The organism is Kitasatospora sp. NPDC056446 (assembly GCF_042796115.1).
In the GTDB taxonomy this organism is placed as follows: domain Bacteria; phylum Actinomycetota; class Actinomycetes; order Streptomycetales; family Streptomycetaceae; genus Kitasatospora.
Map to the genome: position 1 here is coordinate 1 of NZ_JBHTRF010000069.1, position 49406 is coordinate 49406.

Genomic DNA, 49406 nt, shown 5'->3' on the forward strand with positions numbered 1-49406 from the left:
CATTTTTTCCCCCCGACCCGGGCCACTACCCGGCCGGGTGGGCGAAAAACCTATCCTCGGTGCCCCCGGGGGGGGCCGGGGGTACTCCGTACCCGGTCCGCCCGTCGGACTCCCGGACAGAAGGAAGGTCAGTCCGTGCTTCTCAGCGCACGATTCAAGGTCATGGCAATACCGGTGGTCACAGCGCTCGCTCTCCTGACGTCATCCTGCGTCGACAACCGGAACGCCCCGGCGCCTCCGGTCGTCGAGGTCACGGCGGCGGGCCTCGAAGGAACGTGGACGGGCTGGGGCGGCAGCAGTGTCACGCTCGGCCCGGCCGGGGCGGCACAGGCGGTGCGGCTCGACGGCCAGGAGTTCCGGTTCGACGACAAGTGGCGGATGACCGGCACGGGGAGCTGGGAGCTCCTCGAGCCCGGGCGCTACCAGGGCGGGAACACCGTGGGCCGTGGCTTCGTCGTCCACCTCACCGTCACCTCCGAGCCTGGCCTGACCGCGCCGGACGGGACCGCGCCGGACGGGACCGCGCCGGACGGGAATGCGCCGGCCGGGACCGGATCGGCCGGGACCGGATCGGGCGGGGCGGCGCCGGAGGGGACCGCGCCGGGCACGACCGCACCGGCCGCAACGGCGTCCACCGGCGTCGACGAGCGGGAAGCGGCGGGCCGCACCGCGCCCGCGCCGGCCCTCGGCAACTGGGACCTGGGAGTCACCCGGGACCGCCAAGGCCGGACCATCCTGTACTTCCTCACCTCCGATCCCGACAACCGGGACACCTACTCCCTGTCCAGGAAGTAGCCGGCGGACCGCGGCCGCCGGTCGTGTGCGCGTCCCGTCGGGCCCGGGAAAAGCGCTGGCGTGGGGCCCGCAGATGATCGACCCTGGTCGGCGTGCAAGAACCGAAGCAGCAGATCCGCGCCCTCCACACCGATTCCACGGTGACCGTCTACCAGGCGTACCCGCCGGGGATCGGGGTGCCCGCCGCGCGGGACGGGCGTTTTCCGGCGGAGTGGAAGAGGGACCGGATGACGTGGATCAAGCCGTCGTTCCTCTGGATGATGTACCGCTGCGGCTGGGCGACGAAGGAGGGGCAGGAGACGGTCCTGGCCGTCGGGATCACCCGCGAGGGCTTCGAGTGGGCGCTGCGGAACAGCCGGCTGTCCCACTACGTGCCCGGGCTGCATCCCGACCGGGCGGCCTGGAAGCGCGGGCTGAAGCGCTCCCCGGCGCGGGTGCAGTGGGACCCCGAACGCGATCTGCACCTCCGGCCGCTGCCCTACCGGTCGCTGCAGCTCGGCCTGGCCGGGGAGGCGGCGGAGCGGTACGCGCAGGAGTGGATCGTCTCGGTGGAGGACGTCACCGCGCTCGCGCACGCGGTGCACGCCCGGGTGCGGGACGGGGACCTGGACGCCGCACGGCAGCTCCTCCCCGTCGAACGCCCCTATCCGGCGGGCGACACGCTGACGGCCCACCTGAGCGGCTGATCACCGGCCGGCTGCCAGGGGCCGCCAGGGGCCGCCAGGGACCCGACCTGTGGGAACCGGTCTCCTGCGCCCGAACCGGGCGGCGGGCCCCGCCCGACGGGGTCGGCGGGGGGACAAGCATTACATTGGGGCGGAAAGAGGCCCGATCGCCGACGGGGTGTGGCGGATGCACTCGATCACCGACTGGCTGCGCGGCCTGTCCGGCCCGGTCGTGTACGCGGTCGTCGGCGGCATGGTCTTCGCCGAGGACGCCCTGTTCTTCAGCTTCTTCATCCCCGGCGAGACGGCCGCGGTGCTCGGCGGCTTCATCGCCCACCAGGGCAGTGTCTCGCTGGCCTGGATGGTCCTGGTCGTGGTCTGCGCGGCCGTCCTCGGCGACTCCGCCGGGTACGAGATCGGGCGGCACCTGGGCGCGGCGATCCTGCGCACCCGCCCGCTGAGGCGCCATGCGAAGCGGGTCGACACGGCGCAGGACCTGATCCGCCGGCGCGGGCCGGCCGCCGTCTTCGTGGGCCGTTTCATCGCCTTCTTCCGCCCGCTGGTGCCCTCGCTGGCCGGGATGTCCCGGATGCCGTACCGCCGGTTCCTGCTCTACAACGCGCTCGGCGGGGTCGCCTGGGGCGTGGGCTTCACCCTTCTGGGCTACTTCGCCGGAGCCGCCTACACCAGGGTGGAGGGCACGGTCGGCCGGGTCGCCGCCATCACGATCGCCGCGATCGTCGCCGTCGCGCTGCTGGTCTGGTTCGTGCGGCGGCACCGCTCGCGGGGCGGTGAGCCGTCGGACGACAGCGGCGGACGGGAATCCTGAACCGGACGGGACTCCTGAACCGGGTGGCCCCGCCCTACGGGCCCGCGAGCAGTGCCCGACCGGCCGCCCGCGTACCTCTCAGGTGCCCTGATGTGGCGATCCCGTAAGCCTGTTGACGGATCAACGGGTCCTCATCCGGAGTGACGCTCCCTCGGTGGCGGCGCTGACAGGCTGACTCGTGGCGAACTCCTGTTCGCCCGAGTGAAGGGAAGACCCATGTCTCGTCGTTTGGCCTGTGCCCTGATCGCATCCTTCTGTCTGGCGGTGTCCGCGTCGCCGGCCTCCGCCGTCGTGGCGGGAGCCGAGGACTCCGAAGCCTCGTCGGCCCGCTCGCACGGCGGTCCGCTGCAACGCGCCCTGAAGGGGCTGACCGACGCCAAGGCGGTGTCCGCGATCGCCGAGGTGAGCGACGGCGGCCGGCGGTGGCGGGGCACCACGGGGGTGACCGACCTGGTCGGCCAGGCGCCCGTCCGCGGTGACGGCCGGTTCCGCATCGGCAGTGTCACCAAGACGTTCACCGCAACCACCGTGCTGCAACTGGTCGGTGAGGGGCGGCTCGGCCTGGACGACTCGGTGTCGAGCCACCTGCCGGGGCTGGTGCCCAACGGGCAGAACATCACCGTCCGCCAACTGCTCAACCAGCGCACCGGCCTGTTCGACTCCACCAACGACGGCACCGACATCTTTCCCGATCTCAACGACCCGGCCGTCTTCCGGAGCTGGCTGGCCCAGGGCGGGTTGAACCGTACGTTCACCGCGCGCCAACTGGTCACCGCGTCCGTCTCCAACGCCCCGTACTTCGCGCCCGGCACCCAGTGGGGCTACTCCAACACCAACTTCGACATCCTCGGCCTGATCATCGAGCAGGTCACCGGGCACCCCTACGGGCAGGAAGTCAGCCGGCGCATCCTGCGCCCGCTCGGGATGACGAAGACCACCGTTCCCGGCCTCTCCACCACGATCCCCGGCCCGCACGCCCACAGCTACTGGACCACCGTGGACGGCGCCGGCACCGGGAACGTCAAGAAGACCGACATCGACGTCACCGACCAGAACCCCACCTGGGCCGGTGCCGCCGGAGAGATGATCTCCACCACCGACGACCTGATCAGGTTCGACCAGGCGCTGCTCCACGGGAAGCTGCTGCGTCCTGCTGAGCAGCGGGAGATGACCACGATGCTCGAAACCGTGCCGGGCTCGCACGAACTCGACTACGGGATGGGCCTGGCGCGGGCCCAGCTCTCCTGCACCACCGTGCTGGGCCACAACGGCGGCACGTTCGGCTTCACCACCCAGCTGTGGGGCACCGCCGACCGCCAGGTCGCGCTGTCCTACACCCCGAGGGGCGACGACGCCGAGCAGACGGCGCAGAACACGGCGGGCCTCGCGTTCCTCGACGCCGTCTTCTGCGGCACCCGCTGAACGTGCAGGTCCTGATCGTCCACGTCCTGAACGTCCACGTCCTGACCGTCCATGTCTGAACGTCCACGTCCTGACCGGTCAGCGGGCGTCGGTCTCGTCGATCAGGTACTGGAGTTCGTCGAACACCTCGAGCACGACGACGACCAGGACGTGGTCGGCGACCATGAACTCGACCACGACACCGGGCGCGGCATAGGCCTTCCGCAGGTGCTCGTCGGGGCCGATCGGCGCGGTGGCGGTCTTGTGGTACGGGTCGCGGGCCAGAACGCCCAGCGCGCGCTCCAGGAGGTCACGACGCTCGGCAGGCAGGGCGTCGATGGTCGCCTTCGCCTCGACGGTGTACTGCACGCGGTACGTCATGCCCGACACGATAGCGGGGACAGCGTCCGAACGGGGGACTCCCCGGTCGGCCGCTGTCCTCGGGATCTCCACGGCCTTCTCGACGGCTTCGGCTTCGCCGACGGGCGCTTACCTGCGACACTGTCGATCATGACCGACCGCCGCCAGCCCCTCTCCCTGCCCGCCTTCTCCGAGTCCGCCACCGACGTGCCCCCGCCCGCCCGGTCCGGCGAGCGCCGGCTGGTGCCGCTCGAACAGGGCGCCGACTTCCGCCAGCCGCCCGGCGAGACCGTGGCCGTACCCGCCCCGGTCCGCAACCACCTCTCGCCCGGCATCCTGACCTTCTCCGACCCGGACCGGCAGATCTGACCGTCCGGTCGTCCCGCCGCAAGGCCGCTGACCTGCGGCGATCGGCCGGCGAGCCCGCCGGCTGAGGCATCGCGTATTCGCGGCCGAGGCCGGCCGGTCAGCGGGCCGTCGCAGTGGGTGAGCATTCTCCGTTTGCCGCCGGCTGCCCCGATCCGGGGGCGTGCTCAGGGCGGCACGGGCACGTTCCCGCGCCGGTCGGAGCACCGGCCGACTTGCGGGTCGCCGGGCCGGGGGAGGTGATGGGAGGGCAAGAGCGCCGAACCCGTCAGCAGGCCCCCCGGCCGAGGAGGATTCCCATGTCGCATCACAAGTCGAACAAGGACGTCGAGGGCGATCCCGACACCGGCCACGGCCGCGGCCTGCCGCGACGCCCCGACGAGGCCGAGCTGGAGGAGCGCACCGAGGAGGACCGCGAGGAGGTCGGCCTGCCGGCCGACGGCGAAGAGTCCGACGAGGCGGGCACGTAGGACAGGCGGGGGAGGGCCCGGCTCTCTCCCCGCGCGTCCGTCCGGCACCGCTCAGGTCCGCTCGCCGTGTGACCGGGCGGGCCTGTCCGGGCTCCGGCCGCAGGCGGACGGCGCAGCTCCCACGCGCTCGGTCGCGTCGCACGGGCTCGGACGGCACGGCCGGGGCATCATCCGGCAGGCCCGGCAGGCCCGGCAGGCCCGGCAGGCCCGGCAGCAGTGGCCGCACCGTCCTGTGCGTCGCCCCCGACCGCCTGGAGCGCGGCGACCGCGGCGGGCGCCACACCGGGGTCCACGGCCGCGTCGGGTGCCGCCAGCGCACGGATCGCCGGCAGTGCGGGCGCGGCCGCCGGGCCGAACCGCTGCAGCGCCGCCAGCGCCGAGCGGACGATCCCCCACTGCTCACCCCGCACGGCCCGGTCGAGGACCTCTGTGACCGCCCCGAGCGCCGCCGTGTCCCCGAGGTGCCCCAGCGTGTGCAGCGTCGACTTCACCTCCGTGTCGATCCACCGCTGGTCCAGATCGAAGCCGAGCAGCCGCTCGACCAGCCTGGGCACCAACTGCCCCGCCGCGCCCGGAAGCCACTGCGCGGCCTGGACCGCCTGCCAGGCGTCGACCCCGCCGTCCAGCGCCACCAGCAGGCCCGGCAGCGCCCGCTCGTCACCGAGACGCGCCAAGGCGAGGACGGCCGCCTGGTGGGCCCGGCGCACGTCGCGTCGAGGGGAGGCCCACACCTGCGGTCCGTCCTGCGCGCGGTGGGCCGTGACGAGGGCGGCCAGCGCGGGGCGGGCCGCTTCGGGGACCCGATGGCAGGCGCCGAGGGCGACCGCGGCCTCGGCGACGACCCCGGGGTACGGGTCGGCCAGCCGGGCGCCGATCAGGGCGACGAGCGGGCCGTGGTCACCGCCCCAGGACCTGATGATCCCCGCGCCCATCCGCACCGCGTCCAGCCGTGTGCCCGGGTCGGTGCCGCGCAGCTGTTCCGCCAGCAGCATCGTGCGCTCGGGCACCCGTGCGCCCAGAACCTCGTGGAAGGCGCGCAGCAGCCCGGTGACGGGGGAGTGGACCGTCGCGTGCCGGTCGAGGTCCTCGAAGGCGGCGATGACGTCGGGCGGTGCGCTGCCCGGCTCGATCACGGGTGCCGGTGTCGCCGGGGTGGGGGTGAGCCACCAGTCGTCGGCCGGGGCCGTCCCCTCGCGCAGCAGGGCGACGGCGGTGCGGGTCGCCTCCCGGGCGTGGAAGTCCGGTGTGCACCGGGCGTGCTGGATCAGGGCTGCCAGCCGGGTGGTCGCGTCGAGCGCGGTGTCGTCGGCGAGGGCGCTGAGCCAGTCCGCGGCGGACACCGAGGTGCCCGGCCGGCGCAGGGCCAGCGTGGCCGTCGCCTCGACCAGCAGCAGCCGTTCGACCACCCCAGGCTCGGCGGGGAGCCGGTCCCGCAGCACCGCGACGGCGCGCTCCGCATCGTCGACGAACAGGCCGAGCGCGGGTATCGCCGCCTGCCGCACCAGCCGGTCGGAATCCGTGGCGAACCCGATGAACGTCTCCGCCTGCTCCCGCATCAGCGCGGCGGCCCGGTAGTGGCCGGAGAAGTCCCAGCCGCTCTCCTCCGTCGCGCCGTACTCGACCGCCGCCCTGCCGATGCCGACCAGCAGGTCGACCACCGCCGCCCGGCCGGGCACGGCCGCGTCACCGGCCAGTTCGAGGAGGAACGGGATGCTCGCGGCCGTGCACCGGTAGACGTCGCCCTGATGGTGGACGGCACCGTGGAACCTGTCGAGTGCGCTCCCGCGCTCCTCCCCGTCGGCGGATGCCAGCGCGCGCAGCAGCCCGGGCACGTCCTCGGCGGTGCCGTAGGCGTGATTCATCTGCGACCAGTCGATGTCGTGGAGTCCGTCGAACATGACCGGTATTCTGCCCGTCGCCACTGACATACGAGGCGGCGCGGGTCATCCGCGGCACCGGCCGGATCCCGGTCGTCGGCGTGGTCCTGACGGACCGTGCGGTGGCCGGGCGCCGCTGATTGTCAGTCCCGGTCGGCAGGATGCGGGTGACACAGCAACCCGCGTCGAGGAGTACCCGTGAGCGCCGCCACCGAGCCGACCTTCCCCCCTGTCTTCCAGTCCCTCTGGTGCGCCACCGACCTCGGCCCGCACCGCCCGTGCGGCGGCACGTACGAGTGGTACGGCCCGGAGGTGCTGCCGCCGCTGGACCCGGCCCGTTTCGACGGCGGGTTCGGATGGCTCGGCGGCACGGGCCCGGTGGTGCCGGAGCTCGCCGGGCAACTCGACGCCGTCGCCGCCGAGCTGGCGCGCGCCGGGATCGTGCTGCCCGCCGACTTCACCGCCTTCCAGACCGGCACCGGCAGCCACCGCGCCCTGGACGCGGTGTCGTCCACGGGCTGCTGGACGAACGTCTCCTCGCCGGTACCGAGCCCGGCGGAGCCCGGCGCCTTCCTGGTCCGCTTCCTGCGCGACCAGCAGGACTGCGTGCACTGGTACCTCTACCTGCGCCCCACCGGCGAGGCCTTCGTGGTGGCCTCCCCGGTCGACCTCGTGGACGTACCCGAGTGGGACGAACCGGTCGCGCCGGCGGACTGGCTGAGGGCCATCGCCCGGTGCGCCTCCTCGTTCGAGGAGTTCGCGTACCGCTTCTGGGTGGAGAACCGCCTCTGGAGCGTGCTGCACGGCTACGGAGAGGAGGCCATGGACGACGAACTCGCGGGGTACCTCGCGCACTACGAGCGGACCTGACCCGGCGGCGGCGACCACGGCGGCGATGGCGACGGCCGCCCCGGGCCGCCAGGCCCACCCGGGCCACCCGGCCGCCCCGGGCCGGGCGGGCCGGGCGGGCGCGGCCCCGCCCCGGGCCGCGCGGCGGAAAACCGGTGGGAGGCGCCCACCGGGTCCGGCCAGAATGGCCGCATGCCGCACGAAGCCGATCAGTTGCTCGCCGACCTCGACCCGCTGTCCCACCCGGAGCGCCAACGGCTCGTCGCCCGCCGGGCCCGGGAGCGGGCCGCCGACGGCGGGCTCCCCGACCTGCTGGCCGGCCTGGAGCGCTCCGGGGTGTACGGCCGGCGGCTGGCCGCGCTCGCCGCGTCGGCCGGCCGCGCCACCGGCTACCTCACCGAGCGGCTGGGCGACCCCGACCCGGTGGTCCGCGGGTACGCGCTGCGCGCCGCCCGCACCCAGGGCATACCGGACGAGGCGATCGAGGCGGCCTTCACCGGTGCCTCCAGCGCGCTGCGCCGCGAGCTGGCCCGGGTCGTCCGGCACGGCCGCCGGCCCCGGCTCGCCGAACGGCTGGTGGGCAGCCTGCGCGCCGAGTGGGGCGACACCGAGGCCGCCCGACTGCTCTCCGCCTGCGGCCCCGCGTTCGTCGCCCGGACCCTGCCCGACCTCGCGCACGCGACACCCCTCGCACCCCTCGCCGCACGCTTCCCGGACGAGGTCCTGGACCACCTGGAACGGGCCCTCGCCAAGCGCCCCGAGACACTGCGGCTCGGTCAGTGGCCCGCCCTCGCCGACGTCCTCGGCGCCGCCGCGCGGGCCCGCCCCGCACGGCTCCTCGACCTGCTGGAGCGGTTCGGCCCCGACCTCCCGCTGCGCCGGGACCACCTGTCGTCGCTGGCCGCCACGGACGCCGAGCGCACCGTCCGACTCCTCGCCGACCCGCGGCGCGGCGCGGCCGGGCCGCACACCGCGCCGCCCACCAGCAGCACGCTGCGCCGGCTGGTGCGCGCCGACCCGCCGTCACTCGCCGCCCTGGGCCGCCACTGGCTGGCCGCGCCCCGCTGCTTCGCCGCCCTGCTGCGCGCCCTCGCCCCGGGCCGGCGTGACGCCTTCCTCGACCTCGTGTACGCCGGAGCCCTCCCTCGGGAGAGCGGACTCGCCCTCCTGCTGCCGCTGTTCCCGCACGCCCGCCGCCACACCGAGGCCCGCCGACTGGTCGCCGCGCGCCGCGCGCAGGGCCGCCCCTGGGCCGAGACCGCCCCCGCCCTGGCGTACCTGCCCACCGAGGACGCCCAGCCGCAGCTGCTGGCCGCGCTCTCCCGCCCGGACGCCGACGACCGGTCCGCGGCCTGGACGGCCCTGTTCACCAACGCGGCCGTCTCCGACGACCGGACCGCCGTCCAGGACGCGCTCGGTCCGCTGCCGCGGCTGCGCAACGAGCAGGACCCGGTACGCCGCGCGGCGCTGACCGCGCTCGCCGGGGTGCCCGCCCGGCTGCTGACCCCGGCGGCGGTGCCCCTCCTCGACGCCGCCGTCCGGGACGCGGTCGACGCCCGGGACTGCTCGTACGCCACCCGCGCCGTCCTGCAACGGCTGGTCACCGAGGTGCTGCGCGAGCACGCCGTCACCGACGGGACCGAGCTGATCGAGTGGGCGCTGCGCAGCCTGTGGCTGATCGCCGGGCGGAGCGGCACGGTCGAACTCGGCCGGCTGGAGCACCGGCTGCGGCGAGGCCAGGAGCACGCCGTGTTCGCGACCCTGCGGCCGTGGCTGGACAGCATGGCCGACACCGCGGAGTACTGGCTGCTGTTCACCCTGGCCCGTTCGCTCGGCCGCCGGGCCCGCGGTATCCCGGACCTGCAGGAACTCCTCCTGCACGCGATTCAGTTCGGGTCGGACGGCGCGTTCGCCACAGCCGCCGCCCTCTGGCTGGACGACCCGCGCACCCGCGGCGCCCGGGTCGCCGAGATCCTCGGACTCGATCCCTCAGCCGCCGTCCTGACGCCGGTACGGGAGGAGCTGGCCGAGCGCCGCACCGACCTGCTCGGCCCGCTGCTCGCCCCCGTGCCGCCGTACGGGCGCTTCCTCAAGCGGCCGCAACGGGCGCCCCTGCCGCCGACCCGCTCGGCGGCCCGCTGGACACCGCGCCAGTGGCAGGCGGCCGCCCGCCTCGCCGCCGGCAGCGCGAACGACCTCACCCTGCCGCTGCACGCGCGCGCCGCGGCCGTCCACGCCGCCGCCGCGATCCCGCAGTACGGCGAGGCGGTCGTCCGCGCGCACCTGGACTCCGCCGAGGTGGTGCTTGCCGAGGCGGCGCTCGCCGCCTCGGCCTGGACGGACCGGCCCGCCGACGCGCTGCCCGACCTGCTGGCCCACGCGGGCGGCGACCGCGCCCGGGTCGCGGTGTACGCGGCCACCCGGGCCGCCCGGTTCACCCCGCCGGGCGAACTCGCCGAGCGGCTCGGCGAGTTGCTGTCCCGGGTGCGGGGCAGCAAGGTGACCAGCCGCAAGGAGGCCGTCCGGCTGGCCGTCGAGCACCTGCCGCTGCGCCCGGCCGCGGAACTGCTGGTCGCCGCGTACCGCGTCGAGGGCCAGCACCGCGACGTACGCGCCGCGGCGGTCGCCTTCGCGACCGGCCTGCTGGACGCCGAACCGGTCTGGGACCTGCTCGCCGAGGCCGCCGGGCAGGCGCCGCCGTCCGTGCGCCGCGCCGTCCTGCGGGCCGACCCCGGGCACCTCCCCGAGGCCCACCGGGCCCGCTACGCCCACCTGGTGGCCTCCGTCGCCGCGGCGCCGGACCCGGAAGTCGCCACGCCCGCCCTCGCCGCGCTGTCGCGGTGGGCGCTCTGGGCCCCGGAGACCGCGGACGTGGCCCGACGGGCCGTCACCGACCCGGCGAACCGGGGCGGCTGGCGGGAGGCCGCCGACGCCGTCCGCGCGCTCGCCGCCTCCGGGCTGCCGCACCCGCTCGGCGGCGCCGCCCCCGGCAGCCTGCTGCACCGCACCGTCGCCGAACTCGCCGCCGCCGCACGGACGGAGAACGCTGACGCCGGGGACGACCGGGACGCCGGGAACGGGCCCGACACCGGGGACGACCGGGACCTGCCGGCCCGCCGGAGGCTGGCCCACCTCACCGACCTCCCCGCCGACGACAGCCACCGGCCGCTGCTCGCCGGCGCCGCCGATCTGCTCGCGGCCGACCCCGACCTGGCGGGCATCAGGACGGCCGCGCTGTCCCGGCTCGTGGACCCCGCGGCCGGGCCGCAGGCACTGGAGGCCGCGCTCGGCGCGCTCGCCGAGGCCCACCGGGGCCGGCCGGCGGCGGCCGCACTCACCGCGCTGGCGCTGCTGCGCGACCACGCCTCGGGCCCGCTGCCGCCGCCCGGCACGATCGACGCGCTGGCGCGGACCGCCCGCCGCGACGGGGAGACGGGCGCGGCCGCCGGACTGTTCGCCACGGCGTTGACGGAGGTGTACGGGGACCGCCTCGGCTGGCCCCGGGAGTGGCGGGCCCTCCTGCGCGAGCTGCGCCGCCACTCCTCGGCGGACGTCCGCGAGCGCGCCTTCGCGGCCGTGATGTACCGGGAGTGACCTGCGGCCGAGGCCGGGCGGGCCGGTCCACCGCCCGGCCCCGGCCGTCCGTTCGTCCGCCCGGCCGCCGGGCCGGCCGTTCGTCCGCCGGGCCGTTCGTCCGCCGGGGCTCCCGGTGGGCGGGCTACCGCCCAGCCGCCTCCAGCACCTGCGTGATCAGGGAGACGTCGGCCTTGGGCACCACGATCACGTGCTGCCCGTCGCCCGCCGCCAGGTCGAGGCGGGCCATCTTCGGGTGCGGCGTCCGCTGCTCCGACGGCGACAGGCGGAACGGGCCCCGGAGGCTGACGTTCTCGCCGGTGCGCCGGTTGCGCCAGGTCACCGTGTCGGCCGCGAGGTACAGGTGGCCGGACGCCGCGTGCGGAATGGTCCGCCCCTTGCCGACCGACAGCATCTTGACCGTGCCCAGCGTCGGGCTCGAACAGAACACCTGCAAGGTGGTGCCGGATCGGAGGTCGGCCAGGTCCTTCTCTGTGCTGGGCCGACGGATGCCGAACATCGAGAGCAGGGCGTCGGAAAGGGTTCGGGTTCCCGCGGAGCGGCGGATTTCGGTCGTCATGGCGCAGATCTTCTCAGGGACGGTCGGAAGGCCCGTGACCAGGGTGGTTACCGAGGCGCCGGGCCGGAACCGTCCGACCGGCGCACTGGTCGATCCCCCCCCGTGATGCCTGCTCGAATCGAATGTCCACCGGGGGACGGTCCGGCCCTGGTTATCCGGGAACCGCACGCCGGGAGTGCCGAGCCGGGCGAGCACGACCGCCGCTGACGCCCGGGACGGGACGGCGCTCCGGGCGGTACGGCAGCTGCGGTGGGCCCCGTCGAGACGCAACCCCCCGGTTGCACCCGGTGGTACGACGTGCAACTCTGGAGTTGCACCCGATGGCGGCGATGAAAGGAGCCCTCTCATGAGCGAGGACCGGATCGAACGCGAAACCCTGATCGAGGCATCCCCCGAGCGGGTCTGGTCGCTGGTGGCCGAGCCCGGTTTCTGGGTGGCCGACAAGGCGAGCCTGCCCGGCACCGTGGCCAGGGAAGGCGAGGAGGTGGTGGCGAAGAACCCGGAGTACGGCGACTTCCCGGTGCGCGTGGAGAAGGTCGAACCGCCGACCTACCTGGCCTACCGCTGGGCCAGCGCTTTCCCCGGAGAGGACCTGCGCGAGGACAACAGCACCCTCGTGGAGTTCACGCTGACACCGGAAGGCAGCGGGACGCGGCTGCGCGTGGTCGAGAGCGGGTTCGCGTCACTGGCCGGGGCAGAGGAACTGCGCGGCAAGGCGGTCGAGGACAACACGGGCGGCTGGCGCCAGGAACTCGACGCCCTCAGGACGCGCGCCGAACAGCCCTCGGTGTGACCGTCGAACCCCGAGGCCCGGGCGAGGCGGTCGACACCGTCCTCGCCGCCCTGGCCGACCCGACGCGACGCCGGCTGCTCGACCTGCTCGCCGCGCAGGGCGAGGCCACCGCGACGACACTCGCCCGGCACCTTCCCGTCTCGCGTCAGGCCGTGGTCAAACACCTCGCGGTCCTGGACACCGCCGGGCTGGTGACCTGCGGCCGCACCGGGCGCGAGGTGCGCTACGCGGTGCGGCCCGCGGCGCTCGACGCGACGGCGCGGTGGATGGCCTCGCTCGCCGCCGACTGGGACCGGAGGCTGGCGCGCATCAAGCACATCGCCGAGGCGGCGGAACAGGACCCGCGAACCGGGCGGACGAGCCTTGACGACCCGTGACGAGCCATGGCGACCCGTGACGAGCCGTGACGGGGGAGACCGACACGGTCGGCGTGCTGTACTGCCGGGATGAGCCCCGAACACGACATCGGCCAGGTCATCGCCAACCGTGAACTGGTCTACACCGCCCCGGACGGGACGCGGCGCCCGGTGCTGCTCGAACTCGGGGCGCCCCGCCGTAGTACTCCGGTATGACGGCGGGTCCGGCTCTCCGGTGTGATGATCGCGACGGTATCGGCGGGGGAGTGTGGGGGCACCGACCGAACGAGGCTGAGGAGCCCGAGCATGTCCGCGATCCGCCGTCAGATCACCACCGGTGTCACCACCGCCGTCAGTACCGCGGTCCGGGCCGGTCTGGCGCTGCCGGCCGGTGCGGTGGGGGCCGTGCTGGTGCTGGCCGGGCAGCCGGGGCGGGCGGCCCGGTGGCAGGGGCGGGTGTCCGGCGGCCGGGGCTGGACCGGCGGCCGGGTGCTGGCCCGGGCCGTCCTCGGGCTGCCGCTGGACGCGCTCGCACTGCTGATCACGGGGTACGCGCTGTTCAACTCGGTGCGGAACTTCGGCTACCCGGTCTGGTACCTGGACACGGACTACCACCAGGCCTGGGGCGGGCCGACCATGGCCGGGGTCTGGGCGGTGCACGCGGCGGGCTGGGGGCTGTGCCTGTTCGTGCTGCTGCGCTGGCCGGTGCGGTGGATCGCGCGCGGCCAGCGGGCACTGGCCGCGCGGCTCGTGGACGGCAGCCCGGCGGGCCCGGCCGCCCGAACGGTGCCGTCGGTCTCGGCCGCCTGACCGGCACGGGCCGCTCTCTCCGGACCGCCGGGCGGATCCCGGGCGGTTCCCGTCGGGCCGCAGATTCCGTTCCACCCGCTCAGCGCCGTTGCCCGGCCGGTCCCGAGGCGGTCCCGAGCCGGTCCCGAGCCGGTCCTCGGAAGGTCCCCGGGCAGGCCCGGCGAAAACCGGGTGCGCGGCCGATGCCCGGGCGGCACAATCATCGGCGATGCCTCATCTCACCGCCGATCGGCTACTGGCCGATGTCGAGTCCCTGCCCCACGCCGTGCGTCTGCGCGAGATCGCCCGCACCGCCCACCGTCTCGCGGAACAGGGCCGACTCTCCGCCCTTCTCGACGAGTTGGCCACCGGTGGCCCCTACGAGCAGCGAACCGCCGCGCTCGCGGCCCTGGCCGGTAGGCAACTCCCGTACCTGTCAAATCGGTTGACCGACCCGGATCCGGTGGTGCGCCGATACGCCCACCGGGCGGTGGGTGAACTCCCGGTGCCGGACGAGGTGGTGGAGCAGGCCGTCCGCACCGCCCCCACCGCGGTCCGGGACGAGCTGGTCCGCGCCGTCCTGAAGGCCGGCCGGACGGCGGTGGCCGAGCGCCTGGTGCCCGTCGCCCGGCAGCGGTGGGGGTGCGCCGAGGCGGGGCGGCTGCTGCCGGTCTGCTCGCCCGCGTTCGTGGCACGCGAACTGCCCGGCCTGGCCCATGCCGTCACCTTCACCCGCTCGCTCGGGGAGCGCCACCCGGCAGCGGTGCTGGACGTGGCGGAGCGCCGGCTCGCCGGGTTGCCCCGCACGGAGTGGGCGGGGTTCTGGCGGCAGAACGCCGTCGGGCTGGGCGCCGCCGTCGGCCGGCTGCCCGGGCGGGCACTCGATCTGCTGGAGCGCTACCCCGCCGCACAGTACCGGCCGACCTTTCCCGCGCCGTTGCGCGACCGGCTCGCGGCCCTGGCCGCTCACGACCCGGAGCGGACCGCCCGGCTGCTGGTGGCCGCCGGTCGGAGCCGGCACGATCCGCTGCTGCTGCCCGAACTCGCCCGTCGGCTGGCGGCGGCTCCGCTGCCGCTGCTGGCCGAACTGGCCTACCGCAGCCCCGTCGACCACGCGACGCTGTCGCGCCGACTGTCGCCGACCGCCCGGGTGGCGCTGCACGACGCGGCGGTGGCCGTGTCGAAGGACTACCCCTGCGGGTACTCCGCGGAGGTGATGGCCACCCTGCCCGCGCCGGAACGGATCGCCCGGGCCCGGGCCCGGCTGGCCGAGGCCCCCGAGGACCACGAGGCGCTCGGCCTGCTCGTCCACCTCCCGGCCGCGGAGGCGCTGCCCCGGCTGCTGGCGCAGACCCGGACCGCGGAGTCCTGGGACCGGGGTCACGCCTGGGGCCAGGTGGTGGCGCAGGCCGGAGGGTCCGGCGAGCCGGGCACGGTCAGGGAAGCCCTGGTGCTGCTCCACGGCCTGCGGAACGAACAGGACCAGGTGCGGGGCGAGGCCCTGGCGGCGGTCGCCGCCGTACCGCCGAAGCTCTTCGCGGCCGACGCGGCCGGGCCCTTGGCGCGCCTGAGCGAGGACGCGCTGAGCGCGCGCGACTGCTCGCCCTACACCCGGACCCGACTGGCCCTGCTGGCCTGCTCGGTGCTGGCCGAGCACGCCGGCGGCACCGCCCGGGACCTGGTCGACTGGGCCGTCCGTACGATCGAAAGGACCGGCCTGGCCGGGCCGACCACCCCGACCCGACCGACCCGACCGAGCAGCGCGACCAGGTCTGCCGCCCCGGCCGCCCCTGCCTTCCCGAGGGAGCGGCAGGCGGCGGTGGCGGCCGAGCTGCGGCCGGCGCTGGAACGGTCGACCTCGCTGCTGCTCGCGTTCGTCGACGGACTGCGTCCCGCCTCCCGTCGGCTTCCCCCGGTGGTCGGCCTGCTGGAACGCGTGCCGGCCGATGACCCGGAGTTCGGACGAGCGGTGACCCACCTGCTCGCCGACCCCGCCACCCGTGGGCAACGGGCGGCCCACCTGGTCGAGGCCGATCCCACCGCCGCCGCGCTCCCGGCCGTACGGGCCGTGCTGACCCGGGAGCGCACCGATCTGCTCACCCCGCTGCCCGGCCCGCTGCTCGTCCCCGGCAGCGGTACGCCGGACGGGCTCGCCCCGGCAGCCTCCGACCTCGCCGCCGCCGACCGCTGGACGGACCGTCAGGTGCGGGCCGCCGCCGGCTGGGCGGCCCGCGCGGTGGAGGACGCCACGGCGAGGCCCGAGCACCGGGCCGCCGCCCTGCGGGCCGCCGCGTGGCTGCCCGGCCACGGGTGGGACCTGCTGCTCGGGTACGTCGACTCCGGCGACGCGGTGCTCGCCGAGGCGGCCCTCGCCGCCCTGCCGTGGACGGCGCGGCCCGCCGAGGCGCTGCCCGTGCTGCTCGGGTACGCCGGCGGGGAGCGGGCCCGGGTCGCGGTGTACGCGGCCGGCCGTGCCGCCCGGTTCACCCCGGCGCACGAGCTCGGCCCGGCCCTGGCCCGGATCGTGACCGACCCGACGGTCAAGGTGACCAGCCGCAAGCAGGCCGTCCGGCTCGCCGCCGCCCACCTGCCGCTGTCCGAGGCGACCGCGCTGCTGGAAGCGGCCTACCGGGCCCCGGAGCAGCACCAGGACGTGCGGCGGGTGGTGGTGGAGCAGGTGGTCGCCCGGCCCGCCGACCTCCCGCTCTGGGACGTGCTGGCGGAGATCGCCGAGGGCACCTCCGACCTGCGGACGGTGCTCGCCGGGGAGCTGCGCCCGTACGGGCTGCCGCCGGCGGACCGCCGCCGCTACGCGGAACTGGTCGGCCGGCTGGCCCTGGCCGAGGACGTCATGGTCGCGGGCATGGGCGCGGGCAAGCTCGCGGTGTGGGGACGGTACGCCCCGGAGGCGGTGGAAGCACTGGTCCCCGTGGTCACGGACCTGGCCGAGCGGGAGCGGTGGCGGCCCGCCGCGGAGGCGGTGAGCGCGATCGCCTGGTCGGACGCGCCGCACCCGTTCGGCGGCGTCGCTCCGGGGAGCCTGCTGGAGCGGACCCTGAGCCGGCTGATCGAGGCCGTGCGCACCGGCGGGGGCGGGGCGGCGGACGACGAGAGCCGGGACGAGGCGGCCCGGCAGCGGATCGAGCAGTTCAGCAGCAGGCACTTCTACAGGGTGGAAGTGACGGCCGACAACCGCGCGAGGGCCCGTGCCGTGGGCGCCCTGCTGATGACGGAGCCGTCCCTGGTCCCGCAGGCCGCGCCCCGGTTGTGCCACGCCATCGACCTGGACTCCGCGACCCTCGGCGACGACCTGATCGGGCTGGCAGCCGTGTTGACGGATCGCCCGCTCCTCGCCGGCAAGGTGGCCGAGGCACTGCCTCGGGGCGAGAACCGGACCCCGCCGGGGGAGCACACGGCGGCGGCCGTCCGCCGCTTGACGGAGGACGGCGGCCTGGCCGCCGGGCTGTTCGCGGTCAGGCTGGTGGCCCTGTACGGCCCCGAGCGGGAGTGGTCCCCGCAGTGGCGGGCGGCCCTGCTCGCCCTGCGCCGACACCCGCGCCCCGACGTCCGCGACCGCGCCCTGAGCATCTGGACCGTCCAGGAGTGACAGCCCGCCGGGCCCCGGCCCGGCAGCCGAGAGCCTGGCCCTGAGCAGGCGGGGGAGGACCCCCGGGAGCAGAGGAGCGCCGGTCGTCTCTTCCGCCGCCGAGCTTGAATGAGGCACCCTGACCTGCGAAATAGCAGGTCAGGGTGCCTTTCTCTGGTCCGGATCACTTCCGTCTCCACGAAGACACCTGCCCGGCCACGGTGTCGATGCCGGCGAACTTCGATCTGTTCAACTGTCAATCCCAGAGGCCGAGTTGGTCTGTCAGATCGATTACCTGGAGGTCTTCGCTCGGGCGGCGTCGAGCTTTCGCCGCAGCCGGTAGCGCCGTGCGAGTCGGCGCCGGCACGGGCTGAACATCGTCATGGGCCAGGTGAACTGGAGGTGCACACCCCACAGCCAGGCGAGCGTGTTGCGCGGTTCCGTGGCCAGAGAGCGAAGGGTGCGGCCGATGATGACCGTGCGTGTGGGCCTCACGAGGTGAGCCCCTTCTCGGTCCGACGCGGACGGTCGGGGCCGTAGACGGGAACCAGCTCCGGTGTCGTCCCGGTTTGTTCGATCTCGCTGGGCAAGGTGGTCCACTCGATGCCGCCTTGGCGCGGGCGGAGGTAGACCAGGCCTCCCCTTGTCTCCATGTAGACGCCCTCGCCACCGCGATTGGCGCGGTCCTTGACGACCTCGCCAATCTGCGGCTGGTAGATGCCCGCGTGAGACCGCTTGCGAACCGCCACTACAGCTCCCTAGAGCACCGGCTTTGTGTCCTAGGTCAGAAGGTAGATCAGCGAGAAGCGCTTTCGGCTTGAATGTCGGTGCACTAGTGTGCTCCTGAGTGACTATCACCTCGACTGAGGAGTAGCGCATGGCCAGCCCGAAGACGTTCACCGCGATCGCTGACCACTACCGGCAGGCGATCCTCACGGGCGAACTCGTGTCCGGTGAGAAGCTCCCCACGAACAGGGAGATGTGCCAGCGGTGGAACGTGGCGACAGCAACCGTCAGTAAGGCCTTGAACCAGCTGCTGGTGGAAGGACTCATCAGGACCAGCCCCCGCGGAACCTTCGTGGCGGACGAAGCGACAGCAACCGCAACAGGACGGGATCGGCTGTCGATGGTCCAGCGGCTGAGGTCCAGCCTGATGGAAGGGGAGACCAGCCGGGTGACGGCTGCCGAGTTGGTTGTCCCGCCGTTGTACGTGCAGGACATCTTCAATCTCGACCCCGGCGACCAGCTTGTGCGACGTGAGTACGTCGCGGGCCGGGGCAAGACCCGGACGATGCTGGCGGTGGTCTGGTATCCGGCGCACTTCGCCGCGCTGGTGCCCGACTTGCTTTCGACGGCACCCAGCAAGAATGCGGGGCTCACCGCGAAGGTGCTCGATGCGTCCGGCCGGACGATCACACATGCCCGGGACGACATGCATGCCCGGGAGTGCGATGCCCGGGAGGCATCGGCGCTGGGGCTCCGTGTCGGATCGCCGGTGCTGGGAGGCGTCCACCGCTGGTCGGATGACGAAGGCGTGATCGAGTTCGGTCTCTGGGTCGTGCCGACGCGCGTCACGATCGGCTACGAGTACGGCTTCTGAGTCACTACCGAACGAAAAAACCGCCCCGACCTACTCGGCCGGGGCGGTCTTCTTTGCTTCGAGCGTTCAGAGCGGCGCGAGGAACGGGTTGCCAGTCACGACCGGCTCAGGCCGGGGAGCGGGAGCGGATGCGGGAACCGGCGCGTGGTCCTGGTCGGCCGGTAGATGTCGATGCGGACTACTGTGGCCGGGCGTCCGGGCGGGTGCCCCTGTGTCGGCACCCGTCCGGTCGGCTTCGGGGCCCTGTCAGCTGGTCATTTGAGTTCGACGAAGATGACGTGGGTGTCCGTCGTTCCGATGTTCTCGCCGATGTGGGTCCGGGCGGGCAGCCAGTTGGCCTCGTGGGCCGGCCCCCGTTCGACCTCGACCACGGTGTCGCCCATGGTCATGCGGCGTCGGAAGGTGCTCAGGGTGATCATGACGCTGTCGGGGTGGTGGTGGAGCCTGGTCCTGGCTCCGGGGGTGTCGCGGTACTCGAGCACCCGCACGCGCGCGTTCTCGAAGATGACGCTGTAGAGCTCGGGGTCGGTGACGGTGGGGTCCTGGTCGCTGCCATCTCCTCGGCCGGTCATGCGGCGGCCGCCTTTCGCCCGGGCGGCAACGCGCGCTCCGAAGCCTGGCGCACCACCCTGCGGTGCACGGCGTACGTGCGTGCCGACTCCCGCGCCGGCGTCTTCTCCGGACGCCGGTCACGGCGGATGCACTCGGACAACTCGATGCGCGACAACAACCCCGGGCCTCCGACATGGCCGTGATCAAGAACGAGGCACAGCCTGACGGCGCCGACCGGCCCCCAACCGCGATTGCCCCGAACGCGGGCGCGCCGGTCCTACAACCCCGAACTGGGCCAGACAACCCGTATGAGTGGGGCCGGGAACAGCCGGTACGGACGCCTGCCCCTGAACGGGCGGCGCCCGGTCAGGCGCCGGCGGCGGGTGGCTGGAGCCTCGCCCGGTAGGCGCGCTTCTTGACGAGGGCGCCGCAGGTCTTCATCGAGCACCAGCGGCGGGCGCTCGCGCGGGAGGTGTCGACGAAGGGGGCGCCGCAGTCGGGGTTCGCGCAGACGCGGACGCGGGTGCGGTGCTCCGACGCGCAGAGGGCGATCAGGTCCCGGGCGACCATCGAGAGCACCGCCGTGACCGAGTCGCCGTGCCGGCGCACGGTGGCCGCGTCGGGGGCGAGTTCGGGCACCGAGGTCGGTGCGGCGGCGGCGCGGTTGACGAGCGCGATGTCCTCGGGGGAGGGCGGGACGGCGTCCGCCAGGGCGCGGCCGGTCCGCTGGACCGCCTCGCGCAGTTGCCGGGCGTGGTCCAGATCGGCGTCCGTGCAGGTCGGCGCGGTGCTCGTGCAGGCGCTCTGAACGGCCCAACGGCTCAAGTCCTCGGGGCGGGCCAGCCGTTCGAAGGGCGTGTCCGTGCCGCGGTCGGCCAGGGTGCCGGCGAAGGCGAAGCACAGTCGCGCGTCGTCGAAGCGGAAGTCGGCTTTGGCGCGCTGGCGCCCCTCGCGGCTGCCGCCCTCGCCGCCCGTGCCGCCTGCGTGCTCCGTGTCGCCCACGTGCTCCGGGCCGTCCATGTCGTCCTTCATGTCCACCACTTTATGCGGTTGACATCACTCCGGGCAAACGTCTAGCTTCAAAGTCCACCGCTTGAACCGGTGGACTTTGAACGAGTCACAGCACAAGGAGGCCGCGCCATGCGCGCCGCAGTCATCGAGGAACTCCGCAAGCCGCTCGTCATCCGCGACGTGCCCGACCCCGTCTGCCCGCCGGACGGCGCGATCGTGCGCGTCGGGGCGAACGGCATCTGCCGGACCGACTGGGCCCTGTGGGCCGGGCAGTTCTGGACGGGCGGACCGCAGGTCAAGGCCCCCTTCGTCCTCGGCCACGAGTTCGCCGGCACCGTCGTGGAGGTCGGCCGTGACGTGCGGGGGTGGAAGGACGGCGACCGCGTCATCTTCCCGATGAACCCCGGCGAGGGCTCGTGCGAGATGTGCCGCAGCGGAAACCAGCACGTCTGTGAGCACGTGGACTCACTGGTGCCCGGGGTGTCCTACTGGGGCGCCTTCGCCGAGTACGTCATGGTCCGCTTCGCCGACGTCAACCTGGTCGAGGTGCCGGAGGGCGTCGGCTTCGTGGACGTCGCCGCGCTCGCCTGCCGCTACATGACGGCCTTCCACGGGGTCGTCGACCAGGCACGGGTCCGCGGCGGCGAATGGGTCGCGGTGTACGGCGCCGGCGGCGGCATGGGGCTGTCGACGGTGGAGATCGCCGCGGCGACGGGCGCCAACGTCATCGCGATCGACATCACGCAGGACAAGCTGGACGCCGCCCGCGCGCTCGGCGCGGTCCACACCGTCAACGCGGCCGTGACCGACCCCGCCGAGGCCGTGAAGACCCTCACCGGCGGCGGCGCGCACGTGTCGGTCGACGCCGTGGGCATCGCCGCCGCCTGCCGCAACTCCGTCCTGTCCCTGCGCACCCGCGGCCGCCACCTCCAGCTCGGGCACACCACCGCCGCGGAGAAGGGTGACGTCGCGCTGCCGGTCGACGTCATGATGGTCAAGGAACTGGAGTTCCTGAGCGCCTTCGGCATGCAGGGCCAGCGCTTCGGCACGATGCTCAACATGATCGCCGCCGGCCGCCTCAGCCCCGGCCGCATCGTCTCGCGCACCGTCGGCCTCCACGAGGCGAGCGGGGTCCTGGAGTCCCTGGAGACGTACGGGCCCACCGGTGTCGTCGTCATCGACTCGTTCGACGCCTGAACCACGTGAAGCGCCTGAGCGCCTGAGCGCCTGAGCGCCTGAAGCGCCGGAGCCACCCGAACCACCAGAGCCACCCGAACCGCCTGAAGCGGCTGAACCACCCCCCGAGAGTAGGCACCACCATGCCCGTTTCCCGTCGACTGATGGACCAGGAACTGAGCCTGGCCCTGGACGCGGTCCCCATGACGCCCAACGGCGCGTTCGACCTGACCGACCTCGCCACGACCCGCGCCGCCTTCCGCGCCCAGGCCGAAGCGGCCGCCGACAGTCTGCCCGCCGACCCGTCGGTCACCATCGAGGAGCACCTCGCGAGCCGCGCCGACGGCCCCGACGTGCCGATCCGCCTGCTGCGGCCCACGGCCGCGCCGGGACCGCTGCCGGTGCTGCTCTGGTTCCACGGCGGCGGGCAGGTGCTCGGCTTCGCCGCCCAGGACGACCCGTGGCTGACCCGGCTGGCCGCGAGCCTCGGCTGCGCCGTCGCCGTCGTCGACTACCGGCTCGCCCCGGAGACGCCCGCCCCCGGCGCCGCCGAGGACGGCTTCACCGCCTACCAGTGGCTCGGCCGCGAGGCGGACGCCCTGGGCCTGGACGGCACCCGCGTCGGCATCGCCGGCCAGAGCGGCGGCGGGGGCATCGCGGCGGCCACGACCCTCCTGGTCCGCGACCGCGGCGGCGTGACGCCCCTGTTCCAGTCGCTGACGTATCCGATGCTCGACGACCGCAACCGGACCGCGTCGAGCCACGAGATCACCGACATCGGCATCTGGGACCGCTCGACCAACCTGCTGGCCTGGGAGGCGATCCTGGGCGAGCGCGCCGGCACCGACGACGTCTGCCCGTACGCGGCCCCCGCCCGCGCCGACGACCTCGGCGCCCTGCCGCCCACGTTCATCACCGTCGGCGACCTCGACTGCTTCCGGGACGAGGACCTCGACTACGCCGCCCGGCTCCGCGCCCAAGGTGTCCCGGTCGAGCTCCACCTCTACCCCGGCGCCTACCACGCCTTCGACGTCATCGCCCCCGGCTCCCGGCTGGCCGCCGCCTTCCACCGGACCTGGTCCGACTACCTCGCCCGCCAGTTCGCCCGCCGGGTCGTCGCCGAACCGGCGGCCGCCTGACAGCGGTTCCCCGGGCACCGGCCCCGCCGCACCGAACCGGTGCGGCGGGTCCTGGCGTCACCCGGTGTCATCCGGTGTCATCCGGCGTCGGCCGGTTCCTCGGCCGTTTCCCCGCCCGGGAGTTCGCCCGGGAGTTCGCCTGGCAGGTAGCCGTAGCCCGCCCGGCCCGGCACCGCCCGGGCGAGCGCCGTCAGCAGCGCGGCCGGTGGCGCGGCGAAGACCCCGGGGTAGTCGCGTTCGCCCAGCTCCGGCCGGACCGGCCAGGCCAGCCGCTCCCGGTCCAGGTCGTACCGCGCGTCCACGCCCTCCCGGTTGCCCCGGGCGTCCAGGCGGGCCCAACGCCCATCCAGGTGAACGGCGTTGAGGGCGTGCAGGACGAATCCGCCCTCGCCGTCCTCCAGCCGCTGGTAGCACAGGCCGGCCGGCAGGCCCTGCGCCCGCAGCAGCGCGGCCAGCAGGTGGGACTTGCCGTGGCAGATCGCGTTGCCCGCGGCCAGGACCTCGGAGGCGCGGAACGCCCCGCTGTACGTGCCCGCGTCCGCGGAGTGCGCCACCCGGTCGCGGACGTGGTGGAACGCGGCCCGTGGTGTGGCCAGTTCGACGGCCAGCCGGCGCAGCCCGGGGTGCCGGTGGTCGATCACCCCGTCCGCGGTGAGGTAGGCGGTGAGGTCGTCGGTCTCCGGTCGAAGGATCATGCCGTCCACGATGCCGCGCCCACCGCCCGCCGCGTGCGTGATTCCGCCCCTCGGACAGGGCCGGGGGGCGGAGTCAAGCACGAACCGGCGTCAGTGGTGCCCGCACCCGCAGGGCCGGAACCCGAAGTCGAGGGTGTGGTCGTTCTCGCCCGGCCCGCCGGTGGTCAGCGCCCGTTCGGGATACCGCGTCCCCGGCGGGGCGACGCCCTTGGAGTCGACGAAGGGGTTGTCGCCGACGTCGTGCCTGGTGGCCACCCACCGGTACAGCGGGCCGCCCTCGGCGTAGTCCGACGGCTGGTCCAGCCGGATCGTGTACGCGGTGCGCGGGGCGAGCCCGCCGTCCACGTTCGAGTCGTCGAAGTAGTACTCGCCGCGCGCCGTCGTGAGCGCCGTCCCCACGAGCCGGTCCGACCCGTCGTACAGGTGGACGGTGACACCCGGCGCGGGCAACTGGCCCGGCTCCTGGATCCCCGTGCGCTCGGGGTCGTACCAGACCCGGTTGCCGATCTGCAGCGGCGCCCGGTCGCACAGCACTTCCAGGTCGCCCATCGAGGCGCCCTTGCCGAACGGCGCGGGGACGTCCGCCGGGTTGAGCCGCAGCCCGGACACCGGGTCCTGCCCGCCGTCCGCCCGCCGCAGGAACGACGTGCCGTAGCCGTAGGCCGTGCTGTTCGGGTCGAACCCCGAAGTCGCGATGGTGGTCTCGACCTTGGACAGCGCCATCCCGGCGTAGGCCGCGTTGTGGTGGAAGCCCATCCGGCTGGTGTCGAAGAACCGGGTGCCCCGGGGCGAGAGCCCGCAGCCGTTGTCGGTGTCCATCACGAAGGTGCCGCCCGCCGGGCACGCCTTGTTCAGGTCACCGCCCGACAGGACCTCGCCGACCGCGCCGCCCGCCGCCGCCTGGCCCGTCGCCCGGTCGGCGAGGCGGTCGCGGAAGGACAGCAGCATCGAGCCGTCCGCCTCGAAGCCGACCTCGCCCAGCTCGGGCTCCGGCTGGGCGCGGAAACCGGAGCAGGTCAGGCCGTTCTGTGTGGTCGGGTAGGTGTCCGTCCACGGGAACCAGCCCGCGCCGTCGCACGGGCCCGCGCCGACGGTCGACTGGCGCGGGTAGTCCAGCGGCTGGTCCAGCACGGCGGGCCGGAACCGGCCGGTGGCCGGGTCGAAGGGCAGGACCACCGCCCGCAGGTCCGACGCCAGGCCCGTCGACTCGCCCGAACAGACCCCGCCGAGGTAGCCCGTCCCGTCCTGGAAGCCCAGCCCGAACGGCCGCCAGTCGCCCGCCGAGGGGCAGCCCGGGTCCGGCACGGGGTAGACCGCCGTCGGCGCCGACGCGCTCGCCGCGGTGGCGTCGTAGCGGTACAGCCGGCGGTCGTTGAGGTTGACGACGAACAGGTCCCGGCCGTCGTCCGTCACCTTGAGCCCGCCCAGGCTCTCCTTGCCCGGCACCGCCAGGAACGCCTCGTCCGCCCCCGGACCGTGCGCCGTGGCCCCGGCGTCCGGGACGGTGGTGAACAGCGTGGTCCGCTGCCGCGCCGGGTCGGTCACGTAGATCCCGCCGGCCCCGCCCGGGCCGTAGGCCGTGGTGCGCTTGGCCGTCGCCGAGGAGAACACCCGCCGGTCGGCCCGGTTCCACGCGACGCCGAACAGCGCACCGGTCTGCGCCCCGGTGGCGAGGTCCGTGGCGTGGGCGTCCACGCCGTCCTGCCCGCGCGCACCGTACGGGAACGACACCAGCGTGCGCTGCGCACCGCCCTGCCAGGCGGTGTTCTGGCAGGCCGTCACCAGCGGCGCGTTCTTCTGGCAGTAGTCGCCGGGGCTCCACAGGCCCGTGGTGTACGAGATGTTCGCGCCGTTCGAGAGGTCGACGAACTCCTCGTTGGAGCTCAGCCGGTCCGGCGCGCCGTCCAGCCCCTGCCGCGAGGCGAAGGCGGGGAACAGCACGCCCGGTCGCGGGTTCACCACCTGCACCCGGTAGCTGCCGGCGGGCCGCAGCCTGCGCGGCGGTGTCAGCGTCACCGTGCCGTCGGCGGCCGTGGTGCCCTCGACGTGCGTCCGGTTCCGGCCGGTGAGCGTCACCCGCACGCCCGCCAGCCCCGGTTCCAGCGCGGGCGTCCACGTGCCCGTGGCGTCCACGGCCCGGACCACCCGCACCGTCACCGTCCCGTCCCCGCTCTGCGGGAACGCGGCCGGCGCCGGCAGCAGCCCGCTGCCGGCCAGCGCGACGCCGATGACCGCGGCCCGCGCGACGTACGTCCGTCGTCTTCTGATCCCCACCAGGGCCCCACTTTCGTGCCAGCGGGCACATGCCCGATCCGGACAGGACCCCCAGCAGAGCGGCAGGGCGGCCCTCCGGGCCCCGCTTCGGGCCGAGTTCACCGGTGCGGGTGACGGAGGACGGGCCGGAAATCGCATCAGGTTCGGATTCCGCCTCACTAGTTCGCATACGACGGGCGGGGGTGCGGCGGCCCGCGCCTGTCGCTACGCCCCCGCGCCCCCCGTCCGGCCGGCCTCCGCGACCCGCGCCGGAGCCCGTCCGGTGGCGGGGGACCCCCCTCGAAAACACGGATACCCACGATCGACTGACCACGGACAAGATGGGGACGAACGAGCCGGTCGCGGCGGCGAACGCCCCGCGCGGACGGCCGTCCCCATCCGTCGACCACCCATGGAGTGGCCCGTGCGTTCCCTGTCAGTCAAGCGTGTCCTGTCGGTAGTCGTCCCCGCGCTGGTCGGCCTCGCGCTGTTCCCGTCCGCCGCCTCGGCGGACGCCCCCGCGACCGTGCTGTTCAACCAGTTCTCCCAGCGCTGTCCGGACGCGGCGAGCGGCTACCAGGACATGCACCCCTGCGCCCCGTCGGACAACCCCGGCATGTGGGTGATCAGCAGGCTCGCGCCCAACCGGTACCGGATCACCGACGTCCGCGACAGCGGCGCCTGCCTGACCTCCGCCGACGCGCCGGTCGTCCAGCGCTGCTCGCTGTCGGACTCCAGGCAGGACTGGGACATCACCCGGTACGAGCCCGAGCCGGGGCGCTACGGCCTGATCGGCATGCGGATCAAGAACGCGAACGGCTGGTGCCTGGACAACACCGAGAAGACGTTCGGCGGCTGGAAGATCACCCAGGGTCCGTGCCTCGACGACACCCACCAGCAGTGGGACATCCACCGCTCGACCTACGAGGCGCTGTGGGGAAGGCCGCTGCACACGCCGGCCTGACCCTCCGGCAGACAGCCGGGCCGATCCGCCCGGCACCTCCGAGGGCCCGCCTCCCGCACGCCGGGGAGCCGGGCCCTCTCCCGCGCTCCGGTCCTCTCCCGTGCTCCGGTGCGGTGTCCCGGCGGCAGGCGCCGCACGCCGGGTTCGAGGAGCCGGGAGCCGGCCGGCGTCATGCGGGCAGCCAACGCGGCCACCAGCCGGGGACATTGCCGGCCGGGCACAGGCCGCTGTCGCCGGCCGCCCCGGGGACGGTGCCGAGCCAGGCGAACTGGAGCCAGGCCATGGCGACGAGGGCGAGTGCCGTGGCGGCGGCGGGCGCGAGCGAGGAGATCCGACCCCGGTCCGACCTGCGGACGGTGACGTACACCGCCCCGTACGCGGCGAGCGCGACGGACATCCCCACGGCGATCGAGAGGGGGAGTTCGTAGTGCCGGACGCTTCCCCAGTCCCGGTGCTCCTCCCGGTAGGAGCCGCAGTACCTGCGCGCCGCGTCCGCGAGCGCCCACGACCCGGCCCCCGCGGCCATCCCGGTGAGGGCTGTCAGACAGCCGGGAACGCGGCCTTTGCCCGAGGGTTCGTCCACCCTCCCCAGGACGCGCGGCGGCGCGACGCGGTTCCCCTGCGGCCGGGCCGGCGGTCGGCGCCGGCCGTGGAGGGCGGACCGCCCCGGGTGCGAAGTCCCGGCCGGACGCCCTGAGGCCGACTCAGTGATGTGTCGACGACGCGTCGGCCGGGGGCGCCGGGAGGGGCGGGCATGGTCCTTCGGCTGGTGCCATCGAAGGGGACGTCCCGGCGAGCTCCCCGGCGAGCTCCCCGGCGTGCGTACCCCCGGCTCCCCGCGTCCCACGTTCAGCGCAGGACGGCGAGTTCGGCCACCACGGCGCGGTGGTCGCTGCGTGGCAGGGCGTGCTCGGAGACGTCGACGGCGGTCAGTGCGGGCCCGTGCAGGACGTGGTCGATCTGGATCACGGCCGGGACGCGGTAGTCGGGGTGGTCCTGGGGCCAGGTGGGGAAGAGGCCGGCGCCGAGCTCCTCGTGGGTGTCGGTCAGGCCGGTGCCGATCAGGTCGCGCATCGGCTTGTGGTCGAGGGTGGCGTTGAAGTCGCCCAGCAGGACCGCGTTGTGGTTGCGTCCGGGTGCGGCGGCGCGCAGGTCGTGCAGGTCCTCGGCCCAGCGGCGGGCGTCGCCGAGCGGGTAGTAGGTGTGGACGGCGACGAGCTGCACCGGGCGGCCGCCGACGTCGACGGTCAGGTTGGTGGTCGGCCAGGCCGGGTCGGCGGTGGAGCCGACGGGCAGCCGGGTGTAGAGCGCGGTGTCGGTGCCGGCCGGCCGCTCCCGGTGGGGCAGCAGGGCGCGGATGCCGGCCGCGTCCAGCGCGTCGGCGGCGGAGTCGCTCTGCTCCTCGACCGCGAGCACGTCGATCCGCTGGTCGCGTACCAGGTCGACCAGGGACGTCGGCGAGACCTGCCCCATGAAGTTGTTGCTGGTCGCCACCCGCAGCCGGGGCGCGTCGGCGGGCGCGTCGGCCCCGTCCGGGACGAACCGGGGTACCAGCCACCACAGTTGCAGCACCACCAGCGCGGCCGCGACCCCGGTCAGCCACCGTGCGCGCAGCACCGCCACCACGGCCAGCAGCAGCACGCTGAGCAGCGCCGCGTACGGCAGCCCGGCCATCGGCAGGGCCAGCACCGTGCCGTCGTCCCACCCGAGCAGCCGCACCGCCGCGAGCCCGGCCGGGCCCAACAGCAGCACCCCGCACCCGACCAGCGCGGCGAGCCGCCGACGGCTCCGGCCGGCGGGCGGCGCGCTCTTCGACGTACGGTCCGTCACGGTGCTCCTTCCAGGGCGGCGGCCGGCAGCCGTGATCACCAGCCGCCGTCGTGAAGGACGGACGCCCTCGCCCGGGCCCCGGTTCCGCGCCACCGGCCGGAGCCGGTCCCGGCGTGCTGCGAACGCCGACGCCCCCGGCCGGGACAGCCGGGGGCGTCGGCGTGTTCGGGCGCGGCACCGGTGCGGTGCCGACGATCGGACCGCTACCGGACCGCTACTCGACCGCGCGCAGCGCGTTGACGATGCCGAAGCCGTAGAACCCGTTGACGCGCTTGCCGCCCGCGCAGACGGGGTCCGCGGTGCCGTCGCCGTGGGGGGCGGCCGGGCCGGCCGGGCACCCCGGGTTGTCCGCCTGGGCCTTGAGCAGTGCCTGCAACTGGGCCGGAGTCGCCTCCGGGTGGGCGGACTTCAGCAGCGCGGCCACACCGGAGGCGTGCGGAGTGGCCATGGAGGTGCCCTGCTCGTAGCCGTACTGGCCGTTCGGCAGCGTCGACAGGATGCCGCCCTCCCCGGACGGTGTGTCCGAGGCCTGGTACCGGTCGCCGCCCGGCGCCGCGACGTCGATCACGCCGAGGCCGTAGTTGGAGTAGTACGCCTTCGCGCCCGTGGCGCCGGTCGCGCTGACCGTGACGACGCCCGGCAGTTGCGCGGGCAGGTCCCAGCACCTGTGCGGGTCGACCGTCCGGCTCGCCGGGGTGGAGTCGTTGGGGCTGCCACCGTCGGTGAAGCCGTCGGAGGCCAGGTCGTGGTCGGCGTTGCCGGCCCCGGCGACGTTGAGGGTGCCCTTGCGCTGCGCGTAGCGCTGGGCGCGGTCGACCGCGTCGACGATGGCCTTCTGGTCGGGGTCGTCCAGGCAGTTGTACTGCCACGGGTCCACGTAGTAGCTGTTGTTGGTGATCTGCACACCGTGGTCGGCGGCGAACACGAAGGCGCAGACGACGCTCTCGGCGTAGATCAGCTGGCGGGGGGTGGGCTGGGAGACGGTGATGCCGGAGACCTTCACCCCGGGGGCCACGCCCGCGACGCCGATGCCGTTGCGGGCGGCGGCGATCGTGCCCGCCACGTGAGTGCCGTGGAAGTAGTTCGCGTCCACCGGCCGCCAGGAGCCGTACGTGGTGTCGGCCTTGCCACTGGCACAGTTCGCGGACTGCGAGGGAGAGAAGTTCGGGGCGAGGTCCGGGTGGGTGTCGTCGACGCCGGTGTCGATGACGGCGACCGTGACGTCCCTGCTGCCCGGGTCGATCTCCGCGGCCTTGTCCGCGCCGATCGCCCGCAGGGCCCACTGCTCGGCTTCGAGGGGTTCGGTGCCGCTGCCGGACGCCTTCGCGATCGTCGCGACCTCGGCCTCGGAGAGGCGCCGCACGGCACCCGCCTCGGTGGCCCCCGCCGCGCTCAGCGGCGCGGTCCGCGTGGCCCCCGCCGACTCCACGCCGCGCACCGCGCGCAGCCGCTTGCCGAAGCCGGGGTCCGCCGAGTGGGCGACGATGACGCCGATCCCGCCGTACGTGACGACGACGGTGCCGCCGGCCGCGGTGATGGCCCGTTGCACCTCGGCGATCGTGCGGTGGTCGGTCCTGGTGTTGACGACGTACGACAGGGGGTGCGCGTCCCCGGCCTGCGCGGCGGACGGTATTCGGGGCGCCGCCGAGGCCGGTGCGGGGAGGAAGCCGAGCGAGGCGGTCAGCGCCAGCGCGACCGGGACGGCCAGGCCGAGCCGGAGTAAGGAACGTCGTCGAGTCATGTGCTCTCCACATCATCCGGGTGGGGGACCCGCCCGACGGCAGGGTGCCGGCCGGGCGGGCGCGTGGGGGTGGTACGGGAGTAAAGCTGTCCACCGCCTCGCCCCGGTATGCCGACCGCGACCAGGACGGTCCGCAGGGCGGGGTTCCCGCACCGGCCCCGGCCCCGGCCACCCGCCGGGCCCGCCGCTCCGCGTCGAACCGGAGGACGCCCCTTCGGCAACTCCCCCCGGAACGCTGCGGCTTGGTCGCCAGGACGAAGCCGGCCGCCCCGGAAATCGCCTGGGCGACCGGTCCGTGCCGTGAAAGGATGCCGGTTCAGGACAGGGGAGACGGGGCGTCATGGGGCTGGACTACAGCTACGAGATCTTCACGCCCCCTCGGAACGTCGCGAGGACACTGAACCGGCTGGCCGAGCTCGCACCCCAAGGCCGCGACACACCACCGCTTCCGGTGACGCTGCCGAGCGGCGAGCGGCTGACCGTGCCGTTCACCTCGAAGTTCACGAGCGAACCCGTCGACTGCTCGGCAGGTGGCACGCTCGAACTGGACACCTCGATCGCCATCGGTGTCGACGACGCGATGCGCGAGTTCTTCCTCGGCGATTTCGACAGGGCCGACGAGCGGGGACGGGTGTCGGTCGGGTACGTCTACCTGTCCGTCAGGTTCTCGCCCGCGTGGCACCCGGACTTCGCGTCGCTGCAGTTCACGGCTGCCACCTCCGGCATGAGCCGGATGTTCGCGCGGTCCGCGAGCGTCAGAAAGGTATTCACCGACCTCACCGCCGCCACCGGTGGTGTGTGCTGCCTGCTCGACACCGAGACCGACGTCTTCGACATCTGCTGGCTCAACGGCGAGACGGTCAGCGGCGAGACCGTCCCGGGCCCCCGCTTCCCGCGCTTCCACGATCTCGTCGCCGCCTGGCGCGAGCCGGCGGGGTAGCACGGCAACCACGCCTGCGGGGGGATGCGCGGCAGCCGAGTCGGCCGCGGCGCCCCTGAGCCCCGGCCCTCGCCGGGCCGGCCCGGCTCGCCGGCGGCCGCCTGCTCGGGCGCCCGCTGCCGGGAGGCGCCGCAGCGCTACCCTATGTGGAGTTAGCCAACACCATGGGACTATGAGGGGGTTCAAATGAGACTTGTCCTGGAGGGCGTGTCCGAGGCCCTGGCGCGTGAGCTCTTCGCGCTGCTGGGCAGGCACGGGGCGGCGCCGGTGCTCCAGGACGCGCAGTGGACCGTCACCAGGGCCGCGCAACTCCTGCGGGACCTGCCGGCCACCGCCGTGCAGATCATCCGCCTCGCCGCCGAAGGCGAGGGCTGGGTCGCCTCCGAGCACCTGCGCGGCCCCGATGGGTCGGAGTCCCTGCGCGGTCGGTCCGGTGCGATCACCAAGGCCGTCAACCGGGGTGCCGCCAAGAAGCGCTGGCCCGTCGGGATGCCGCAGCCCGTCGAGGCCCAGTACGACCCCGAGAACCCCTCCTACCAGCGCACGACGGGCTACGTCATGAACGAGGACCTGGTCCCCGTCTTCAAGGCCGCCCTGGCCCGCATCGACCGGGAGGCGGCGGAGCTCGCCACCGCGACCGTCACCGCGGAAGGCGGCGCCTGATGGACCGCAAGGCATACACCGCCGAGCTCGCCGGCCTGCGCGAGCTGCGGGCCGGGATCACCTCTGCCGAGAAGCAGGTCGCCGCAGCGCAGAAGGAGCTGGACAAGCTCACCGCCCAGCGTGCGCGCCGGGTGGCCGGGCTCGCGGCGTACGAGGGAGCGAAGGCCGACGCCGTCGCGAAGGCCTCCGGGCTGTCGGTCGGCGACGTGGTGCGGATCGCCCCGCTGCTGGACCCGACCCCGGCCGCCGTCCGCGCCGCCACCGCCGCGCCCTCGCCCGTCCAGGCGCCGCCGGCGCCGGGGCCGGTCGCCGAGCCGGTCGCCGAGCCTGCGGTCGCGCTCGCCCCGGTGCTGACCCGCCCCGCCGCCGTACCCGAGCCGCCGGCCCCGGCGGCCCCGGCCGCGACCCCGACCGAGGTCGAGGCCGAAGACCAGGCCGTCGCCGGGCAGCCCGCCCCGGCCGCTCCCGCCGCCCCTGTCGCTGCGCCGGCTGTTCCGGCGGCCTCGGTCGCTTCGGTCGCTTCGGTCGCTGCCGTGCCCCGTCCGGCAGCGGAGGCCGGGCCGCGCGAGCTGCCCGCCCTCCCCGAGGGCCCGGCGGGTGCCCGGTTCGAGGCCGTCACCACGGGCCTGCTCTCCAAGCGCCCCAACTTCGTCCAGCAGGCCCGCAGCACGGTGTTCCTGGACGCGGCCGCCGGGATGCTGGCGGTCCGCGACCAGATGGTGCGGCTCGACCTCGGCGCCCGCACGCCCGGCGAGATCCTGGACGCCGTCCTGGCGACCGCGCCCGGCACCGAGCGGATCTACATCACCGCCGGTGCTCCCTGGCACGACGGCGCGGAGCGCTACAGCACTCTCAAGGACGCGGTCGCGGCCTGGCTGAACACTCCGTCGGAGCGGTGGACGACCGCCGTCGGCGCGGGCCGGGACAAGCTGGCCGGGCACTTCGTGCACCAGCGCCAGCCGGTCGGCCGCTACGCCCCCGCGGCCGCGCCGGACAGCGGCAGCACCGAGATCCGCAGCATGGGGGAGTGGTTCGACCCGGACGGCGCCGACGTCGTGACCTGCCGTCAGGCGTTCACGCTGCTGTGGCAGGCGCTGCGCCGCCACTGGGACGACGCCGTGCTGATGGGCTCGCCGTCGCAGACGGGCCGGGACCTGTGGTCGCGCACCGTCCCGACCACCGGCAAGTGGGCCGGGGGCTACCCGGTCCTGTCCGAGGAGTTGCGGGGCCTGCTGCACGCGACCGGCGGCCAGGGCCGCACCGAGCTGATCCTGCCCCCGCGCGTCCCGGAGCGGCTGCCGGCGCTGGTGGAGTACGACCGCACCTTCGCCTACGCGAAGCACCTGTGGAAGTCCCCGGTCGGCACGCCGCGCCGCATCACCGCTGCGGCGTTCTCGGCGATGTCCGAGCAGGAGCAGACGAAGGCCCTGATGTCCTGCTCGCACTGGAACGTGCGCGTCACCGTCCCCGCCGGCTGGAACCACGTCGGCCTCCTCCCGGCGCCCGTCACCGGTGACCGCGCCTGGGTCTACCCCTCGGAGCCGGGCGCGACGTTCACCACCTGGGCGGGCGGCGCGGAGGTCCACCTCGCCCTGTCCAACCACCTGACGCCGTGGAGGATCGAGATCCTCGGCGGCCTCCTGTTCGAGGACGGCAAACCGCTCGACGACTGGGGCAAGCGCCTCAAGGCCGCCTGGGCGGACCTGACCAACCTCTCCCGCGTCCACGGGGACGAGCGCCGGCGCACCGCCGCCTACCTCGCCTCCCGTGCCGTGCGCAGCGTGCTGCTGTTCGGCCTCGGCGGGTTCGCGCAGCGCCCGCGCCTGGTCTCCGGCACCACACCCGTCGGCGAGGCCCTCCCGGCCGGGGTCGAGATCCTCGGCCAGGACGACGCCGTGGTGACCTGGCAGCGGCAGGCCGGCTTCTCCCGCGACCCGTACGCGCACCCCGAGTGGGCGGCCTACGTGTGGTCGGGGGCGCGGGCGGCGCTGCTGGACATGAAGTACCGCCAGGGCAAGGACGTCATCGGCCACGCCGGTGCCCTGCACGCCAAGCCCGGCACGGTCGTGTACTTCGGCACCGACGGCATCGCCCTGACCGAGCGCCAGCCCTGGCCCTACCGGGGCGAGCCCGGCGACTACCTGCTCAAGGGCCACCTCACCGGCCCGGTCGAGCACCCCACCAGCCAGGACGAGTACCTGAAACTGCGCGGCCAGGGCCGCGCCGAACTCGCCGAGAAGGGAACTGAGCAGCAGTGAGCCCGGCCGACCCGGACAACCCCAACGAGGCCGCCCGCCTCACCCAGGAGCTGCTGGACGCGGGCTACACCAAGCGCCAGGTCGCCAGGGTGCTCGGCCGCGACGCCTCGCTCGTCTCCCAGTTCTTCACCAAGGGCAAGGGTGCGGCGTTCGTGGACGCGCTGCGCCAGGTGGTGCGGGCGGTGCGCGGCGGCGAGCGGGACCCTGAGGCGCTGGCCGGGATCGCGGAGGCGAACACCACCCGGCGCCGCACCAGGACGGGGCAGAAGGCCCGGGTGCGCGGCAAGGACACCGTCGGCGAGGCGGGCGGGTCGATGGCCGGCCGCGCGGGGAGGCAGGCCATCAGGTCCGGCGCCTCCCACCTCGCGCCCGTGGTCCACGAGACCGGCCGGGCGGGCGGCCGTCTCGCCTTCACCGTCCGGATGAAGGCCGACCAGTACGTCTACAGCGCGGGTTCGGAGAAGGACTCCGGCGGCATCCGGCGCGGCTTCGTCCCGCGCTCCGACGGCACCGAGGAACGCACCTACGGCTCCGCCTCCAGCGGCGGCTTCGACGCCGCCGAGTGGTCCCGGCGCGTCGCCGACCACCACGGCGACGTCACCGAGGCCATGAAGGAGTGGCTGGTGGAGACCGGCCGCGCCGTCGCGGACGCCGACATCCAGTACCTCGAAGTCCGCGCTTGGGTGCCCGGACCGTGAACATACCCATCCAGCGAGGCGACGGGACGAGAAGCACGTGATGACGCAAGAGTGGGACTGGTCGTCCCTCGAGGTTCTGGGCGGTACGGCATGGCCGTCCTCCCGGACTCCCCGGTACCTGGAGCGGCTGGTCGCCGGCGGCCCGGAGGAGAGCCACCGCGCCCGTGCGGTCCTGTACTGCGAGGTCGCCAACCAGGGACAGCTCTACACCGCAGCCGCGCCGTGCGTCGACTTCATCACCGGCCACGTCCGTGCGGGCGGACGGCCGAACACCGCCGCGCTGAGCCTCCTGGAGGAGATCCTCAACGCCAGGGACCCTGGCTCGACCGTGGTTGTCGACGGCAGGACGGTCGACACCGCCGCGTACTGCCGGGCGCGGATCCTGGAGATCGTCCCCGAGATCCTGCGCACCGCGAACCCGGCCGACCCCGACCACTTCCGCGGGGTCTGCTTCCTCGTCCCCCAACTCGCCGACTCCGCACCGCAGATCCTCGACTTCCTGCGCGGCCACGCCTTCGGACGCTTCGTCGGTGCCCGGAAGCCCGCCCTCGAAGCGCTGGAGGAGGCCGAAGAGGTCGTACGGGACGGCCATAGCCCCTGACGACCCGGGTCCTACACAGCTCGCCCGGCCCCGGCCGGACGGAACCCGCAACATCCGAGTCCGGCAGAACAGGAATCGCACCGCCGTGGACACCACGATCACCGCCACCGCTGTCGAGGACATCCCGGCCGGGCCGGGTGCCGCTGCCCCGGTGCTCTCTCAGCAGCCGGCCGCGCCGGTGAACCCGCTGCCGCTGCACGGGTTCCAGAAGGAGGCGGTGGCGGCCGCCGTGCGCGAGGTGAAGGACGGCGGCCGGGCGACGGTGGTGGCGGCGACAGGCTCCGGGAAGACGCTGATCGCGGCCGGCTGCGCCCGGCGTCTGGCGGCCCGGGGGCGGGTGCTGGTGCTGGTGCCGACGATCGAGCTGCTGGAGCAGACCGCGGCCTCCTGGTCGCTCCAGGGCGGCCGTCGGGGCCTGGCGGTGGCGGCGTGCTCCCGGGAGGAGGCGCTGGAGAGCGCGGAGGCGGGCGGCCGGGTCCACGCCCGGGTGACCACCCAGGCCACGCGGATCGCGGACCTGGTCGGCGCCGCGCAGCCGGGCACGCCGGTCACCGTGTACGCCACGTACGCGAGCCTGGAGCGGATCGTCCAGGCCCACCAGCTGTTCGCCCTGCCCGCGTGGGACCTGGTCGTCGTGGACGAGGCGCACCGCACGGCCGGATCGCAGGGCAAGGCCTGGGCGGCCGTCCACGACGACGACCACGTCCCGGCCGTCAGGCGGCTGTACTTCACCGCCACCCCGAAGATCGCCGACGACACGAGGGCGACGGCAGGGCCGGCCGGCCTCACCGCCGACGCCGACGGCCGGGAGCTGCCCGCCCTCTGCTCCATGGCGGACACCCGCGTCTACGGTCCGACCGTGTTCACCTGGACCCTCGGCCAGGGCATCGAGCACGGCTACCTCGCCGACTACCGCGTCCTGGTCCCCGTCGTCACCGACGAGGACCTGCGCGACCTGCTCAACCTGCCCGCCGTCGCGGACCTGCGCTCGCAGAGGTCGAATGAGGAACTGCTGCGCCTGGCGTTGCAGATCGCGGTGCTGCGCGCGGTCGCGGACCTGGAGCTGCGCCGGGTCATCACGTTCCACTCCCGGGTGTCGGCGGCGCGGGAGTTCGCGAGCACGCTGCTGGAGACCTCGGAGCTGCTGGAGGACGCGGACCGCGCCGAGCGGCTGTGGGCGAAGGCCGTGGCCGGCACCGACCGGCTGCGCGAACGCCGGGCCGCGTTCGCCGAGTTCAAGGCCCACACCGGCGAGGACGGCGAGGAGTGCGGCATCCTGTGCAACTCGCGCCTGTTGACCGAGGGGATCGACGTCGCCGCCGTGGACGCGGTCGTCTTCGCCGACCCCAAGTCGAGCGTCATCGACATCGTCCAGGCCGTCGGCCGCGCGCTGCGCCAGTCCTACCGGCAGGGCAAGGTGAGCTGGGTCGTCATCCCGGTCTACCTGCCCGCCCCCGGGGCCGGCGACGACACGGCCACGGCCGACCCGGCCGAGGTCCGCGACGCGGGGGAGGCCGTGAAGGCGGAGGCCGACACCGAGATCGAGGCCGGTTCGTTCCGGACGATCTGGCGGGTCCTGCGCGCCCTGGCGGCCCACGACGCCCGGGTCGTCGGCCGGATCACCGAACTGCGCGCCCATCGCTCCCAGTCCCAGCCCACCACCACGAGCACGGCGCAGGCCGACGGGGACAGCGCCCAGGACGCCGAGGGGACACAGCAGCCGGAGCCGGTGAAGCCCCCGGCCGACGACTGGCTGCGGATCGACGCCCGCAGGCACGCCGCGCAGATCCTGCGGACGGTGAAGCTGCGGGCGTTCAACCCGCGCGCCACCGAGTGGCAGCGCATGCACGCCCTCGCCGCCGCCTTCCACGCCGGGCACGGCCACCTCGACCCCACCGACAAGACCGCCCATGGTGACCTGGTGAGCTGGCTGGACCGGCAGCGCTACCTCAGGGGCGCCGGCCTGCTCTCCCCGGTCCGCGTCAACGAACTGGACGCCATCGGCATGATCTGGGACAAGCACGCGCACTCCTGGGAACGCGGCTTCGCCTACGCCCGCGCCTGGGCCGCCCAGCACGGCCATCTCGCGATCCCGGCCGCCGAGAAGTTGGACGGCTACGCGGTCGGGGCGTGGACGCGCCGCCAGCGCAAGGCCGACAGCCTCACCTCCGAGCAGGTCGCGAAGCTCGCGGCGCTTGACGAGCTGTGGCGCCTGGAGCCGGACTGGAACCGCTCCTACCGCCGCCTCCTCGCCTACCTTGACGCCGGCGGCACCCTCGACGGCCCCGCCAACCGCACCGGCCTCGCCGACGATCCGGCCTTCCGCCCCGGCACCTGGCTCCGCAAGCAGGACCGGGCCCGCACCGACGGCAAGCTGACCGAGCAGCAGACCGCCCTCCTGGATGCGCTCCGCTCCCGGGCGGCCGAGAGTCGGCCGGAGTAGCGCAACGGGCCGTGCGGGCTGCCGGACCGGCGGGCTGCCCCCGGTCGGTCAGTCGATGAAGTCCTGTGTGAAATAGAAGAACGTGGTCGGAGTCCCGTCGGGGGCCGTGCCGGGCCCGTAGGACGTTCCCACGCCGGCCCGGGTGTGGTTCCGGGCGAGGAGGGTGTCCCGGTGCGCCGGTTCGTTCATCCACCAGTCGAACGCGACCTGGGGCGTGGGCAGCGGAGCATTTCCGGAGGACCATCCGACGTACACGTTCTCGCTGCCGGGGAGTCCGGCGGCTCTCATGATCCGGTCCGGTGGTGTGCTGCCGTCCGATCCCATGTGGCCGGGCCAGCCGTTCCACAGCTGGTCCTTCAGGCCGGGGTGGTCGGCGAGGTCCTGGCTGTGGGCGCGTGTCGAGCCGACGAGCCGTGCGTCTATCGACAGGTTCGGGCGCCCCTGCTGCCGACGGACGTCGTTGACGAGGTCGAAGGTCGTCAACTCCTGCCAGTCCATGGAGACCTGGGGCTCGTCCGGCCAGTGGTCGATGACGAACACCAGGCCGCTCGCCTGGTGCCCGCCTCCCGCTGCGCACCGCCCCTTCTCCGGGAAACCGTCGAAGAACATGACGTGGCACTTGCCGCAGTAGCGCCAGTTCGTCTGCTGGACCGGGCCGTCCCCCGATCCGTCGTGCCGGACGGTGCACATGTAGCCGCTCGCCTGGTGCCCACCGCCGGCCAGGCAGATTCCCTTGTCCGGTAGACCGTCGAAGAACAGGGCGTAGCAGTTGCCGCACCGGCGCCAGTTCGTCTGCTGGGTCGGGGTTTCCGTGGCGGCGTCGGAGGCGAAGGCGTATGCGAAACCGAAGGCTTTGTGTCCGCCGCCGGCAGGGCATGCGCCTTTCTCCGGAAGAATGTCGTAGAACAGGGTCTGGCATTTGTAGCAGGAGCGCCAGTCGACCAGTGCGGTCATCGGATCCTCCAGGACTCGGCGCAAGACCTGTCGGCTCTTGCGGGCCCCCTCGGTGCCATGACGGGGTGGGGTGCCGGACGGTGCCACCCCTCCCAGGATGACCCGCGTGGAGCCCCCGCGCACGGCACCGGCGGGCACCCGGTGGGCACCCGGCGGGCACCCGACGGGCACCCGGTGGGGGCCGGCGCTGCCGTACGCCGGAGGGCTCCGGGCCCTACCGGGCCGGGCCGGCCGCGGTGGCGGGACCGTGGACGCGCTGCGTGAGGAAGAGGGCCGCGCGGTCCAGTGCCTGGTCGGCCTCGTCGAGTACGCCGGCGAAGGACTGGAACACGTGGGGTACGTCGGCGGTGATGTCGAGGATCACGTCCACTCCGGCTTCGCGGGCGCGGGAGGCCAGGCGGGTGGAGTCGTCCAGGAGCACTTCGTCGGTGCCCGCCTGGAGGAGCATCGGGGGGAAGCCCGTCAGGTCGGCGAGGACGGCGGGGCTGAGCAGGGGCTGGTACGGGTCGGCTCCCGCCAGGTACATGGCCCCGGTGTGTCCCAGGCTCTCGCGGGTGAAGAACGGGTCGACGCCCGCCTTGGTGTCCATGCTCTCGCCCGTCCGGGTCGCGTCGAGACCGGGGGAGAAGGCCACGACCGCGGCGGGCATCGGGAGGCCGGCGTCGCGGGCGGCGAGGCAGGCGGTGACGCTGAGGCCGCCGCCGGCGGAGTCCCCGGCGAACGCGATGGCCGAAGGGTCTTCGCCGTTGTCGAGGAGGGCGCGGTAGGCGCTCAGCGCGTCCTCGATCGCGGCCGGGAACGGGTGCTCGGGGGCGAGCCGGTAGTCCGGCGAGTACGCCGCGAACCCGGTCCTGGCCACGAGGTTCCCGGTGAGCGACATCGCGGTCTCGGGGGAGCCGAACACCCAGCCGCCGCCGTGGAAGTACAGGATCGTCCCGGTGCGCGTCTGCGTGTGCGGCCCGTTGTGGGGCCCGGTGCGCGTCTCATTGCCTGGCTCGTCGCCTGGCTCGTTGCCCGGCTCGACGTACAGCGACGGTCGGTCGCCGAGCGTCGTCCAGGTGGTGCGGAGGCCGTCCGGGACGACCATCCGGGCCATCATCGCCTTGAATCCGGCGCGCATCGCCTCGACCGACTGGGGGCCGTCGGGCCGGGGCTGCCGCAGCATCGTGCTGACCTGCGTGCGCTGTTCCCTGCTCATGGTGCGTGCTCCTGTCGCAAGTAGCTTCTTCAGCACTATATGCCGTGGCATCTAACGTAGACTATATGCCATGGCATCCAAAGTGAGCGGTGAGACGGTCGACCTCCCGGGCTTCTTCGCCGACCTCGTCCGGTGCGAGACGCGCCTGTACAATGCCCTCAACGACCGACTTCGCGAGCGGCACGGGATCGTCACGTCGCAGTTCGAGTTCCTGCGCCACCTCCGCGACCAGCCCGGGGCCCGGGTGGCGGACCTGGCGGCCGAGTTCGCCGTCGGAATCGGGGCCACCAGCAAGGGCGTCGACCGCCTGGAGCGCCAGGGATGGCTCGCCCGCGTGCCGAACCCATCGGACCGCCGCTCGTCACTACTGGAACTGACCGACGACGGAAGGCAGTTGGTCGACGCGGCAGAGGAGACCTTCACCGAGCGGTTGGCCGAGCTGCTCGCGGACGCGCTCAAGGCGTCCCCCCTGGCAGCCGCCGCGCAGGCCCTCTCGGAGCTGCGGTCCGTCCTGGAACGCGACCGGATCGGCACGCCCACGGGCTGACGCGCCTTCGCGGCCCCGGCGGAACGGCGACAGTCGGGCACGGTCGGCCTCGACGCACCGTCAGGGTCCGTGCCGGACTGAGGTAGCGAAAGGTGAGTGGGCGTCCGTTCCGCCGTTTCGGGCGGCTACAGCTACGGCTACGGCTACGACTACGGCCGCGAGCCGGGTCCGGACCGCGACGCCGCAGGAAGCTGCAGCCGGATTCTGCAGGAAGTGCCTGTCACTCATGACCCCTGTCTCGCTTTTGTGTCGATAGGTTCGTTCAGGCCGACCCCCGGTGAGTACGAGTCAGGGCGCTCATGGAATCCGTGCGATTCCGTGTCATGGCGCCCGGCCGGTGCCGTATCGGCTGATCACGGATTTCCCCTATCTTGCGAGTCGAAGATTCCAGTGAAGCCTTTCCCTGCCCGCTCCCTTGCGGCCGGCGGGGCGGCCGGATGCTCCGCCACCGCCGACCACCCGGTCGCCGGTGCGGCACCGTCCGCGACAGCCGGGGCCGCAGAGCCCTCCCGGACGGATGCCGAGGATCCGGCGGACCCCGCGACCTGGCGGCTGCCGATGGAGGCGTACCTTCCGAGCGACGAGGAGTCACGCCGTGACACCGACGCCCTGTCCGTCCTGATGACGGAGTGCATGCGAAAGTCCGGTCACACTCTTCCGCCTCCGGTCGACCTGCCCCGGCTGGGCCCGAAGACGCTGACCGACTGGCGCTACGGCATTCACGACGCGGCGCTGTCGGCCAGGCGGGGCTACCACCCCGACGCCGAGGAGCAGGCCGCTTACGGCGCGGCGATGGAGAAGGCCGCGGTCAGCGGTGGCTCGGGCGAGTACACGCGGGCCGAGAACGAGTGCGGCATCCAGAGCCGACAGCGCCTCAGCGGCAGTGACAAGCCCGCGGGCGAGCTCGCCCGGAGCCTCGGCAACGACGCCTTCCTCCGTGCCAAGCGTGAGCCCGAGGTCGTGGCCGCCTTCGCCGCGTGGTCCGCGTGCATGAAGGAGGGCGGGTACTCCTACAGGGAGCCCTTCGACGCGAATGACGATCCTCGCTTCGGGGCGCAGGAGGTCTCGCGCGCCGAGATCGACACCGCGATGGCCGATCTCGCCTGCCGTTCCCGCACGAGCGTCGCGAGGATCTGGTTCGACGCCGAGGCGCGTCTCCAGAGAACGGTGTTCGACCAGCAGGCGCCGGCCCTCAAGGCCGAGCGCGAGGAGTGGGACGCCGCGCTGCGGAAGGCTGCCGAGGTGCTCGGCGATGCGCGCTGACGGCTCGGCGACGGACGAGATCGTCTTCCTGCCCGAGCGGACCGCCGCCGACGCGGTGATGCGCCGGCGGCGGCGCCTGCTCGGGACCGTGGTCGCCACCGCCCTGCTCGCGGCGGGTGGCGGTGCGGGCGCCGCCACGTTTCTCACGTCGCCTGTCCAGGTGGCCGCGGAGACGGCGGCGCCGCCCGCGGACCTGCTCACCGCCGAGGTGGAGCGCCGGGTGGTGTCCGAGTCGGTCATCGTCCGCGGCACGATCGACTCCGGGGCCGTGGTGGACGTACCGGGCACCGCGCCGAGCGGGGTGCCCGGCGCGCGCCCGGTCGTCACCAGGGTGAACGTCCGCGCCGGAGACCAACTGGCGCAGGCCAAGGCCCTGTTCGAGGTCTCGGGCCGACCGGTGTTCGCCCTGGTCGGCCCGCTGCCCGCGTACCGCGACCTCGGGTCCGGCATGTCCGGCCCCGACGTCGCCCAGCTGCAGAAGGCCCTCGTACGGGCGGGATTCGCCACCGGCCCCGACCCGTCGGGAACGTTCGGCCCGGGCACGGAGAAGGCGGTCGGGCGGTTGTACGCGTCGCTCGGCTACAAGCCGCCGCGCACGACGGAGCCGGCACCCGACGCCTCCGCAGCCGACGCGGCGGCGGCGTCACCCAAGGCCGGAGGAGCGGCGCAGGACGGAAAGCCCGGGAGCCCGCCGCCTCCCGGCGCCACCGGGGCGCCCCGGCAGGGGGTGACCGTCCCGATGGCCGAGCTGGTCTACCTGCCGACACTTCCGGCCCGTGTCCGCAGCGTCGCGGCGAAGGTGGGGGCGGCGCCCGGCGAGAAGCTCATGACCGCCTCGGCGGGTGAGCCGGTCGTCGAGGGCGAGATCACCGCGCAGGAGCGGAAGCTGCTGAAACCCGGGCAGGCCGTGGAGATCCTGTACGAGGGGAGCGGGGCCCGCCACCAGGCCGTCGTGGAGCACATCGCCGACACGCCCACTCCCGCGAAGGACGGTCAGGACGGTCCGGTCGGGGCGGCCACGTACACGCTGCGGGTGAAGCCCGAAGGGCGGCTGCCCGCCGACCCGGCCGGTGCGGAGGTCCGGCTCACCGTCACCGCCGCCTCCTCCGACGGGCCGGTCCTGGCCGTGCCGGTGGCCGCTCTGTCCACCGGCGCGGACGGGCGGGCCGGCGTCGGGGTGCTCGGCGGCGACGGCACGGTGCGCCGCGTCACCGTCCGGGCCGCGGCCAGGGGGAGCGGATACGTCGAGGTCGTCCCGGACACGGGGAGCGTGCTCGCCGCCGGGGACCGGGTCGTCGTGGGCAGCCACCCGGCAGGCCCCGGCGGACGCCCGTGAACACCGCCCCCGTCATCGAGATGCGGGCCATCGCCCTCACCTACCCGGGGCCCCCGCCGGTCGCGGCCCTGCGGCCGTTCGACCTGACGGTGCGCCACGGCGACCACCTCGCCGTGGTCGGGCCGTCCGGCGCCGGCAAGTCGACGTTCCTCAACATCGCCGGGCTGCTCGACCCGCCCACCTCGGGCCGCTACCTGCTCGACGGCGAGGACACCACCTCCGTCGGAGACGCCCGGCTGACGGCCCTGCGGGCCGAACGGATCGGGTTCGTCTTCCAGTCGTTCCACCTGCTCGCCCACCGCAGCGCCCGCGAGAACGTCGAACTCGCGATGATCTACCAGCGCGTGCCGCGCCGGGAGCGGCGCCGCCGAGCGGCGCAGGCCCTCGAACGGGTCGGCCTGGCCCACCGTACGGACGCCGTGCCCGGCAGGCTCTCCGGCGGCGAGCGTCAGCGCGTCGCCATCGCCCGGGCCCTGGTCGCCGAGCCGGCGCTGCTGCTGTGCGACGAACCGACCGGCAATCTCGACTCACGGACCGCGGCGACCGTCCTGGACCTTCTCGACACCCTGCACCACGAGGGAATGACCATCGTCATGATCACGCACGACCCCACCGTCGCCGCGCGAGCCCAACGCCTCGTCACCATCCGTGACGGCGTGGTCCGTGAGGCCACTCCGACGCTCCCGGGCACGACGTGAACGGGCAGCAGCAGCGGCGTCGCCGCTCCCGTATGGCACTTCGGGACGTCGCCTCCGAAGCCGTGGCCGGGGTCCTCCAGCAGCCGGCCCGCTCGGCGCTGACCGCCGTCGGAACGGTGCTCGGCGTCGGCTCGCTCATCGCCGTCCTCGGCCTGACCGCCACAACCGCCTCCCGGATCGACAGCCGGTTCGACGAACTGACCGCCACCGAGGTCACCGTGGAGGACATCGGCTCCGCCGCGCGACGCGACCTCCCCGGCTTCCCGGCCGACGCCGACGCCCGGATCGAGGCCTTGAACGGCGTCACCGCCGCCGGCGTCCACTGGCGGGTGCGCACCGAAGCGGGCCACGGCCCCGCGGCAGCGCCCGTCGGCGAGGCGGCCGCCGCCGCCAGCCGGACACCACTGGTCGCCGCCTCACCCGGGCTGCTCCGGGCCGTCGGCCCCACCCTCGCCCAGGGCCGGGTCTACGACGCCTTCCACGACGAGCGCCGCGAACGCGTCGCGGTCCTCGGACCGGTCGCGGCCGAACGGCTCGGCATCACCGACCTGCGCAGCCGGCCCGCGGTCTTCGTCGGCCGTACGGCCTTCACGGTCGTCGGGATCCTGTCCGACGTCCGACGACGACCGGAACTGCTGGACGCCGTGATCGTCCCCCGGCTGACAGCCGAACAGCTCTGGGGCGCACCGACCGACGACCGCGCCCGCATGCTCGTCACCACCAGGCTCGGAGCCGCCGTCCAGATCGCCGACGAAGCCCCCCTCGCCCTGCGGCCGGACCGGCCCGAACGGCTGCGCTCCGTCCCTCCGCCCGACCCGCGCTCACTGCGCAGCGGCGTCGGCGGAGACCTCGGCCGGCTCTTCCTGCTCCTCGCCGCGGTCTGCCTGGTCATCGGGGCGGTCGGCATCGCCAACACCACCTTGGTCGCCGTCATGGAACGCGGTGGCGAGATCGGCCTGCGGCGCGCGCTCGGTGCGCGTAGCCGGCACATCCTGACCCAGTTCCTCGCCGAATCGACCGCCCTGGGCCTGCTGGGCGGGCTGATCGGCGCCGCACTCGGCACCGTCACCGTCGTCGGGGTGGCCGCCGCCAGGGAGTGGACACCGGTCCTCGCCCCCGCCACCGTCGCCGCGGCTCCGCTGGTCGGCGTGGTCACCGGACTGGTCGCGGGCGTCTACCCGGCCTGGCGCGCGGCGCGGATCCCCCCGGTCGAGGCCCTGCGCCGGTAGCCGGTAGCCGGCCCTACCTCCCGGGGGGCAGACGCGTCCGTGGGCGGGGGACCCCGATGACCGAGGGCGGGGGACCTCAACCCGAGTAAGGCTTGCCTTGCCACGGGGCCGGGTCGGCTCCTATGGTGAAGTCCTCAGAGGACCTGAAGACCTGGTGACCTGAGGACTACTTGGGGAGAGTGATCATGTCAGACCTCCATGCCCTGACACTGGCCGAACAGGCCGCGGCGGTCCGCGCCCGCACCGTCTCGCCGACCGAACTGGTCGACCACCACCTGCGCCGGATCGAGGAACTGGACGGCGTGCTCGGCGCCTACCGCACCGTCGACGCGCCCGGCGCCCGCCGGGCCGCCCGCGCGGCCGAGGCCCGGCTGGCCGCCGCCGGCACGGAGGGCAGCGCCGGGACGGAGGACGGCGCCGGGCTGCCACCGCTGCTCGGCGTGCCGCTGTCGGTGAAGGACACCTGGCCGGTCGGCGGACTCGCGTTCACCGCAGGCTCCGCCGCCTTCGACGACCGCACCGCTCCGCAGGACGCCGCCGTGGTCGGCGCCCTCCGGACGGCCGGCGGCGTATTGCTCGGCACCACCACGGCGGCCGAGTTCGGCTGCTCCTCCGACACGGAGACGGTCCACGCCACCGCGCGCAGCCCCTACGACCCCGGGCGAGGCGCCGGGGGATCCAGCGGCGGAGCGGCCGCCTCGGTCTCCGCCGGACTGGCCGCCGGCGCCCTGGGCAGCGACGGTGGAGGCTCCGTCCGGATCCCGGCCGCCGCCTGCGGCGTGGTCGGCCTCAAGCCCAGCCGGGGCAGGGTGACGCCCGCCCCGGGCACCGACGCCTTCGGGCTGGCCACGGCCGGCCCGCTGGCCAGGACGGTGCGGGACGCGGCCCTGCTGCTGGACGTGATGGCCGGCAGCGTCCCGGGCGACGGCAGCACCCTGCCCGCCCCCACCGCCGGCCACTTCCGCTCTTGCGCCGAACGCGAGCCCGGCCCGCTGCGGATCGGGGTCCTGCCCCGCACGGACGGGTGGCACCCGGAGGCCGCGCTGGCCTCCCGCCGCACCGCCGACCTGCTCGCCGACCTCGGCCACCGGGTCGAGGAGGCCCCGCCGTTCGACCCGGCCGAGTACCTGCCGGACTTCACCGTGCTGTGGAGCGTGCTGGCCGCCGCCGTGCCCGTCCCACCGGAACGGGAGGACCGGCTGCTGCCGCTGACCCGCTGGCTGCGCGCCCGGGGCAACGAGCACAGCGCGGTCCGGCTGGCCGCCGCGATGACCTCGCTGACCGCCGTCGCCCGGACCGTCTGCCGGCGCTACGACCGCTTCGACGCGGTACTGAGCCCCACCACGGACCAGCCGCCGCTGCCGGTCGGCACAACCGCCGACCCGGACGACCCGGAGCGGACCTACGCCCGGATGCTCGCCGTCACCCCGCGCACACCGGTGGCGAACCTCACCGGCCGACCGTCGATCAGCCTGCCGCTGCACTGGACCCCGGACGGACTGCCGATCGGCGTGATGCTGACCGCCCGGATCCACCAGGAAGGCCTCCTGCTCTCCCTCGGCGCCCAACTGGAACGGGCCAGGCCCTGGCACCACCACGCCGCCCGGCAGGCGGCGGTGCTGGAACGGGCGAGTGTGCCGGAACAGGCAGCCGTGCCGGAACAGGCAGCCGTGTTGGAACAGGCCACCCGGCCGGCGACGGCGCGCCCCGGACGGAGCACCCGATGAAGCGCGGACAGCTGGCCTTCCTCACCGGCACCCACATCGTCAACGACCTCTACCAGGGCGCCGTCCCGGCACTGCTGCCCTTCCTGATGTCCCAGCGGCACTACAGCTACACCGCCGTCTCCGGCATCGCCCTGGCCGCGAGCGGCCTCTCCAGCGTCGTCCAGCCGCTGTTCGGCCTGCTGGTCGACCGCCGCCACCGCGGCTGGCTCATCCCGGCCGGCTTCCTCACCGCCGCGGCCGGGATCAGCGGAGCGGCCATCGCCGACAGCTACCCGCTCACCTGGCTCTTCGCCGCCCTGGCCGGCATCGGCATCGCCGCCTACCACCCGGCCGCCACCAACCAGGCCCGGGCCGCCGGCGGACAGTCCCAGCGGGCGATGAGCCTGTTCTCCGTCGGCGGCACCCTCGGTGCCTCGCTGGCACCGGCGCTGGTCACCCTCGTGGTCGGCTCGTACGGCCTGGGCGGCAGCTGGCTGCTCGCCATTCCGGCGCTGGTGACGGCCCTGCTGTGGGCCGCGCAGGGCCGATGGCAGCGGCACCGCGGCCACACCCTGGCCACCCCGCCGACCGCCCGGGGCGCGGCGAGGAGCGCCCACCGCGACGACTGGCGGGCCTTCGGACGCCTCGCCGCGACCACCGTCGCCTGGTCGGTCCCCTACGTGACGGTCACCTCGATGCTCGCCCTCCACATCCAGCGCGACCTCCACGGCTCGACGGGCACCGGCGCCACCGCACTGACCCTGCTCACCCTCGCCGGGGCGGCCGGCACCCTGCTCGGCGGCTGGCTGGGCGACCGGTACGGACGGATGACCCCGATCCGCACCGGCTACCTGCTGGCCGTCCCCGCACTGGCCGCCGTGGCCTTCGCCCCCTCCGTCGCGGTCGCGATGGCCGGCGCGGTGGCGTTCGGACTGGCCATGTTCCTGCCCTTCGCCCCACAGGTGACACTCGCCCAGGACTACCTGCCCACCCGGCCCGGCACCGCCAGCGGGCTGACCCTCGGACTCGCCATGTCCGTGGGCGGCCTCGCCGCGCCGGCCCTCGGCGGCCTGGCCGACGCGCACGGCCTGCGGACCGTCCTCGCCCTGGTCCTCGGCGTACTGGCATGCGGACTCGGCTCCGCGCTGTGCCTGCGCGACCGCGCACTCCCGGAGCCGGTGTCCGGGGCGGAGCCGGTGTCCGGGCCAGGGCCGGTCTCCGGGGCGGAGCCGGGGACGGAACGGCCCGCGGCGGATCCGGCCGCACCGGCCGCACCGGTCGACGAGCCGGCCGCCACGGGAGCAGCACCGGGAGGACGATAGGGTCGTCCCCATGACTGTTCGCCCGGTACGCCATCGCTCAATGGTGGACGAGGCCACGGCCGAGCTGCGCCGACTGATCGGCACGGGGGAGTGGCCGGTCGGCAGCAAACTGCCCGGTGAGGTGGAGCTGAGCCGACTCCTCGGAGTCGGCCGGACCACCTCGCGCGAGGCGGTCCGGGTGCTGATCGCCGACGGCCAGCTGCGTGCCCGTCAGGGCTCGGGCACCTACGTGGCCGCCGCCGCCCCGGTCTCCGAGTTCGACCGGGAACTGCGACGCTCGGAAGTCTTCGACGTGTACGAGGTCCGGGCCGCGCTGGAGGTGGAGGCGGGCCGGCTGGCCGCGCAACGGCGCACCGAGGCGGACGTCACCGCGCTCCGGGCGGCCCTGGCCGCCCGCGGCGCGGCCGCCGGCCCGGCCGACCTCGTCGAGGCCGACCTGGAACTGCACCGCCGGATCGTACGGGCGGCGCACAACCCGGTGCTCATCCGCCTCTTCGACTCCTTCGTCGACGCGCTGCGCGAAGCGGCCGGCCATGTGGTCGCCGACAACCACCTCCACGACGGCGTCGAAGAGGAGAACATCACCCGCGCGCACCACACCCTGGTCGAGGCGATCGCCGCAGGCGACCCGGACGCCGCCGTCGCCGCGACCCAGGCCAACCTCGATCGCACCCTCGACAGACTCCGCACCGCCGGAACCGGCCCGCACTGAGCTCGAGCGAACGGCGGCGGTACGGCGAGGGGTCCCACCGGCCGGTGGGACCCCTGTGCGTGGGTGGGTCAGTTCGCTGCTGCCGGCGCCGGCCGGACGGCGACCGCGTCGATCTCGAAGAGCATTCCCGGCAGGGCGAGCGAGGCGACGCCGCTGAGCGTCTGCGCGGGCAGCCGGTCGCCCCAGGCCCGGGCCAGGGCCTTGCCGAGGACGGCGAGTTTCTCCGGGTCGTGGTCGACGATGTACGAGCCGAGCCGGACGACGTGCTCGAATCCGAGGCCGACCCCGGCGAGCGCGGTGCGCAGGTTGGCGAGGGCGAGTTCGGTCTGGGCGGCGAAGTCGCCGGGCACGACCCGGCCGTCGGCGTCGGAGGCGTACTGGCCGCCGATGAAGACCGGTTCGCCGGGTGCGGAGGCGGCGTGGCTGTAGCCGAACGGCGTCGGGTCGTGCAGGCCGGGCGGGTTGGTGATGGTGCGGGTGTCGGTCACGGGGTTCCTTAAGAATGGTTGGCGGTCCGGGAGGACCGGGTGTGGCTGATGGGTGTTTGCCGTTGATGGCTCCAGGAGAATGGCCGCCCGGTCCTCCGGG

The 49406-nt window shown here is 74.3% G+C and carries 46 protein-coding genes; 31 read left to right on the top strand and 15 right to left on the bottom strand.

From position 1 onward, the window contains the following. Positions 1–162: 162 nt before the first annotated feature. From ACFQ6N_RS31170 to ACFQ6N_RS31185, 4 genes are all read left to right on the top strand, one after another. Positions 163–795 carry a hypothetical protein gene (locus ACFQ6N_RS31170; protein ID WP_380656259.1) on the top strand — a complete coding sequence of 211 codons (633 nt, stop codon included), beginning with the start codon at positions 163–165 and terminating at the stop codon, positions 793–795. Positions 796–887: 92 nt separating this feature from the next. Then, on the top strand, positions 888–1481 hold the full coding sequence (locus tag ACFQ6N_RS31175) for a DUF4291 domain-containing protein (RefSeq protein ID WP_380656262.1): 594 nt from the start codon (positions 888–890) through the stop codon (positions 1479–1481). Between the two features lie 166 nt (positions 1482–1647). After that, the gene (locus tag ACFQ6N_RS31180) at positions 1648–2289 is read left to right on the top strand and encodes a DedA family protein (RefSeq protein WP_380656265.1); all 642 of its coding nucleotides are present in this window, start codon (positions 1648–1650) and stop codon (positions 2287–2289) included. Between the two features lie 264 nt (positions 2290–2553). Then, positions 2554–3711 carry a serine hydrolase domain-containing protein gene (locus ACFQ6N_RS31185; protein WP_380656268.1) on the top strand — a complete coding sequence of 386 codons (1158 nt, stop codon included), beginning with the start codon at positions 2554–2556 and terminating at the stop codon, positions 3709–3711. 78 nt (positions 3712–3789) lie between these two features. Here ACFQ6N_RS31185 and ACFQ6N_RS31190 read toward each other — a convergent pair whose 3' ends face one another. Continuing rightward, positions 3790–4071, bottom strand: a complete 282-nt coding sequence (locus tag ACFQ6N_RS31190; protein ID WP_380656271.1) for a hypothetical protein — start codon at positions 4069–4071, stop codon at positions 3790–3792. A 129-nt stretch (positions 4072–4200) separates the two neighbouring features. On the opposite strand from ACFQ6N_RS31190, the gene ACFQ6N_RS31195 reads away from it, so the two are divergent. Then, positions 4201–4419, top strand: a complete 219-nt coding sequence (locus ACFQ6N_RS31195) for a hypothetical protein (protein ID WP_380656273.1) — start codon at positions 4201–4203, stop codon at positions 4417–4419. A 296-nt stretch (positions 4420–4715) separates the two neighbouring features. Further along, positions 4716–4886, top strand: a complete 171-nt coding sequence (locus ACFQ6N_RS31200) for a hypothetical protein (protein WP_380656276.1) — start codon at positions 4716–4718, stop codon at positions 4884–4886. 167 nt (positions 4887–5053) lie between these two features. Here the strand turns inward: ACFQ6N_RS31200 and ACFQ6N_RS31205 are convergent, their stop codons facing one another. Further along, entirely contained in the window at positions 5054–6784 is a 1731-nt protein-coding gene (locus tag ACFQ6N_RS31205) for a HEAT repeat domain-containing protein (protein ID WP_380656279.1), read from the bottom strand. 177 nt (positions 6785–6961) lie between these two features. On the opposite strand from ACFQ6N_RS31205, the gene ACFQ6N_RS31210 reads away from it, so the two are divergent. Beyond that, positions 6962–7633: a hypothetical protein gene (locus tag ACFQ6N_RS31210; RefSeq protein ID WP_380656281.1), complete on the top strand. Its 672-nt coding sequence runs from the start codon at positions 6962–6964 to the stop codon at positions 7631–7633. Between the two features lie 171 nt (positions 7634–7804). After that, positions 7805–11206 (top strand): hypothetical protein, encoded by a 3402-nt coding sequence (locus tag ACFQ6N_RS31215; RefSeq protein ID WP_380656284.1) that lies wholly within the window; start codon positions 7805–7807, stop codon positions 11204–11206. Positions 11207–11330: 124 nt separating this feature from the next. Here ACFQ6N_RS31215 and ACFQ6N_RS31220 read toward each other — a convergent pair whose 3' ends face one another. Further along, on the bottom strand, positions 11331–11765 hold the full coding sequence (locus ACFQ6N_RS31220; protein WP_380656287.1) for a hypothetical protein: 435 nt from the start codon (positions 11763–11765) through the stop codon (positions 11331–11333). 346 nt (positions 11766–12111) lie between these two features. On the opposite strand from ACFQ6N_RS31220, the gene ACFQ6N_RS31225 reads away from it, so the two are divergent. The 5 genes from ACFQ6N_RS31225 to ACFQ6N_RS31245 all read left to right on the top strand — a co-directional run bounded on the left by ACFQ6N_RS31225 (position 12112) and on the right by ACFQ6N_RS31245 (position 17310). Next, complete coding sequence (locus tag ACFQ6N_RS31225; protein ID WP_380656290.1) at positions 12112–12558, top strand: SRPBCC domain-containing protein; 447 nt, start codon at positions 12112–12114, stop codon at positions 12556–12558. Further along, on the top strand, positions 12555–12935 hold the full coding sequence (locus tag ACFQ6N_RS31230; RefSeq protein ID WP_380656293.1) for an ArsR/SmtB family transcription factor: 381 nt from the start codon (positions 12555–12557) through the stop codon (positions 12933–12935). The genes ACFQ6N_RS31225 and ACFQ6N_RS31230 overlap by 4 nt, the downstream gene beginning before the upstream one ends. Before the next feature lie 69 nt (positions 12936–13004). Then, complete coding sequence (locus tag ACFQ6N_RS31235; RefSeq protein WP_380656296.1) at positions 13005–13130, top strand: hypothetical protein; 126 nt, start codon at positions 13005–13007, stop codon at positions 13128–13130. 90 nt (positions 13131–13220) lie between these two features. Next, positions 13221–13724, top strand: a complete 504-nt coding sequence (locus ACFQ6N_RS31240) for a hypothetical protein (protein ID WP_380656299.1) — start codon at positions 13221–13223, stop codon at positions 13722–13724. A gap of 208 nt (positions 13725–13932) precedes the next feature. Then, positions 13933–17310 (top strand): hypothetical protein, encoded by a 3378-nt coding sequence (locus tag ACFQ6N_RS31245; RefSeq protein WP_380656302.1) that lies wholly within the window; start codon positions 13933–13935, stop codon positions 17308–17310. 270 nt (positions 17311–17580) lie between these two features. Here ACFQ6N_RS31245 and ACFQ6N_RS31250 read toward each other — a convergent pair whose 3' ends face one another. Both ACFQ6N_RS31250 and ACFQ6N_RS31255 read right to left on the bottom strand, forming a co-directional pair. After that, on the bottom strand, positions 17581–17784 hold the full coding sequence (locus ACFQ6N_RS31250) for a hypothetical protein (RefSeq protein WP_380656304.1): 204 nt from the start codon (positions 17782–17784) through the stop codon (positions 17581–17583). Next, positions 17781–18038 carry a hypothetical protein gene (locus ACFQ6N_RS31255; RefSeq protein ID WP_380656307.1) on the bottom strand — a complete coding sequence of 86 codons (258 nt, stop codon included), beginning with the start codon at positions 18036–18038 and terminating at the stop codon, positions 17781–17783. Before ACFQ6N_RS31255 ends, ACFQ6N_RS31250 begins: the two co-directional genes overlap by 4 nt. Before the next feature lie 128 nt (positions 18039–18166). Here ACFQ6N_RS31255 and ACFQ6N_RS31260 point away from each other — a divergent pair, with 128 nt between their 5' ends. Beyond that, positions 18167–18889 (top strand): GntR family transcriptional regulator, encoded by a 723-nt coding sequence (locus ACFQ6N_RS31260; RefSeq protein ID WP_380656309.1) that lies wholly within the window; start codon positions 18167–18169, stop codon positions 18887–18889. A 254-nt stretch (positions 18890–19143) separates the two neighbouring features. Here ACFQ6N_RS31260 and ACFQ6N_RS31265 read toward each other — a convergent pair whose 3' ends face one another. Together ACFQ6N_RS31265 and ACFQ6N_RS31270 are read right to left on the bottom strand one after the other, a co-directional pair. Beyond that, on the bottom strand, positions 19144–19461 hold the full coding sequence (locus tag ACFQ6N_RS31265; protein WP_380656311.1) for a cytoplasmic protein: 318 nt from the start codon (positions 19459–19461) through the stop codon (positions 19144–19146). Positions 19462–19807: 346 nt separating this feature from the next. Next, entirely contained in the window at positions 19808–20473 is a 666-nt protein-coding gene (locus ACFQ6N_RS31270; protein ID WP_380656313.1) for a CGNR zinc finger domain-containing protein, read from the bottom strand. Between the two features lie 108 nt (positions 20474–20581). On the opposite strand from ACFQ6N_RS31270, the gene ACFQ6N_RS31275 reads away from it, so the two are divergent. After that, the gene (locus ACFQ6N_RS31275; protein WP_380656316.1) at positions 20582–21649 is read left to right on the top strand and encodes an alcohol dehydrogenase catalytic domain-containing protein; all 1068 of its coding nucleotides are present in this window, start codon (positions 20582–20584) and stop codon (positions 21647–21649) included. Positions 21650–21792: 143 nt separating this feature from the next. Further along, positions 21793–22767, top strand: a complete 975-nt coding sequence (locus tag ACFQ6N_RS31280) for an alpha/beta hydrolase (RefSeq protein ID WP_380656318.1) — start codon at positions 21793–21795, stop codon at positions 22765–22767. Positions 22768–22844: 77 nt separating this feature from the next. Here the strand turns inward: ACFQ6N_RS31280 and ACFQ6N_RS31285 are convergent, their stop codons facing one another. After that, a complete protein-coding gene (locus ACFQ6N_RS31285; protein WP_380656321.1) occupies positions 22845–23462 on the bottom strand; it encodes a transglutaminase family protein in 618 nt (205 codons plus the stop codon). 90 nt (positions 23463–23552) lie between these two features. Further along, entirely contained in the window at positions 23553–25736 is a 2184-nt protein-coding gene (locus ACFQ6N_RS31290; protein WP_380656324.1) for an SdrD B-like domain-containing protein, read from the bottom strand. Positions 25737–26139: 403 nt separating this feature from the next. Between ACFQ6N_RS31290 and ACFQ6N_RS31295 the strand changes: the two genes are divergently transcribed. Beyond that, a complete protein-coding gene (locus ACFQ6N_RS31295) occupies positions 26140–26679 on the top strand; it encodes an RICIN domain-containing protein (RefSeq protein ID WP_380656327.1) in 540 nt (179 codons plus the stop codon). 169 nt (positions 26680–26848) lie between these two features. On the opposite strand, the gene ACFQ6N_RS31300 is transcribed toward ACFQ6N_RS31295, so the two are convergent. From ACFQ6N_RS31300 to ACFQ6N_RS31310, 3 genes are all read right to left on the bottom strand, one after another. Then, positions 26849–27205 carry a hypothetical protein gene (locus tag ACFQ6N_RS31300; protein ID WP_380656329.1) on the bottom strand — a complete coding sequence of 119 codons (357 nt, stop codon included), beginning with the start codon at positions 27203–27205 and terminating at the stop codon, positions 26849–26851. Positions 27206–27528: 323 nt separating this feature from the next. Continuing rightward, on the bottom strand, positions 27529–28509 hold the full coding sequence (locus ACFQ6N_RS31305) for an endonuclease/exonuclease/phosphatase family protein (protein ID WP_380656332.1): 981 nt from the start codon (positions 28507–28509) through the stop codon (positions 27529–27531). A 214-nt stretch (positions 28510–28723) separates the two neighbouring features. After that, the gene (locus ACFQ6N_RS31310) at positions 28724–30250 is read right to left on the bottom strand and encodes a S8 family serine peptidase (protein WP_380656335.1); all 1527 of its coding nucleotides are present in this window, start codon (positions 30248–30250) and stop codon (positions 28724–28726) included. A gap of 340 nt (positions 30251–30590) precedes the next feature. Between ACFQ6N_RS31310 and ACFQ6N_RS31315 the strand changes: the two genes are divergently transcribed. From ACFQ6N_RS31315 to ACFQ6N_RS31340, 6 genes are all read left to right on the top strand, one after another. After that, positions 30591–31190, top strand: a complete 600-nt coding sequence (locus ACFQ6N_RS31315; protein WP_380656338.1) for a hypothetical protein — start codon at positions 30591–30593, stop codon at positions 31188–31190. Between the two features lie 186 nt (positions 31191–31376). Then, on the top strand, positions 31377–31853 hold the full coding sequence (locus ACFQ6N_RS31320) for a hypothetical protein (RefSeq protein WP_380656341.1): 477 nt from the start codon (positions 31377–31379) through the stop codon (positions 31851–31853). After that, positions 31853–34111, top strand: coding sequence for a hypothetical protein (locus ACFQ6N_RS31325; protein ID WP_380656343.1), 2259 nt, complete (start codon positions 31853–31855; stop codon positions 34109–34111). The genes ACFQ6N_RS31320 and ACFQ6N_RS31325 overlap by 1 nt, the downstream gene beginning before the upstream one ends. Beyond that, a complete protein-coding gene (locus ACFQ6N_RS31330) occupies positions 34108–34809 on the top strand; it encodes a helix-turn-helix domain containing protein (protein WP_380656346.1) in 702 nt (233 codons plus the stop codon). The genes ACFQ6N_RS31325 and ACFQ6N_RS31330 overlap by 4 nt, the downstream gene beginning before the upstream one ends. A gap of 40 nt (positions 34810–34849) precedes the next feature. Beyond that, entirely contained in the window at positions 34850–35410 is a 561-nt protein-coding gene (locus ACFQ6N_RS31335) for a hypothetical protein (protein WP_380656348.1), read from the top strand. An 85-nt stretch (positions 35411–35495) separates the two neighbouring features. Next, positions 35496–37853, top strand: coding sequence for a Helicase associated domain protein (locus tag ACFQ6N_RS31340; protein WP_380656351.1), 2358 nt, complete (start codon positions 35496–35498; stop codon positions 37851–37853). A gap of 48 nt (positions 37854–37901) precedes the next feature. Here ACFQ6N_RS31340 and ACFQ6N_RS31345 read toward each other — a convergent pair whose 3' ends face one another. After that, on the bottom strand, positions 37902–38807 hold the full coding sequence (locus ACFQ6N_RS31345) for a CAP domain-containing protein (RefSeq protein WP_380656354.1): 906 nt from the start codon (positions 38805–38807) through the stop codon (positions 37902–37904). Positions 38808–39021: 214 nt separating this feature from the next. After that, on the bottom strand, positions 39022–40005 hold the full coding sequence (locus ACFQ6N_RS31350; RefSeq protein ID WP_380656356.1) for an alpha/beta hydrolase: 984 nt from the start codon (positions 40003–40005) through the stop codon (positions 39022–39024). A gap of 70 nt (positions 40006–40075) precedes the next feature. Between ACFQ6N_RS31350 and ACFQ6N_RS31355 the strand changes: the two genes are divergently transcribed. The 8 genes from ACFQ6N_RS31355 to ACFQ6N_RS31390 all read left to right on the top strand — a co-directional run bounded on the left by ACFQ6N_RS31355 (position 40076) and on the right by ACFQ6N_RS31390 (position 48818). Then, on the top strand, positions 40076–40552 hold the full coding sequence (locus ACFQ6N_RS31355; protein WP_380656359.1) for a MarR family winged helix-turn-helix transcriptional regulator: 477 nt from the start codon (positions 40076–40078) through the stop codon (positions 40550–40552). Between the two features lie 558 nt (positions 40553–41110). Next, positions 41111–41815 carry a hypothetical protein gene (locus ACFQ6N_RS31360; protein WP_380656362.1) on the top strand — a complete coding sequence of 235 codons (705 nt, stop codon included), beginning with the start codon at positions 41111–41113 and terminating at the stop codon, positions 41813–41815. Continuing rightward, positions 41805–43151: a peptidoglycan-binding protein gene (locus ACFQ6N_RS31365; RefSeq protein WP_380656364.1), complete on the top strand. Its 1347-nt coding sequence runs from the start codon at positions 41805–41807 to the stop codon at positions 43149–43151. The genes ACFQ6N_RS31360 and ACFQ6N_RS31365 overlap by 11 nt, the downstream gene beginning before the upstream one ends. A gap of 20 nt (positions 43152–43171) precedes the next feature. Next, a complete protein-coding gene (locus tag ACFQ6N_RS31370) occupies positions 43172–43849 on the top strand; it encodes an ABC transporter ATP-binding protein (RefSeq protein WP_380656382.1) in 678 nt (225 codons plus the stop codon). Positions 43850–43881: 32 nt separating this feature from the next. Then, positions 43882–45078: an ABC transporter permease gene (locus ACFQ6N_RS31375; RefSeq protein ID WP_380656367.1), complete on the top strand. Its 1197-nt coding sequence runs from the start codon at positions 43882–43884 to the stop codon at positions 45076–45078. 185 nt (positions 45079–45263) lie between these two features. Next, positions 45264–46805, top strand: coding sequence for an amidase (locus tag ACFQ6N_RS31380; protein ID WP_380656370.1), 1542 nt, complete (start codon positions 45264–45266; stop codon positions 46803–46805). After that, a complete protein-coding gene (locus ACFQ6N_RS31385; protein ID WP_380656373.1) occupies positions 46802–48106 on the top strand; it encodes an MFS transporter in 1305 nt (434 codons plus the stop codon). Before ACFQ6N_RS31380 ends, ACFQ6N_RS31385 begins: the two co-directional genes overlap by 4 nt. A gap of 10 nt (positions 48107–48116) precedes the next feature. After that, positions 48117–48818, top strand: a complete 702-nt coding sequence (locus tag ACFQ6N_RS31390; RefSeq protein WP_380656376.1) for a FadR/GntR family transcriptional regulator — start codon at positions 48117–48119, stop codon at positions 48816–48818. 68 nt (positions 48819–48886) lie between these two features. Here the strand turns inward: ACFQ6N_RS31390 and ACFQ6N_RS31395 are convergent, their stop codons facing one another. Further along, positions 48887–49306, bottom strand: coding sequence for a RidA family protein (locus tag ACFQ6N_RS31395; protein WP_380656379.1), 420 nt, complete (start codon positions 49304–49306; stop codon positions 48887–48889). Positions 49307–49406 lie beyond the last annotated feature (100 nt).

Coding starts and splice junctions, on each gene's coding strand:
- ACFQ6N_RS31240 (WP_380656299.1), top strand. CDS start 13,221: ATGTCCGCGATCCGCCGTCAGATCACCACCGGTGTCACCACCGCCGTC.
- ACFQ6N_RS31320 (WP_380656341.1), top strand. CDS start 31,377: ATGAGACTTGTCCTGGAGGGCGTGTCCGAGGCCCTGGCGCGTGAGCTC.
- ACFQ6N_RS31300 (WP_380656329.1), bottom strand. CDS start 27,205: ATGGCCGCGGGGGCCGGGTCGTGGGCGCTCGCGGACGCGGCGCGCAGG.
- ACFQ6N_RS31170 (WP_380656259.1), top strand. CDS start 163: ATGGCAATACCGGTGGTCACAGCGCTCGCTCTCCTGACGTCATCCTGC.
- ACFQ6N_RS31205 (WP_380656279.1), bottom strand. CDS start 6,784: ATGTTCGACGGACTCCACGACATCGACTGGTCGCAGATGAATCACGCC.
- ACFQ6N_RS31380 (WP_380656370.1), top strand. CDS start 45,264: ATGTCAGACCTCCATGCCCTGACACTGGCCGAACAGGCCGCGGCGGTC.
- ACFQ6N_RS31310 (WP_380656335.1), bottom strand. CDS start 30,250: ATGACTCGACGACGTTCCTTACTCCGGCTCGGCCTGGCCGTCCCGGTC.
- ACFQ6N_RS31345 (WP_380656354.1), bottom strand. CDS start 38,807: ATGACCGCACTGGTCGACTGGCGCTCCTGCTACAAATGCCAGACCCTG.
- ACFQ6N_RS31195 (WP_380656273.1), top strand. CDS start 4,201: ATGACCGACCGCCGCCAGCCCCTCTCCCTGCCCGCCTTCTCCGAGTCC.
- ACFQ6N_RS31220 (WP_380656287.1), bottom strand. CDS start 11,765: ATGACGACCGAAATCCGCCGCTCCGCGGGAACCCGAACCCTTTCCGAC.
- ACFQ6N_RS31370 (WP_380656382.1), top strand. CDS start 43,172: ATGCGGGCCATCGCCCTCACCTACCCGGGGCCCCCGCCGGTCGCGGCC.
- ACFQ6N_RS31385 (WP_380656373.1), top strand. CDS start 46,802: ATGAAGCGCGGACAGCTGGCCTTCCTCACCGGCACCCACATCGTCAAC.
- ACFQ6N_RS31365 (WP_380656364.1), top strand. CDS start 41,805: ATGCGCGCTGACGGCTCGGCGACGGACGAGATCGTCTTCCTGCCCGAG.
- ACFQ6N_RS31285 (WP_380656321.1), bottom strand. CDS start 23,462: ATGATCCTTCGACCGGAGACCGACGACCTCACCGCCTACCTCACCGCG.
- ACFQ6N_RS31225 (WP_380656290.1), top strand. CDS start 12,112: ATGAGCGAGGACCGGATCGAACGCGAAACCCTGATCGAGGCATCCCCC.
- ACFQ6N_RS31315 (WP_380656338.1), top strand. CDS start 30,591: ATGGGGCTGGACTACAGCTACGAGATCTTCACGCCCCCTCGGAACGTC.
- ACFQ6N_RS31325 (WP_380656343.1), top strand. CDS start 31,853: ATGGACCGCAAGGCATACACCGCCGAGCTCGCCGGCCTGCGCGAGCTG.
- ACFQ6N_RS31355 (WP_380656359.1), top strand. CDS start 40,076: ATGGCATCCAAAGTGAGCGGTGAGACGGTCGACCTCCCGGGCTTCTTC.
- ACFQ6N_RS31360 (WP_380656362.1), top strand. CDS start 41,111: ATGGAGGCGTACCTTCCGAGCGACGAGGAGTCACGCCGTGACACCGAC.
- ACFQ6N_RS31265 (WP_380656311.1), bottom strand. CDS start 19,461: ATGACCGGCCGAGGAGATGGCAGCGACCAGGACCCCACCGTCACCGAC.
- ACFQ6N_RS31215 (WP_380656284.1), top strand. CDS start 7,805: ATGCCGCACGAAGCCGATCAGTTGCTCGCCGACCTCGACCCGCTGTCC.
- ACFQ6N_RS31260 (WP_380656309.1), top strand. CDS start 18,167: ATGGCCAGCCCGAAGACGTTCACCGCGATCGCTGACCACTACCGGCAG.
- ACFQ6N_RS31350 (WP_380656356.1), bottom strand. CDS start 40,005: ATGAGCAGGGAACAGCGCACGCAGGTCAGCACGATGCTGCGGCAGCCC.
- ACFQ6N_RS31375 (WP_380656367.1), top strand. CDS start 43,882: ATGGCACTTCGGGACGTCGCCTCCGAAGCCGTGGCCGGGGTCCTCCAG.
- ACFQ6N_RS31390 (WP_380656376.1), top strand. CDS start 48,117: ATGACTGTTCGCCCGGTACGCCATCGCTCAATGGTGGACGAGGCCACG.
- ACFQ6N_RS31280 (WP_380656318.1), top strand. CDS start 21,793: ATGGACCAGGAACTGAGCCTGGCCCTGGACGCGGTCCCCATGACGCCC.
- ACFQ6N_RS31200 (WP_380656276.1), top strand. CDS start 4,716: ATGTCGCATCACAAGTCGAACAAGGACGTCGAGGGCGATCCCGACACC.
- ACFQ6N_RS31180 (WP_380656265.1), top strand. CDS start 1,648: ATGCACTCGATCACCGACTGGCTGCGCGGCCTGTCCGGCCCGGTCGTG.
- ACFQ6N_RS31275 (WP_380656316.1), top strand. CDS start 20,582: ATGCGCGCCGCAGTCATCGAGGAACTCCGCAAGCCGCTCGTCATCCGC.
- ACFQ6N_RS31335 (WP_380656348.1), top strand. CDS start 34,850: ATGACGCAAGAGTGGGACTGGTCGTCCCTCGAGGTTCTGGGCGGTACG.
- ACFQ6N_RS31190 (WP_380656271.1), bottom strand. CDS start 4,071: ATGACGTACCGCGTGCAGTACACCGTCGAGGCGAAGGCGACCATCGAC.
- ACFQ6N_RS31245 (WP_380656302.1), top strand. CDS start 13,933: ATGCCTCATCTCACCGCCGATCGGCTACTGGCCGATGTCGAGTCCCTG.
- ACFQ6N_RS31235 (WP_380656296.1), top strand. CDS start 13,005: ATGAGCCCCGAACACGACATCGGCCAGGTCATCGCCAACCGTGAACTG.
- ACFQ6N_RS31270 (WP_380656313.1), bottom strand. CDS start 20,473: ATGAAGGACGACATGGACGGCCCGGAGCACGTGGGCGACACGGAGCAC.